The following is a 56,327-nucleotide window of genomic DNA, read 5'->3' on the forward strand; positions in this document are numbered from 1 at the left end:
GTGACCGACATCGCGCCCGAAATGGTAGAACGCTGCCGTGCCCGCATGGCGCCGATGCAGCAGGGCCGCTCCTTGCGCTTTGCCCTGCTCGACGGTGAGCGCGGCGTCCCCGAAGGCGGGCCGTTCGACCTCATCTGTTCCAGCCTTGCCGCGCAGTGGTTCGACGACGCGCCCGCTGCGCTCGCCCGCATGGCCGGGTGGCTGGCGCCGGGCGGGCACCTGATGGTCACCACGCTTGGCCCCGGCAGTTTCGCGCAGTGGCGCGCCGCCCACGAGGCGGAAGGCATTGCCCCTGGCACGCCCGTATTCGCCTCCGTCGAAGGCTTCGCCGCGCTGGCGCCCGAAGCGCTGATCGTCGAGGAACATATAGAGCGTCACGCCGATCCCCGCGCCTTCCTGCGCGCGCTCAAGGCCATCGGCGCAGGCACTTCACATCCCGGCCACCGCCCGCTTTCACCCGCGCAGCTGCGCCGCGTCATGGCGCGCTTCGCCCAAACTGCCAGATCTCCCCAAACTGCCAAATCTCCCCAAACTGGATGCGAAGTGACTTACGAGGCCGTGACCTGCCACCTCCACCGCGCTAGGTGATCGAGCCATGACTACCCGCCCCATCATCGTCACCGGCACCGATACCGAGATCGGCAAGACCGTCTTTGCCGCCGCGCTCGCAGGCGCGCTGGGCGCGCATTACTGGAAGCCGGTGCAGGCAGGGGTGGAGGATGACGGCACCGACGCCATGCGTGTGGCGCGCCTTTCCGGCCTGCCGCGCGGCCACGTGCTGGACGAGGCCTACCGCCTGGCCACACCCTGCTCGCCCCACCTCGCAGCCGAGATCGACGGCGTGACGATAGACGCGGCAAGGCTTGCCCTGCCCGCATTCGACGGCCCGTTGGTGGTGGAGGGCGCGGGCGGCGTGCTGGTGCCGATAAGCCGCCGCGAAACTTACGCCGACCAGTTCGCCCGCTGGGGCGCGCCGGTCGTACTGGTGGCCCGCACGGTGCTGGGCACGATCAACCACACCCTGCTCTCTATCGAGGCGCTGCGCGCGCGCGGGGTGCCGATCCTTGGCGTGGCCTTCGTGGGCGAGCCGGTGGAGGACAGCGAGGCGACGATTTGCGCGATGGGCGGCGTCAAACGGCTGGGCCGCCTGCCCCGGCTGGACCCGCTGGAACCCGCCGCACTGCGCGCCGCCTTTGCCGCCAACTTCCGGCTGGAGGATTTCGCATGACCCTGCCGCCTGCTGCCTCGCCGATCTGGCATCCCTTCACCCAGCACGGACTGGGCGAGCCGATCCCGCTGGTCACCCATGCCGAAGGCGCGCTGCTGCATACCGCAGACGGACGCACGGTGATCGACGCGGTCTCGTCCTGGTGGGTCACCACGCATGGCCATTGCCACCCGCGCATCATGGCCGCCGTGGCCGAGCAGGCGCAGAAGCTGGACCAGCTCATCTTCGCCGGCTGGACCCACGAACCCGCCGAGGCGGTTGCTGCCGGGCTGACCGCGATCATGCCGCCCGAACTGACACGGGTGTTCTTTTCCGATTCCGGCTCCACCAGCGTCGAAGTCGCACTGAAGATGGCGCTGGGCTACTGGCACGCCAATACCCCCGCAAACGGAGGCACGCCGCGCCACAGGATCGTGGTGATGGAACATTCCTATCACGGCGACACCATCGGCGCGATGTCGGTGGGCCAGCGCGGGGTGTTCAACCAGCCCTATGATCCGTTGCTGTTCGACGTGGGCCGCATTCCCTTCCCCGCCGCCGGAGCGGAGCAGGAGACGCTGGACGCGCTTGAGGCTCTGTGCCGCCAGACCGATACCGCTGCGCTGATCGTCGAGCCGCTGGTGCTGGGTGCGGGCGGAATGCTGATCTACGGCGCCGAAACCCTCAAGGCCATGGCCGATATCTGCGCCAGATACGGCGTCCTGTTCATCGCTGACGAGGTGATGACAGGCTGGGGCCGCACCGGCACCTTGCTGGCGTGCGAACAGGCGGGCGTCGTCCCCGATATCCTGTGCCTGTCCAAGGGCCTCACCGGCGGCTCGCTGCCGCTGGCGGTGACGATGGCGAGCGAGGCGATCTTCGCCGCGCACTGGTCCACCGACCGGGCGCGGATGTTCTTCCATTCCTCCAGCTATACCGCCAACCCGATCGCCTGTGCGGCGGCGGCTGCCAACCTCGCCATCTGGCGTGAGGAGCCGGTGATGGAATGCGTGGCCGACCTTGGCCGGAGGCAGTCCGCATGGCTGGAGAAGCTCGGCCGCTTCTGCCACTTCGACAATCCGCGCGCGCTGGGCACGATCGCCGCGCTGGACCTGCGGACACGCGGCGAAGGCGGCTACATGGACGGCCTCGCCCCCGAACTGATGGCCTTCTTCCGCAGCCGCGACATCCTGCTGCGCCCGCTGGGCAACACCGTCTACGTGATGCCGCCTTACTGCATCACCGACGACCAGTTGGACGAGGTGTGGAATGCAATCGGGGAAGCGGTCATCTCGTTCTGAGGCTGCTGCCGGTGCGCCGTCAGACGTAAGGCGGTTTGTGGCGACCGGTGGGGCTGGTGGTGAAGATCTCGCAGCCATCCTCGGTGATGCCGATCGAATGCTCGAACTGCGCCGATAGCGACTTGTCGCGGGTAACTGCCGTCCAGCCATCGGAAAGCAGCTTCACCGGCGGCTTGCCCAGGTTGATCATCGGCTCGATCGTCATGAACATGCCGGCCTTGAGCAGCGGGCCCGTGCCGCGGCGACCGGCGTGCACCACTTCGGGAGCATCGTGGAAAAGACGGCCCAGGCCATGCCCGCAAAATTCGCGCACCACGCCGTAGCGGTGCGACTCGGCATATTCCTGGATGGCCGCGCCGATGTCACCCACGCGGTTGCCGGGCTTGGCCTGCGCGATGCCGATCATCAGGCACTCGTAAGTCACGTCGACCAGGCGGCGTGCCTTCAGCGGCACATCGCCGACGAGGTACATGCGGCTGGTATCGCCGTGCCAGCCATCCAGCAGCGGGGTGACGTCGATGTTGACGATGTCCCCGTCTTTGAAGGTCTTCTCGGACGGGATGCCGTGGCAAACGACGTGGTTGATCGAGATGCAGCACGAATGCGCATAGCCCCGGTAGCCCAGCGTCGCGGGCACGGCGCCCCCGGCCAGCGTCAGTTCACGCACCTTGTCGTCGATGAACGCGGTGGTGACACCGGGCTGCACCAGCGGCGCGATCTCGTCGAGAATGCGCGCGGCGAGGGCGCCGGCGCGGCGCATGCCCTCGAAACCTGCGGGGCCATGCAGCTTGATTGTGCCGTCACGCAGGAGGGCTTCCTCCTGGCCGGGTTCTACGATCTGGTATTCGGTCATGACGCCCAGATAGTCCCTTTTGCCATGAATTGCGAGATCACGGTTGCAAAGGTCAGGGCTGGGCGGAAAAAGCGCTGCGATATTGCGGTTTCAGGGCAGCCATCACCTTGCCGGTTACCGGCAGCGTCACTTCATAGCTGCCTTCCGCATAAGGCCCCGCGTCGTAAGGCGCGACAAGCACGCCGATACGGTCGAAGGCGCGGCGATTGGTCGACCCCAGGATCAGCGTCTGCGCGGTCGGGTCTATGCATTCGCTGAACATCTGCCCGCTATCGCGTGCGACCGGTTCGCCGCGCTTCTTCGCGCGCTGCTTGTCAAGCGCATCACAGAACGGGGCCTGGATCGCGCTGCGCAGGGCGTCCTGACCGGTGAACAGGTCCGCCGGCTTGCGCGCGGTGTCGGCGCCCCGGTCCCATACCAGCGAATCGAACACGGTCATCCCGTGCGCGCCGCCCGAAAACTCGTAGTGCTGGGCCGACAGCGAAAGCCAGCCGGGCATGTTGGTGACGACCTTCCAGTCGGTCTGCCGTTCATAGGCGTGATAAGGAAAGCCGTCCTTGGCCGCCTCCGCCTTGCCGCTGCGCGCCGACGATACCAGATCGCCCTTGTCGGCATCCAGCCGCTGGTCGAGCAGATCGCGAAGGCCCGGAATGGCTGCGGCGGCATCGGGGTAGGAATAGCTGAAAGCGAAGACCTCGTTCTCTTCCTTTTCGGTGCGTCCCTTGGCCGGAGGCGGAGCGGGCGGGGGCGCTTCGGATGCGGGTGCGGTTGCCTCAGGCGCGCCGGTTGCCGCCGCGCTGCGCTGCGGGTCCGGGCTGCCGGAACCGTTGCACGCAGCCAGCGCGCCTGTCATCGTCAATGCCAGAACCGTAGCCAAACCGCCGTAACGCATCAAAATTCCTCTCGCACTCAGGCCGGGGGGAAGGCTAGAGAATCACCGCATGAGCGACAAGAACGCATTGATCCAGCCCGATCGCGGCCAGAAGGCCGTTTCCATCCATCTCGTCGACAAGGACGGACTGGAGAAATTCCTCAAAGGCCTCAGCGTTCCCCAGCGCGCCGCAATCGCGGCCAACCGCTTCACAGGCGCCGCGAACGACCATGCGATCATCCCCGATGGCGATGGCGATAGCGACGGATGGGCCGTGGTGGCAGGCGTGGCCGATACCGCCGCGCTGACCTCGTGGTGCATGGCCAGGCTGGCCGAGAAACTGCCCGCAGGCACCTATCGCCGCGTGGGCGGTGAGCCGGGCGCGGCCATGCTGGGCTGGATCGCCGGCCAGTACAGCTTCGAGCGCTATCTGTCCGAACCGGGCGACGAAGGCCCGCGCGTGCTCCTCACCGGCGAGCCGAAAACCATCGACGCAATGACGGCAGAGGCCGAGGCGATCATGCTCGTGCGCGATCTCGTCAACACCCCGGCGGAGGACATGGGGCCTGCCCAACTCGAAGCCGAGGCGGAGAACCTCCACAAATCCTACCGCGCCGAAATCCGCATCACCCGAGGCGACCTGCTGGAGCGCGATTTTCCCATGGTCCACGCGGTGGGCCGGGCGGCCAGCCGCTCCCACGCCCCGCGCATGATCGAACTGGAATGGGGCGATCCGGCGCACCCGCGCGTCGCCGTGGTGGGCAAGGGCGTGTGCTTCGATTCGGGCGGGCTCGATATCAAGCCCGGCGCGGGCATGTTGTTGATGAAGAAGGACATGGGCGGCGCCGCGCACGCGCTGGCCCTCGCCCGGCTCATCATGAGCGCGAACCTGCCGGTGCGCCTGCATCTGTTGGTCCCGGCGGTGGAGAACGCCATTGCCGGCAACGCCTTCCGCCCCGGCGACGTGCTGAAAAGCCGCGCGGGGATCTCGGTGGAGATCGGCAATACCGACGCCGAAGGCCGCCTGATCCTGGGCGATGCCCTGACCCGCGCAGGCGAGGGAAAGCCAGACCTCATCATCGATTTCGCCACCCTGACCGGCGCCGCACGCGTTGCCGTCGGCCCCGACCTTCCGGCCCTGTTCACCCGGCTCGATGCCACAGCCGACGCGCTGCTGGCCGCAGGCAAGGCCCAGGACGACCCGTGCTGGCGCCTGCCGCTGCACGAAGGCTACCGCGAATACCTCAAGTCCGACATTGCCGACATCAACAATGCCGGCTCCAGCGGCTTCGCGGGTGCCAGTACGGCGGCGCTGTTCCTCGACCGCTTCGTGCCCAAGGGGATCGACTGGGCGCACTTCGATACGTTCGCCTGGCGCCCCGCCGCCAAGCCGGGGCGGCCCAGGGGCGGCGACGCGCTGGGCCTGCGTGCGGCGTGGCACATGCTGCGGGCGCGGTATGCCTGAACTTGCGATCCAGCCGTGACCCGGCTAAGCGCGCCCATCTTTGCTTTTGGAGACGTACCGACGTTGGCACCTGTGGATTCGTATACCCGCCCTCCCCGGACCGAAGGCATTCTCGCCATGACCGGACCGAGCGTGCGCGCGGATCCCGGCTGCCTTCCCGTGCGCGGCGACCTTGCCCATATCAAACTGGCCGGGCTGTACTTCGTGCCGCATTACGCCGCGCCGATGCCGCGCGCCCTCACCGCCGGCGCCGTCCTGCGCGCCGCCGGCCGCAATGATGGCGAGCCCGTGATGGACCTGCCTGCCGCCGCCACGTTCAACGTGCTCGACATTGCGGGCAACTGGGCCTGGGGCCAGCTCGGCGAAGACGGCCCGGTCGGCTACGTGGCGCTGACCCAGCTCGAAAGCGAAATCTGATGACCGCAAGTGTCTTCATCGACGGCGCCGCCGGCACCACCGGCCTGGAAATCGCCGACCGGCTTGCCGGCCGCAGCGAATTCGAACTTCTCGTGCTCCCGGACGACCGGCGCAAGGACGATGCGGCCCGCGCCGAAGCGCTGAACGCGGCCGATTTCGTGATCCTGTGCCTGCCTGACGACGCCGCCAAGGCGGCCGTGGGCATGATCGCCAACGACCGCACGCGGGTGATCGACGCCTCCTCCGCCTTCCGCACCGCGCCGGACTGGACTTACGGTTTCCCCGAGATAGTCGGCCGCGATGCGGTCGCCTCCGCCATGCGGGTGAGCAACCCCGGCTGCTATCCCAGCGGCTTCATCGCCCTGGTCGCGCCGCTGATCCGCGCCGGATTGCTGCCCGCGCAGTGGCCTTACGTCTGCCACGCCGTCTCGGGCTACTCGGGCGGCGGCAAGGCGCTGATCGCCCGCTTCGAGGCCGATACCGACATCGCCTTCCGCGCCTACGGCCTCGCTCTGGGCCACAAGCATGTCCCCGAAATGCTCGTCCACGCAGGGCTGACCCACGCGCCGATCTTCGCGCCCGCCGTGGTCCCGGCGCATCGCGGAATGCTGGTTGAAGTGCCGCTGCATCTTGAAATGATGCCCGGTGCCGGCACGCCCGAAGCCCTGCGCACCGCGCTGACGGACTTCTATGCAGACAGCCCGGTCGTGAACGTCGCGGGCGACCAGCCCGACGAACTGCTGCTGCGCGCGGCGATGGACCCGGTCGACAGCCTGACCCTGCGCGTCCTCGGCTCGGCAGACGGCACCCAGGCCCGCCTCGTCGCCATGCTCGACAATCTGGGCAAGGGCGCCAGCGGCGCGGCGGTGCAAAACCTCAACATCATGGCCGGCCTGAACGAAACCGCAGGCCTGCGCCTTTGATCCCGCTCCTCCCCGGGGTTGCTCGGGGAGAGAGCCGCCCGCAGTAAACGGGGCAGCACTCAGCGGCCAAAATCCTGCACTGCACAATTTTCAGGCACCACCTGCCCGAATCTTGAACAGAACTTGCCCATAGCAGGCACCAGACATTGCGACAGTCCGTCAACCAACGGGATAAATGGTGCAAATCCGGTCTTTTCGCGGTTGCACACTTGGCCTACCACTCACCCAACGCATTGGCACGATTCTTGATGGGAATCGCGCGCGAGGCATCTGGTTCCCGGACCGGTTCCCTCTTAGAAACAGTCCGGGTGCAAGTGCAGGGGTCCAGGCAGGCGTGAAAAAGATCGAAGCCATCATCAAGCCGTTCAAGCTCGATGAAGTTAAGGAAGCGCTCCATGAAGTGGGTGTATCCGGCATCACCGTCACCGAAGCCAAGGGCTTCGGTCGCCAGAAGGGCCACACCGAACTCTATCGCGGCGCGGAATACGTCGTCGATTTCCTGCCCAAGGTGAAGCTCGAGGTCGTCGTTCCCGATGCCCTGGCTGACCGCGTGGTCGAAGCCATCGCCGACGCCGCGCAGACCGGCCGCATCGGCGACGGCAAGATCTTCGTCGTGCACGTGGAAACCGCTGTGCGGATCCGCACCGGAGAGCGTGACGACGACGCGCTTTAAAGGCGCTACCTTTTTGAATTTGCGTCCGGCCCTGACCGGACCCGGGACTATGCCGGTGGGGGCCGGCTGAATTCCCGAATTGCCCACCCACCCCTATCCTCTTCCGCCAGGCGGAAGAGTAACCTGGAGAACCAATACCATGGCAACTGCAAAGGAAGTCCTGAAGCAAATCAAGGACGAGGAGATCGAGTGGGTAGATCTTCGCTTCACCGACCCCAAGGGCAAGTGGCACCACCTGACCATGGTTTCGACGGTTCTCGGCGAAGATGAGCTGGAAGACGGCCTCATGTTCGACGGTTCGTCGATCGAGGGCTGGAAGGCCATCAACGAGTCGGACATGATCCTCAAGCCCGACCTTACCGCCGTATATGTCGATCCGTTCTCGGCCACCCCGATGCTGATCGTGTTCTGCGACATCGTCGAGCCTTCGACCGGTGAGCTGTATGCCCGCGACCCGCGTTCGTGCGCCAAGCGCGCAGAAGCGTTCGTCAAGTCGGCCGGTTTCGGCGACACCGTCTACGTCGGCCCCGAGGCCGAGTTCTTCATGTTCGACGACGTGAAGTTCTACGACGGCTACGACGGCAACGGCTTCAAGATCGATGATATCGAACTGCCGGGCAACACCGACAAGTCCTACGATGCCGGCAACCTGGGCCACCGCCCGCGCGCCAAGGGCGGCTACTTCCCCGTCGCTCCGGTCGATTCGTGCACCGACATCCGCGCCGAGATGGTTTCGACCATGCTCGAAATGGGCCTGCCCTGCGACAAGCACCACCACGAAGTGGCGGCTGCCCAGCACGAACTCGGCATGACCTTCGGTACGCTGGTCACCACCGCCGACCGCATGCAGATCTACAAGTACGTCGTGTGGATGGTTGCGCAGGCTTACGGCAAGACGGCCACGTTCATGCCCAAGCCGATCATGAAGGACAACGGATCGGGCATGCACACGCATATCTCGATCTGGAACGACGGCGAAAACTCCTTCGCCGGTAACGGCTATGCCGGCCTGTCCGACAACTGCCTTTACTTCATCGGCGGTGTCATCAAGCACGCCAAGGCTCTCAACGCCTTCACCAACCCGACCACCAACAGCTACAAGCGTCTGGTTCCGGGTTACGAAGCACCGGTTCTGCTGGCCTACTCGGCCCGCAACCGTTCGGCTTCGTGCCGCATCCCCTACGGTGCCGGCAGCAAGGCAAAGCGCGTGGAATTCCGTTTCCCCGACGCGATGGCCAACCCGTACCTGTGCTACGCCTCGCTCCTGATGGCCGGTCTTGACGGCATCAAGAACAAGATCCATCCGGGCGAAGCGATGGACAAGAACCTGTACGATCTGCCGCCGGCCGAACTCGCCGAAGTGCCGACCGTCTGCGGTTCGCTGCGCGAAGCTCTCGACAGCCTTCAGGCCGACCACGCCTTCCTTCTCGAAGGCGGCGTGTTCACCGAGGACCAGATCGAAGCCTACCTCGAACTCAAGTGGCCCGAAGTGCTGCGCTGGGAAACCACGCCGTCGGCCGTTGAGTTCGACATGTACTACAGCCTCTAATCAGGCTGGCGCGACCAGTTCGCCGAGTGGGGCGCCCGGAGAAATCCGGGCGCCCTTTTCGTTGCGCCCCGTTCGCGGCGCATGACAACTACTGATATTTCAGGTGGCAGCACTGCCGCGGAAAAGAATCCGCTTTCCTACAAACCCCGCTCAGGCTTAATCAAACGGCTGCCCGAAAGGCATGGGGCAGCGCAAACGGCGGTAGTCAGGACCGCTTCCAACACCATTCGGGCGCACCTTGGGCAGTCACGGCTGCAACGGATACTTCGTGCAGTCACGTCGTGGAAGGAAGTGTTCATGAACAGGAAGCCGGTTTTCGATGCGGTTCGCAAGATGCTGGGCCGCAGCTTTACGCAGGTCGAAGTCAACGCGCTGGACAAGGCCATCGACCTTGCAGCAGGCGCCCTTCCCGCCAGCGAGGCCCCCGCCCCCGTGCCCACGCCGGCCCCCGCAGCGCCCACCGGCGCCGCGCTGGGATCGCCGGGCGCCAAACTTATCAAGAAATGGGAAGGCTGCGCTACGCGCCGCGCCGACGGCACCTTCGCCGCCTATCCCGACCCTGGCAGCACAGACGGCAAGCCCTGGACGATCGGCTGGGGGTCCACCGGCGGGGACGTGAAGAAAGGCGTCATCTGGAACCAGGCCCAGTGCGATGCGCGCTTTGACGTCGACATGGTGGTCTACGTGAACGAGGTGGCCGCCTTCCTCGGATCGGCAGCGACCACCCAGAACCAGTTCGACGCACTGGTGTCGTTTCACTACAATACCGGGGCTATCCGCAAGGCGACACTGGCCAGCCTTCACAAGCAGGGCAAATTCGCCCAGGCGCAGGAACAGTTCGGCAAGTGGATCTACAACGATGGAAAGCCCATGAACGGCCTCAAGTCGCGCCGCGCGGAAGAGGCCAAGCTCTACGGAACGCCGTGACCGATCCAGCCCAAGACCAGAAAACACCCGCTCAGCACATCGACGAACGCATCGCCGAACTGGGCGACTGGCGCGGCGATACGCTGGCGAAAGTACGCGCGCTCGTTCTCGAAGCGCTGCCGGGCGTGGTCGAGGAATGGAAATGGCGCGGCGTGCCCACCTGGTATCACGGCGGCGCCATCGTCTGCACCGGGGAAACCTACAAGGCCGCCGTCAAGCTGACGTTTGCCAAAGGCGCCGCGCTCGAAGATCCCGGGCGCCTGTTCAACGCCAGCCTCGAGGGCAACGTGCGCCGGGCCATCGACCTTCACGAAGGTGACGTGATCGACGAACCGGCGCTGAAAGCGCTGCTGGTGGAAGCCGCCGCGCTCAACGCAGCGAAAGGCAGGAAGCGCTAAAGGGTTCCGCCCCGCAACGGAGAAACCTCAGTGCGGGGCGGCGCCCATCTCCACTCCGGTCTTGTCGTGCAGGGCGAAGCGGTCGACGATATCGGCGCTGGCATCATTGTAGCCGATCACCTCGACGCTCCGACCTTCGCGGCGCAGACGCGCGACGATCTTGTCCAGCGCGCCGACAGCGGAGATGTCCCAGAAGTGCGCCTTCGAAACGTCGATCAGGATGTGCCCGGCGCTGTCTTCGGACTGGAAGGCGCGGGTGAAACGCTCCACCGAGGCGAAGAATATCTGCCCTGAAACGCGGTAAGTCGCGCCTCGGGGCGATACCTCGCGTTCCACCGCGAACATGCGCTGGACCTTGCCCGCGAAGAATATCCCCGAAAGCAGCACGCCCGAAAGCACGCCCAGCGACAAGTCCTGCGTGGCGACGACGACCACGACCGTCACCAGCATCACCACCGAAGATGTCGGCGGATGGCGGCGCAGGTTGGTGATCGAACTCCAGCTGAAGGTTCCAATCGACACCATAATCATCACCGCCACCAGAGCCGGCATCGGCACCCGGCCCACGTAAGGCCCCAGCACCGCGAGCAGGAACAGCAGGAAAGCGCCCGCAACGAAGGTGGAAAGCCTGCCCCGGCCGCCCGACGTCACGTTGATAACCGACTGCCCGATCATGGCGCAGCCGCCCATACCGCCCAGCAATGCCGCGACGACGTTGGCGCCGCCCTGGCCCATGCATTCGCGCTTCTTGTCGCTGTCGGTGTCGGTCATGTCGTCGACGATCTGCGCGGTCAGCATGGATTCCAGCAGGCCGACCGCCGCCATCGTCAGCGAAAAGGGCGCGATGATGCGCAGCGTCTCCAACGTCAGCGGGACTTGCGGCAGAGCGAAGCTGGGCAGGCCTTCGGGCAACTTGCCCATGTCGCCCACGGTGTGGACCGGCAGGCCCATGCCGATGCTGATCGCTGTCAGCAGCAAGATCGAAACCAGCGGGGAGGGTACAGCTTTGGTCACGCGCGGGAACAGGTAGATGACGGCAAGCCCGCCCGCGACCATTGCATAGGTCTGCCAGCTCACATCGGTAAGCTGGGGCAGTTGCGCCATGAAAATCAGGATGGCCAGCGCATTGACGAAGCCGGTGATGACCGAGCGCGAGACGAACTGCATCAGCAGGTCGAGCCGCAGCAGGCCGGCGATCGCCTGGAACAGCCCCATCAGGATCGTGGCGGCAAAGAGGTATTCCACGCCGTGGTCCCGCACCAGCGGCGTCACCAGAACCGCCACGGAGGCGGTTGCGGCGGAGACCATGCCGGTCCGCCCGCCAATGCAGGCGATGACCATGGCGATCGCCACCGATGCATAAAGCCCCACGCGGGGATCGACCCCGGCAATGATCGAGAAGCCGATGGCCTCCGGGATGAGCGCCAGCGCAACGACTACGCCGGCCAGAACGTCACGGCGTACACCGACGCCATTTGTAAACCACTGCCGCCGATAGCGGGCAATCGAATTGGACATGGGAAAATTCCACAAGAAGCCACACGGCGCGCATCTGGGCGCGCTTGAAATAGGGTGATGTGTGACGTTGTCCGGCGGATCGGCGGCCGGAATAGCCACCCGGATTTTCACCGGGTCCTTGCGAGTGCCGTGCTGTTAGCGGAGAAGGGCGCCATTTAGCAAGTCATTGCGAGCGTAACCAACAACCCAGCGCCCGCCAGGCACCCAGCCTGTCAGCCCTTGGCGATGGCGGGCATGCCGTCTTTCGGGCCCGCCGCGTCATCGCGGCTGCGGGGGTTGGCAACGGCCGCGGCGATCAGCCGGTCCTGGTCGGCGGGGGCGATCCGTTCCCACCCCGAACGGCCGAGCTTTTCCATCGGCCGATAGCGCACCTTGTACTGCATGCGCGGAGAACCTTCGACCCAGTAACCCAGGTAGACATAGGCCAGCCCCATTTCTTCGGCGCGGCGAATGTGATCGAGGATGATGAAGTTCCCCAGCCCCTGCCGGCCTTCGTAGTGCGGGTCGTAGAAGGAGTAGATCATCGAGAGGCCGTCGCACTGGCGGTCGGTCAGGCAGGCGCCGACGAGGCGGCCCGGCACTACGCCGTCGGCGGAGGGTTCGCGGTACTCGATCACGTAACTGGTTACCGGCGTGTGCTCCACCATGTCGGCGAAGTCGACTTCGTCCATCGTCGTCATTCCGCCTTCGGGATGGCGCACCGATAGATAGCGCTGGAGCAGATCGAACTGTTCGCTGGTGGACCATGGGCGGCAGACGGTGGCGATCAGGTCGCCATGCGCCTTGAGAGTGCGCTTTTGCGAGGACGAGGCGACGAATTCCCCGGCGAAGACCCGCACCGATACGCAGGCGTTACAGTCTATGCAGGAGGGGCGGTAGGCGACAGTCTGACTACGGCGAAACCCGATTCTGCCCAGCGCATCGTTGAGCGAATCGGCGTGCGGACCCTTCAGTTCGGTGAAAACCTTGCGCTCGCTACGGCCCGGAAGATACGGACACGGCGCCGGGCTTGTCACGAAAAAGCGTGGAAATCGAACCGGAGCCGTCACCGAACTTGGTCTTCCTCTTGCATTGTGCCAGCGCGTGGTCCGCTTCTGTCCCCGAAATATGCATGCCGCTGCAGCGCGTTGCGAGTCTTTTAACTACAAAAACCGACCGAGCTGCAGTCAAATCGCACCAGTCCGGCGGCATTCGCGCCTATCCGTACCAATTCGGGGCGTCCGGGCAGACAGAAGATTAACCCACCGTCCGCCCCGTGCAAACCTATTCGGTCTCGACCTGCTTCACTTCGTAACCTTCGCGCCGCAGGGCCGAGACCAGAGCATCGAGCTGCGCCTTGTCGCGCGCCTCACACTCGATTTCGGTGACCAGACCCTTGGCGGGCAAGTGCGTGAAGATGCGCTGGTGGAACACCTCGATGATGTTCACATTGTGCTCGTGGAACACCTTGGCGACCTTGAACAGCGCGCCGGCCCGGTCCTGAAGGCCGATCTTGAGCCGCGCGAGGCGGCCCGAACGGGCAAGATCCCGCAGCAGCACGTTGGCGAGCAGGCGGGTATCGATATTGCCGCCCGACAGCACGATGCCGACCTTGCGACCGGCGAACAGCTCGCGGTTGTTCATCACCGCCGCGAAGCCCGCAGCGCCCGCGCCTTCCACCAGCGTCTTCTCGATCTGGAGCAGCAGGGCCAGCGCGCTCTCGATCTGGGACTCGCTGACCAGCAGGAAATCGTCGAGCAGGCCGCGCAGCACCTTTGAAGTCATCAGCCCCGGCGCGATCACCGCGATACCCTCGGCCAGCGTATCGCCGCCGATCGGCAGGGTGGTGCCTTTCAGCAGGTTGTACATGGAAGGATAAAGCTGCGCCTCGACGCCGACCAGCCGGATGTCCGGCTTTATGTCCCGCGCCACGGTGCCCATGCCCGATGACAGGCCGCCGCCGCCCACCGGCAGCACCAGCGTGTCGAGATCGGGCACGTCTTCCAGCATTTCCAGCGCGACGGTGCCTTGCCCCGCCGCCACATGCGGGTCGTCGAAGGGATGGATGAACGTCAGTCCCAGCTCGCCCTCAAGCTTGCGCGCGTGTTCATAGGCCTCGTCGAAGCTCTCGCCGTGGAGCACGACCTTACCGCCCACGCTCTCGGTCTGCATGACCTTCACCGTCGGCGTGGTCTTGGGCATGACGATGGTGACGGGCACGCCGAGCCGGGTGCCGTGATAGCTGAGGCCCTGCGCGTGGTTGCCGGCCGAAGCGGCGATCACGCCTCGCGATTTCGCCTCTTCCGGCAGCAGCAGCAGCGCGTTGAGCGCGCCGCGCTCCTTGTAGGCGGCGGTGAACTGCAGGTTCTCGAACTTGAGCCAGATATCGGCGCCGGTGATCGCGCTCAGCGTGGCGCTATGGAGCGTCGGCGTGCGTACGACCTTGCCCGAAATTCGCTCCGCCGCCGCGCGAACGTCGGCTGCGGTCAGCGGGGCGGCCTCGGCCGCTCCGGGAGCGATGGTGAGCACTGTCTGGTCCATGACGGCGCGAGTACCGGAAACCACGACGAATTGAAAGCACGCTTGCCCGCAAGTCAGTGCCTGAGCGGTTTGCTTTTGCCTAAAATCCGCTAGAACGCGACGTATGAGCGACACCACCATAGACCGCCGCAAGGTTTCCTTCCTCGGGCTGGGGACGATGGGCGGCGCGATCGCGCGCCACATCGCCGAGGCCGGGCACGAACTGACGATCTACAACCGCTCGCCCGAACGCGCGCGCAAGTGGAGCGCCGACAACCCGGGCCTCGCCCACCGCATCGCCGCCAATCCGGCCCATGCCGCGCAGGATGCCGACGTGGTGATCACCTGCGTCGGCAACGACGACGACCTTGCCGACGTGGTGCTGGGGCCCAACGGCGTGTTCCGCATGCTGAAAAAGGGCGGCGTCTTCATTGACCACACCACTGTCTCGGCCCGGATCGCGCGGCAGATCTCGGTCGAAGCGCGCGATCTCAAGGTCCACTGCGTCGACGCGCCGATGACCGGATCGCAGATCGGCGCGGAAAAGGGCACGCTCACCCTGATGTGCGGCGGGCGCGACGACGCGATCGAGGCCGCGCGCCCGATCATGGAAGGCTATTCCAGCCGCATCGTCCATGTCGGCAAGCCCGGCTCGGGCCAGATCGCCAAGATGGCCAACCAGATCTGCATCGCCGGCAACGTCGCCGCGCTGGCAGAGGCCGTGCGTTTTGCCCAGGCATCGCACCTCGACATGGAAAAGGTCTACGAGGCCATTTCCGGCGGCGCCGCCCAGTCGTGGCAAATGGACAACCGGCTCAAGACCATGGACGCCGACGAATTCGATTTCGGCTTCGCGATCGACTGGATGCGCAAGGATCTTGGCCTCAGTCTTGAGGAAGGGCGCGGGCTGGGCGTATCTCTGCCGGTGGCGGCGCTGGTCGACCAGTTCTTCGCCGACCTGCAGGCGATGGGCGGCGGCCGTCTCGATACCAGCGCGATCATCAAGCGCCTCCCCAAGAAGGGCAAGAAGTGAAGCATAGCATTGCGGCAGCCACCATGCTGCTCGCCGGGACTGCCCTGACGGCGCCCCTGTTCGCGTCTCCGGCCCACGCCGATATCCTTGTCGACAACGTCGAAGGCGTCAGCCCCGACGGCAAGGGCGGCGTCGATCGTTTCGAAGGCTTCCTGATCGGCCCGGACGGACATGTCGTGCAGGTCTTCCACCGCGGCGACAAGCGGCCCAAGAAGGTCGACTATCAGGTCGATGGCAAGGGCCGCGTGGTCGTGCCCGGCATGATCGATGCCCACGGCCACGTCATGGCCACCGGCTTTGCGAAGATGACGCTGGACCTTTCCGCCGCCAGATCGCTGGACGAGGCCCTGTCGCGCATCGCGGCATGGGTCGCCGCCCATCCCGAAGCGCCCTGGGTGCTGGGCACCGGCTGGAATCAGGCGGACTGGAACAAGGATGGCAGCGGCGCCGACCGCATGCCCACCGCCGCGCAGCTCGACCAGGTGACCGGCGGCAAGCCCGCCTGGCTCATCCGCGTGGACGGCCATGCCGGCTGGGCCAACTCCGCCGCGCTTTCCGCTGCCGGGGTGAGCGCCGCCAGCGCCGATCCGGCGGGCGGTCAGATCCTGCGCGTGGCGGGCTCCAAGGCCCCGGCGGGCGTGCTTGTCGATGCGGCCACTGCGCTGATCGAAGCCAAGCTGCCCCACACCCGCCCCGACGACCGCGATTCGGCGCTGGGCGAAGCGCAACTCACCCTGCTTGCCGCCGGCGTGACCACCATCGCCGACATGGGCACCACGATCGAGGACTGGCAGGCCTTCCGCCGCGCCGCGGACAAGGGCGCACTGCGCGTGCGCATCGTCTCCTATGCGGCCGGGATCGACAACATGAGCCTGATCGGCGGCCCCCGCCCGACGCAGTGGCTTTACGAAGACCGGCTCAAGATGAACGGGGTCAAACTCTACCTCGACGGCGCGCTGGGATCGCGCGGCGCCTGGCTCAAGGCGCCTTACGCCGACGACGCCAAGGCGAAGGGCCTGCCCCGGATGAGCCAGACGCAGTTGGGCAACCTGATGAGCCGCGCGGCGATCGACAACTTCCAGGTCGCCGTCCACGCCATCGGCGACGAGGCCAACGCCACCGTGCTCGATTCGATCGAGGAATTGTCCGCCACCTATAAGGGCGATCGGCGCTGGCGGATCGAACATGCGCAGATCGTCGACCCTGCCGACATTCCGCGCTTCGGCCGCAACGGGGTGATCGCCTCCATGCAGCCGCAGCATGAGGCTTCGGACCGCACCATGGCCGAGGCCCGGCTGGGTCCGGCGCGGCTTGCCGGGGCCTATGCGTGGAAATCGATCTCGGCGGCGGGCGCGACGCTGGCCTTCGGGTCCGACACGCCGGTGGAGCCCGCCCATCCCTTCGAAGGCCTGGCCGTGGCGATCAGCCGCACCGGCGCCGACGGTCAGCCGGCCGGGGGCTGGCAGCCGCAGGAAGTGCTTTCGCGAGAAGCGGCGCTGGCGGCCTATACCACGGGCGCGGCCTACTCCCTGTTCGCCGAGGACCGCCTTGGCCGCATCGCCAAGGGTTACCGCGCGGACTTCCTGTTCGTCGACAACGACCCGATGACCGCCGCGCCCGAACAGGTGCGCGCGACGCGGGTGCTGGAAACCTGGATCGGCGGCAAGCTGGCATGGTCGGCGGCGCAGGACGGCGGCAAGGCCGGAGTGCGGCGTGAGCGCGACCCGAGGCCGGAACCCGCCAACGGCGCGCAGGGCCGCTAAGGGACCACATCCGGCAGAAAATACCCGTCAGTTGCGCGAAGGCGCGAATCCATCCGGTTTCAGCATTGGGTTTAGAGATGGATCGCCGCCTTCGCGGGGATGACGGAGGGTATTTCGCTTTTGCCGCCGCGGCGCGCACCACGCACCAAGGATTACCGCCCCACTCGGCTCGTCATTTTCCCAATAAACCGAATTCCGCTCAGGCTGAGCTTGTCGAAGCCCCTCGGCAACAGAGCGCTTACTCCGCCGCAGCCTTGCCCGCCGCTTCGGCGTTCTTCTCGATGGCCTTTTCCTCCGCCGCGCGCTCTTTGGCTTCGCGGCGTTCGGTGAACCACATGAGGATCAGCGTGCCCTCGAACAGCAGCAGCAGCGGGATCGCCAGCATAAGCTGCGAGATCACGTCCGGCGGCGTCGCCACGGCCGCGACGATGAACACGCCGACGATCGCATAACGCCGCGCCGCCACGCACTGCGCGCGCGTCACGATGCCGGCCCGGTTGAGCAGCATCAGCAGGACCGGCAGCAGGAAGCTGATCCCGAAGGCCAGGATGAACTGCATCACCAGCGCCAGATAATCGCCGGTGCCGGGCAGCGCTTCCAGCTTGAGGCCGCCCTTCTGTCCCTGAAAGCCCAGGAAGAAGTGGAAGGCGGTCGGCATGACCACGTAATAAGCCAGCGCCGCGCCCATGGTGAACAGGATCGGCGTTGCGATCAGGAAAGGCAGGAACGCCTTCTTCTCTTTCGCGTAGAGGCCCGGCGCCACGAAGGCCCAAATCTGGTTGGCGATCACCGGGAAGCTGACGAAGAAGGCCGCGAACATCGCGATCTTCACTTCGACGAAAAACGCCTCATACAGCTTGGTGTATATCAGCCGGCCCTGCCCCGGCGGAAACGCCTCGGTCAGCGGGCGAACCAGGAACGAGAAGATATCGCTCGAAAAATAGAAGCACACGCCGAACGCCACTGCAAAAGCCAGGAAGGCGCGCAGAAGCCGGCCCCGCAGCTCGACCAGATGTTCGAGCAGGGGGGCCTGGGTATCGTCGATGTCGGAAACGCGGAAGGGCTGCATGGCTTGTGCCTCAGGGCGGCGGCGGGGGCAGGTGCATTTCGGCCTGCCGGGGTTCTTCGCTTGTCGCGTTCGCCCCGCCCTCGGCCTTATGGTCCTGAGAGGCGGCGTGATCCTGCCAAGCGGGCGCGTCCTGCGTGTACGGAGCGGGGTTGGAAACCGCCGGAGCCTGCATGTCGTCGGCAGTCGGGTTCATGCTGGGCAGCTGCGGGCTGGCCTTCATGATCGCCTCGTTCTGCTCTCGCCACTTGCGCTCCATGTCCTCAAGTTCCGCCTCGCGCACCATGGCATCGAGGCCCGAGCGGAAGTGGTTCGAGACCTTGCGCATCTTGCCGATCCAGCGGCCAGCAGTGCGCAAGGCCATAGGCATGTCCTTGGGACCGATGACGACAACCGCCACGATCACGATCAACAGCAGTTCGGATGCGCCGACGTCGAACATCGCCTGTCAGTCCGGCTCGCTCAAACCTGCTCGTTCTTGGTCTCGGTCGGCGTCGCGGCCGGAGCCGGCGGGACGACTTCATCCTGTGGCTTGGCGATCTGCACGGGCGGCACTGCGGGGGTCGACGAAGCGGCCTTCTTGGCCTCTTCCTCGTGCATGCCATCCTTGAAGCTCTTGATGCCCTTGCCGAAGTCACCCATGATTTCCGAAACGCGGCCGCGTCCGAACAGCACGAGCACGATCACCAGAACGATCAGCCAGTGCCAGATCGAGAAGCTACCCATAACCTCAACTCCAAAACACATGGTCGGTATCGACCGTCATGCGCCCCATCTAGGCGCTTTGTCGGCAAGTTGCCAGCCCGTCATGGTTCTGACCTGCGGCTGTCACGCCTTAGTCAGGATCTGATTCGCGTTCATCCGCCTTGCGGGTATTTACAGGCCCCAGAACCGCCTCGATCATGTCCTCATCCACCGGATCGAGCAGGCCCGCGGCGCGTAGTTCGTCGATGCCCGGCAGCTCCTTCAGCGTCCCCAGCCCGAAGTGATCGAGGAAGACTGGCGTCGTCGCATAGATGACCGGGCGGCCCGGCACCTCGCGCCGTCCGGCGACGCGCACCCAACCCGCTTCCATCAGCACGTCGAGCGTGCCCTTGGCGGTCTGCACGCCGCGAATCGCCTCGATCTCGGCCCGGCTGACCGGCTCGTGATACGCGACGATGGCGAGCACCTCGGTGGCTGCGCGCGACAGGCGGCGCAGTTCCTCCTTTTCGCGGCGCAGGAGGTGGGCAAGATCGGGCGCGGTCTCGAAATGCCAGCGCCTGCCGCGCTCGACCAGCAGGATACCGCGCCCTTCGTAATGGGCGGCAAGCTGCTCGATGACAGGGCGGACCTGCCCTGCGCCCTTGTCGCCGAAGCCGAGGTGAGCCGCGATCTGTTCGGCGCTCATCGGCTCCTCGGCGGCAAACAGCGTGGCTTCCACGGCGCGGACGAAGTCGTCGGGCTGGGTGTTGTCCGTGATGCTCATAGTGCGCACGCCTGGGGCTTCGACAGGCTCAGCCTGAGCGGGGTTGGGAGCAAGGCTGGAGGACCGCTCAGGCTGAGCGGCGCTAGGCGGCCGCTTGAAACTCCGCTCAGGCTGAGCCTGTCGAAGCCCCCGCGGCTCCGCTCAACGTGTCGACAAATCACGGCTTCACCGCCCGCAGGCGCAGCGGCCCGAACGTCTCGTCCTGCACGATCTCGGCCTTGCCGGTGCGCGCCAGTTCCAGGGCCGCGACGAAGCTGGAGGCCAGCGCCGAACGCCGCAATCGGGGATCGGCCCAGGTATCGTGAGCCGGGGGCAGAAAATCGCGCAGGTCCATCCAGTCGATCGCCACACCCAGCATCGAGGATACCCGCTGGATCGCGCTGTCCAGCGTCATCACCATCCGCTCGCGCACCATGTGGACGACGGGTTCGGAGCGCACCTTCACATCTCCGTAAGCCCGCACGAGATCGTACCACGAACACTGCCACAGCGACTTGCGATCAACCCGCAGCCCCTCCGGCGCGCCGCGCGCGAAGACGTCGCGGCCCAGCCGGTCGCGGCCCATCAACCTCCCCGCCGCCTCGCGCATGGCGCCCAGGCGTTGCAGGCGCATCTGCAGGCGCAAGGCCATTTCCTCGGGGCTGGGATCTTCCGCCTCGTCGCGCGGGAGCAGCATCGCGGATTTCAGGTAGGCGAGCCAGGCCGCCATCACCAGATAGTCCGCCGCCAGTTCCAGCCGCAGCGCCTCGGCCTGCTCGATGTAGGTGAGGTAGGCGTCGACCAGTTCGAGGATCGAGATCGTGCGCAGGTCCACCTTCTGGCGCCGCGCAAGGTCGAGCAGCAGGTCGAGCGGGCCCTCCCAACCGTCGATGTCCAGATAGAGCGCGTCGTCCTGCGCTTCGGCGCGGTCCTCCCCGCCCCAGCCATCGAACAGGCCCGGAGCCTCGGCCATGGGTCAGGCCGCCCGTAGCGCCAGCAGCGCGTCGCGCTGGGCGATGAGGCTGGCGTGGTCGGCGTCGGGGAGCGCATCGCCGGTGGCCGCCAGCGCCGTGTCGAGCCGGGCAAGGCCCTGCTCGCCCATCACCGGCACGGCATGCGCGATGCCGACCATGTCGTCCATCTTCGCCCAGCAGTTGAGCGCAAGGTCGCAGCCCGCCGCGATGGCGCCCGCCGCGCGCTCCGGCACCGTGCCGGACAGCGCTTCCATGTCGAGGTCGTCGCTCATCAGCAGGCCGGTAAAGCCGATGCGTTTGCGGATCACCTCACCCACCACGAAGGGCGAGAGGGTGGCGGGGTTTTCATCGTCCCAGGCGGTGTAGCGCACGTGCGCGGTCATACCGATCGGCGCCGAGGCCAGGGTGCGGAACGGCGCGATGTCCAGTTCCAGTTCCTCGGCCGTGGCGGTTACGGTGGGCAGTTCCTTGTGGCTGTCGGCCATGGCACGGCCGTGACCGGGGATGTGCTTGATGCACCCGGCCACGCCTGCGCGGGCGAACCCGTCAAGGATCGCGCGGGCCAGCGCGGCTACGCGCATCGGTTCCGATCCCAGCGCACGGTCGCCGACGACATCGTGCGCGCCGGGCTGGCGCACGTCGAGCGAGGGGTGCAGGTCGACAGTGATGCCCGCTTCGGCAAGGTCGAGGCCCAGCGCATGGGCATTGGCGCGCGCGGCCTCGATGGCGCTGGCGGGGGCCAGGTCGTAAAGCCGGTCGAACACCTCGCCGGGGGGGTATTTCGGCCATACCGGCGGCTTCAGGCGTACCACCCGGCCGCCTTCCTGATCGACGCAGATGAACAGGCGGTCGCGCCCGTGAAGGCTGCGCAGTTCGTCGGTAAGCGCGCGAACCTGCTCGCGGCTCTGTGCATTGCGGCCGAACAGGACGTAGCCCGCCGGATCGGCATCGCGGAAGAACGCACGCTCGTCAGCGGTCAGGGTCAGGCCGGAGAGGCCGAAAAGAGCCGGTATCATGCCCGGTTTGGTCGCAGAAAGGCCGGCATTTCGCAAGGAAGCCGCGCGACCCGGATGTGGATGGCTTCCTTTAAGGCCGCATCACCCAGCCGCCATCGACATGCATGGTCTGCCCGGTGATCCACTGCCCCGCCGGCGAACACAGCAGCAGCAGCGTCCCGACCAGTTCGTCCGGGGCGCCGCGCGGGTCGATGGCGCAGGTCATTTCGAGAAAGCGGATGAACGGCGAATCGTCCGGCACCAGCAGCTTGCCCGCGTCCGAGGTGACATTGCCCGGCGCGATGGCGTTGCAGGTGATGCCGTCCTTGCCAAGCTGCTTTGCCAGCGTGGTGGTCAACCCGACCAGTGCCAGCTTGGAGATACCGTAAATTCCGCTCGCCGGGAACGCCCCGCCGCTGGTCTGGTTGACGATCCGCCCGCCGCCGCGCTCCCGCATCGAGGGGATGACCGCCCGCGCGCAGAGCAGCGCACCGTTGAGGTTCACCGAAAACGCGCGGTTCCAGGCGTCCAGGCTTACCGTCTCGCAGTTATCGTAGCTGATATCGACCATCAGCGCGGCATTGTTGACCAGCACATCGACCCCGCCGAACGCCTCGCAAGCAGCCTTGCCCATGGCGAGGGTGGAGCCTTCATCGGCCACGTCCACCTCTACCGCCAGCGCCTTGCCGCCGAGGGCGGCGATCTCTGCGGCAACGGCCTCAGCCCCTTCAAGGTTGAGGTCGGCGACGACGACGCTCGCCCCCGCTTCGGCAAGGCCCATCGCATAGGCGCGGCCGATGGAATTGCCGCGCCCGCCGGCGCCGGTGACCACGGCCACCCTGCCATCGAGGCGGAACTGATCGAGCGTGAATGTCATCTTCGTACTCCCGCAGACCGGCTCAACCGGCCGTAATACCCTTGTCGATGTCGATGCAGGCGCCGTGGAAACCGCGCCCGGCCTCGGACGCCAGGAGCAGGACCATGTCCGCCACGTCGTCCACCTCGACCTGCCCGCGCATGCCCGAAAACCGCTTGAGCAGCTCGATGTCGCAGTTTTCGGGCGGGCGGTAATTGAGCGCGATATTGGTGACCATGCCGCCCGGCGCGACCGCATTGATGCGGATCGGGGCCTTCTGGAACTCCATCGCCATCGCCTTGGTCATGCCCAGGATGCCCCACTTGCTGGCGCAATAGGCGGCGGCATAAGCCTCGCCGATGTAGGACGCGCAGGAAGCCACGTTGACGATCGCCCCGTTCGTTTCCAGCAGGTGCGGGATCGCGCCCCGCGACAGCACGAAAGGCGCGTCGAGATTGACGGCGATGGTGCGCCGGTACTGCTCCAGCGGCATCTGCGGCGTGTTGGCAAGGTAGATCAGCCCGGCGATATTGCACAGTGCATCGAGCCGCCCGAACCGCGTCGTCGCCTCGGGCACGACCCTCGCGCAGGCGGCGGCATCGGAAAGGTCGACGACCTGCGTCGCCACTGCCCGCCCGCTTTTCGCCAGCAGCGCAGCGGTTTCGGCGAGGCCCTGCGGATTGACGTCGACAAGCCATAGATCCGCCCCCGCCTGCGCCAGTTTGAGCGCGCTCGCCCGGCCCAGCCCCGAAGCGGCGCCGGTAACAAGGGCGACCTTGCCGGTCATATCGGTGTTCATGCTGCTTTCCCCGTCCCTAGCCGTTCCACGGCAACCCCTTGGCCACCTTGCCGATCATCTCCTGCACCACCGCGTTGATGCGCGAGGCCTTGGGCCAGCCTGCATGGGTCCCGTATTGCACCACGAATTCGAGCATCTGCTCGCCGGTGCAGTTGCCGCTCGCCATGGCGGCGTGGATGTGGCTGCGGATCGGGATCTCGGCGGCCGATTCGCACACGCCAACCAGCGTGATCCACCTGCGCGATGCCTCGTCCAGGCCGGGGCGCCGCCACATCTCGCCAAAGACGAAGTTGTTGATGGCCTGAAGGTAGGGCGATCCGGGCGGCCCCGGCGCAAAGGTCATGACTTTGGCGAAGGCGGCATGACCGCCATCGTTGCGGGCCTGCGCGTCCCATGGTTCGGGGCAGATCGGCGGGACATGCGCGGGCGGCAAATCGAGTTCACCCGCCACACGCGTCACCGCGCGGTCCAGCCTGCCGCCGTTGCCCCAGCCCGCATAGACGGCCAGATGCAGCGCCGCCTCGCGCAGTTCGGCAAGGCTGAGGTGCCCGCCGACCAGCGCCCCGCGCACGAAATCGTCGATCTGGCTTTCCTCCAGCCCGCAAGTCGCCGCGCTGGCCATGGCGACGATCAGGCGGGGGCGCATCGGCAGGCAGGGGCGGGTCCAGACCTCGGCCCAGACGAAGTCGCGCCAGGATTCCTCCAGCAGTGTCGCCGGTTCGCGCGGGCTGCGGGCCGCCGCTTCGGCCTCGGCGGCGCGGCCACTGGCGGCGCGGTCTTCGGGATCGAGCATCGCCATCACTCCTGCAGGTTGACCCAGACGTTGCGCACTTGCTGGAACTCGCGCAGCGCCTCGATCCCGCCGAGGCGGCCGTGGCCCGAATGCTTCATGCCGCCGAACGGGACGCAGGCCGTCATCGCCTCGCCCGATCCGTTGACCTGCACCTGGCCCGCCATCATCTGCCCTGCGACGCGGTGAGCGCGGGCAAGGCTGGTGGTGTGAACATAGGCGCCCAGACCGTAATCGCTGTCATTCGCAAGCGAGACGGCCTCCTCCTCGCTGTCGAACGGTGTGACGACGAGGACCGGGCCGAACACTTCATTGCGCGCAATGGCGCTGCCCGGCGCGACGTCGGCCAGCACCGTGATCGGCAGGAAGAAGCCGGAAGCGTGATCGGCCCCCAGTCGCTCGCCGCCGCAGACGAGGCGCGCGCCATCGGCGATCCCACCTGCGACCATGCCCTGAATGCGCTCCAGCGCCGGCTCGGAGATGACCGGGCCCATGATCGTGTCCATCGCCAGCGGATCGCCGATCTTGATGTGCGCCGCCATGGCCGCCAGCATCTGCACGTAAGGCTCGTAGATCGAACGCTCCACCAGTAGCCGCGTGCCGTTGACGCAGCCTTGCCCGTTGGCGCTGACCGCGCCGGACAGCCCGCGCTTCGCCGCCGCCTGAAGGTTCGCGTCGGCAAAGACCAGCACCGCCGACTTGCCGCCCAACTCCAGCCCCACCGGCTTCAGGCTCTGCGCCGCGCTGCCAAGTATCTTGCGCGCCGTACCGCCCGATCCGATGAATTCGATCTTGCCGATGCCGGGGTGCGCCACCATCGCCGCGCCCACGTCCGGCCCGCCGGTGACGAGATTGACCACTCCAGGCGGAAAGCCCGCCTGCCCGATGATCTCCACCAGCTTCATCAGCGAGAACGGCGCGTTCTCCGGCGCTTTCAGCACCACGCAGTTGCCGGCCGCCAGTGCCGGGGCCAGGCACATCGTCGCCGCGAACAGCGGCCCGTTCCACGGCACGATGATCCCAACCACGCCGTAGGGCTCGTACGTCACGTAATCGTGCGCCGGGCCGCCCCAGGTGCTGATCGTGCGGCCCTCGATCTTGTCCGCCCAGCCGCCGAAGTAGCGGAATTTCTGCGCGGCATCGCCGCTCATGTGCGGACCGGCAAGGATGATGGCGCCGTTCTCGATCGAGAGCAGCGAGGTCATTTGCGCCGCATTCTCCTCGGTCAGCGCGGCAAGGCGCAGCATCAGGTCGCGCCGCTTGTCGCCCGGCATGGCGCGCCATGCCGGGGCGGCGCCCTGCGCTGCGGCGACGGCGCGGTCGACATCGCCCGCATCGGCTAGTCGAAGCTGCGCAGTCACTTCGCCGGTGCCGGGGTAGACGTGGTCGAACGCGGGGCCGCTGCCGCCCGCCTCGCTCGTCCCGCCTATGACCAGGGCATGGCCCGGCAGGACCGACCGATCCGGTGTGAGAAATGCCATCGCTTGTTCCTGTCCCAAAGCGCCCGGGCGCCTTTGCGGCTACCCGTCTTGAGCAGGATGTTATGTGCGTTTAAATAGGCGCTCAACGGACTTGAATTGCATTTTTCCTCATCGTCAGCGCCTAGTTGAATGCTATTATATGCCTGTAATTGACGTCCAGCTTAAAGTCCGCCGACGCCGAGGGACGAATCTCGTCACCGCCACCACCGAGGTCTTGCGCGAACGTATATTTGCCGCCGCCCCCGGCGCGCTGATCGGATCGCTCCATGCGCTGGCCCGTAGCCTTGAGGTCGGCATCGTCACCCTGCAACAGGCCGCCCGCGTCCTCGAACACGAGGGGCTGCTGGAAGTGCGGCGCGGCCCCGGCGGCGGCTATTACGGCGCGCGGCCCGACGATGCGGCGCTGGAACGAGCCTTCGACGCCTATCTGCGGGTCCACCCAGCGACTTGGGAGGAGGCGCTGGACATGACCTCGCTGCTGTTCAACGAACTTGCCGCCGCAGCCGCCGGATGCCGGGACGCGGGCCTGCTTGGCGATCTGCGCACGATGGCGGGGCAAGTGGAAACCTGCGCCAGCGACGCGGAGCTGGGCGCCTTCGAGTTCGCGTTTCAGGAACTGCTGTTCCGTATGGTCCGCCGCCCGCTGTTCGAAATGCTCACCCGCGTAACCCTGCACTATGCCACCACCCGGTCCGACGCCCCGGTGCGAGCGCTGGAACACGACATGGATAGCTGGAAGGCAGGCCGCCGCCGCATCATCGCCGCGATCCTCGCCCATGACGGAGCGCTCGCCCGCTTCGAGGCCGATCGCAGCAACCGCGCGGTTATCCTGCGGCACCTCGACGCCGCGCGCGTCTGAGGGTTACCCGGCGGTGCAATCGGTGGCACAGTTCGCCCCATGACACGCCGCTTCGGACTTCCCCCCTCGCCCGCCGAATTCGAGGCGCTCGCCCACGCCGCCTTCGCGCGCATTCCCCAGCCCTTTGCGCAGCACCTCGACGGGATCACCGTCCACATCGAGGAATTCGCCGACGAGGAAACCCTGCGCGCGCTGGAGATAGATGATCCGTTCGGCCTGACCGGGCTTTACCACGGCCGCTCGATGGACACCGATTCGGTGTGGATTTCCGGCGAGTTTCCGCCCCGCATCACCCTTTACCGCCAGCCACTCCTCGCCGAGTGGTGCGAGACCGAAGTGCAGCTGGAAGATCTCGTCGCCCACGTCGTCATCCATGAGGTTGGCCACCACTTCGGCCTGTCGGACGAGGCCATGCACGCGCTGGAGGACGAAGTGCGCTGATAAAGCGCGCGGGTGTTTGCAAAATTCGTCCTTGGAGCGTCACGTTTTCTTGCGATAGTGCCGCCCCATGACCTCCCCCAAGATCAGAGCGCTCCCGCTTCTCACCGCCTCCCTGCTGGCCGCCTGCGCGGCGCCGCAGACCTCCCACCAGACTTCGTCGGTGCCCGGGCCCCAGGCCGCCGCCGCAGGCCCGATCGAAGTGGGCATCGTGGCCATCAACGACTTTCACGGCGCGCTTGAGCCGCCGGGCCAGTCGGTCAACGTCAAGCAGGCGGACGGCTCGATCCTGCCGGTTCCGGCGGGCGGCGGAGCGTGGCTGGCCTCGGCGGTGGATTCGATCAAGGCGCTGCACTCCAACCACGTCGTGGTGGCGGCGGGCGATCTGACCAGCGCCTCGCAGCTTGCTTCCTCACTCTATCTGGACGAGCCGGCGGTCGGCGTGATGAACCGGCTGGGGCTGGAATTCAACGCCGTGGGCAACCACGAATTCGACCGCGGCCCCAAGGAACTCCAGCGCCTGCAAAGCGGCGGCTGCGAGAAGAACGGGCGGCTGGATCCCTGCCAGTTGGAGCAGTTCAAGGGCGCCAGCTACAAGTACCTTTCGGCCAGCACCTTCAAGGCGGACGGCAGCACCCTGTTCCCCGCCACCGGCCTGAAGACCTTCGGGACAGGCGCGAACAAGGTGACGATCGGCTTCGTCGGCCTGTCGCTGAAATCGGTGCCGACACTGGTCGCGCCCGAACAGGTCAAGGACCTGACCTTCGGCGACGAGGCCGAGGCCATCAACAAGGCGATCCCCCTGCTTCGGGCAGAGGGCGCCGACGCGGTCGTGGTGCTGATCCACCAGGGCGGCAAGACCCCGGTAGGCGACCCCAACGGCTGCGACGGCTTCACCGGCGACATCCAGCCGATCCTCGACAAGCTGAACCCCGGCGTCGACGTGGTGGTATCGGGCCACACGCACTGGTCTTACGTGTGCAACTACAAGCCCGCGAACGGCGGCGCGCCGATCCTGCTGACCAGCGCGGGCGTCTACGGCGAACTCGTCACCGACATCACGCTGAAGATCGACCCCGCCGCACACCGCGTGGTGTCCTCGGCCGCGCATAACGTCATCGTCCAGTCCACGCCTTACAAGGCCAGCCGGGGCGAGATCGCCAATACCGATGCCTTCCCCCGCTTCGCCCCCCGCGCCGACGTGGCCGCCTACGTCAAGCAGTACAAGGACGCCTCGATCTCGCTGGTCGAGCGCCCGGTGGGCAAGGTTTCGCAGGCCGCGTCCAAGAGCGACGGCGCCGAATCGGGCACCGGCGGCACGCTGGGCAACCTGATCGCCGACAGCCAGCTTGCCGCCACGCGCGCAGCGGGCGCGCAAATCGCCTTCACCAACCCCTTCGGCATCCGCGCCTCGCTGGTGCCGGCCGCCGATGGTCAGGTGACCTTCGGCCAGCTCTACGCCATCGAACCGTTCGGCAACGAGCTGGTGACCATGACGCTTACCGGCGCGCAGCTGCGCGCCGTGATCGAGGAAGGGCTGGACGATGAGGGGCCGATGCAGGTGCTCTCGCCCTCGGCCGGGCTCATGCTGCGGTATGACCCGGCGCGCCCCTCGGGCAAGCGGATCGTCTCGCTGGCCCTGAACGGCAAGCCGGTGAGCGCGGCTGCGAACTACCGCGTGAGCATGGTGAACTTCCTCGCCGAGGGCGGCGACGGCTTCACGACTTTCGCCAAGGGCACCCAGCGCACGCGCGGCATGATCGACGTGATGGCCTTCGAAGACTGGCTGAAGGCCGTGCCGGTGCGCGAAATCCCCCAGGAAAGCCGCACGGTGAAGGTAGGAAAGTAAGCGCTGCCGTTATCCTCCCCGTCGTGATGCGACGGGGAGGAGCCGTCATTCTCAACTCAGCAGCCAGTGCCCCAGCAGGCGGTCGAACGGGAAGGTGAAGAACCCCGCGATCAGCAGCGCGCCGATGATCATGCCGCGCACGGTGCGGCGATGGCGGGCTACATTGTGGCGGCGGGCGCCGATCACCAGCAACGGCACCAGCACGATGGTCAGGAACGACAGTGCATGGATCGGGCTGAAATGGCCCGGATTGCTGGTCGTCACGAACAGGCTGTCGATCGCCGTGAGCAGCATTGCCGCGCTCCAGACATAGCCCAGTTGCCGGTGCCCCGGCGTCCCGCGCGGGCGCCACAGCAGCACCGGGGTCAGTGCCAGCGCGGTCATGATCGTGGCAAGGTGCAGCCAGATCACCGCCGGAATCGCCGGCCAGTCGTGCAGGCCCTTGATCACGGCCGCGATGATGAAGCCCAGCATCACCAGCGCCAGCCCTCCGAGCGCCTTTTCCAGTCGGTCAGGCGCGGTCGAGGGCAAGGCGGCTGCCTGCACCGATGCCGTCGCCATCAAAAGCCCGCGCCGTCCGGCCATCCCTGCCCGGCCAGGCCCATGACCTTGAACAATTCCCCCATCTGCCCCTCGTCCACCAGTCGATCCCTGGCGGCGAGTATTGCAGAAGATTGCTGCGGCGCAATACCGGCGAGCTGCGCCGCGCGCATGTCGATCCCCAGCGCGCGCAGAAAGGCGCCTTGCGTCACCGTGCCAAGGTGGCGCGCCCCGCCCGCCAGCGCCACTTGCGCGGCCGTGGCGAAATCGACCAGACAAGTCAGATCCGCCTCGCCCGGCAGCGCGAAGGGGTCGACTTTCGTGTGATCCTTGAGCGCCTGCAGCGTGGACCCGGTCTGCACTTGGGCATAGCCATAGTCGATCAGCAGCGCCGCCCCGCCCTGCGCGGCAAGCCGCGCGGCGATCTCGCCGGTGACGGCGGCCGCGCCGGGGCAGGTCTCGATCAGGGTCTGCTCGGGGCTGTCCTTGAGGTGTTCGGGAATGGCCGCGTCCATCGGCGTGTCTCCGGCGACTGGCAGGAAGCGGCCGCCATCGCCGCCTGTATCCTGCCAGTCGACCATGCGCTCGCGCCAGCCCCGCGGGGTCTTCACCAGCTGGCGAACCGGCAGCGCGTCGAGAAACTCGTTGCCCACGATGATCAGCGGCGCATCGGTCGGCAGTGTGTCCATGTCGTCATGCCACTGCGCGCCGGGCACCGCGCCGCTCTGAACGGCCCGCAGCGCGGCGGAGCCTTCGACGAAGTGGACCTGCGGCTCAAGCCCTTGCCGCTTCATCGCCCGCAGCGCGTCGCGGGCCAGAGTGCCGCGCCCGGGGCCAAGCTCTACGTAGCGGACCGGCGCGGGGCTGCCCGCGCGCACCCATATGTCAGCCAGCCACAGGCCGATCAGCTCGCCGAACATCTGGCTGATCTCGGGCGCGGTGATGAAGTCTCCGCCGCTGCCCAGCGGGTCCTTACCCGCATAGTAGCGGGCGTTCGATTCGCCCATGTAGTGTTGCAGCGTGATCGGCCCGAAGCGGGCGATCAGCCGCCGGAAGACCGCGCCAAGCGATTCGCCTTCTGCCATGACGCCGGTACGCTCAGGTGATCTCGATCGGGCGGCGCGTGGACAGCGCCGGGCGGGCCAGCGCCCGCGCCACCATGAACAGACCCAGCAGAATCAGCGGGATCGTCAGCCACTGGCCCATCGACAGACCGGTCGACTGCGCGAACTGCGCAAGCTGCTTGTCCGGCTCGCGGAAGAATTCCACCGTGAAGCGCGCGGCGGCGATGCCGGCGGTGAACACGCCCACCAGCAGGCCCGGGCGGAAACGCGCGCGCGTCTTCCAGTACAGCAGCAGCATGATGACGATCATCATCAGCCCTTCCAGCCCCGCTTCGTAAAGCTGGCTGGGGTGGCGCGGAAGCTGGTCCGGGGCATCGGGAAAGACCATCGCCCAAGGCACGTCGCCGGTGACGACGCGGCCCCACAACTCGCCGTTGACGAAGTTGGCAAGCCGCCCGAACAGCATACCGAACGGCACGCAGACGGAGATATAATCCATCACCCGCACAAAGCTCAGCTGATTGCGCCAGGACACCCAGGCCACCGCCAGCAGCACGCCGATGAGGCCGCCGTGGAAGCTCATGCCGCCATGCCAAAGCTGCACAAGTTGGCTCGGATGGGCCCAGAGGCTGGGAATATCCGAACTACCGCCGGTGTAGAACGTGGCATAGCCCAGTCGTCCGCCCAGGATGATGCCCAGGGTGCAGTAGAAGAAAAGATCGTCGGCATGATGCTGCGCCATCGGCGCGCCGGGCGACTTTATCATGCGCGAAAGATGCCAGTATCCCAGCACGATCCCGGCGAGATAGGCCAGCGAGTACCAGCGCAGCTCGAAGCTGCCGATACGGAACAGATAGTTCTTGAGGCCCAGGTTCACCCAGTAAATGGGCTCATGCGCCTCGGCGGCGGCTGCGGCAAGCAGTGTCAGGGACAAGTCGTGGACCTCGCGTGCTTCATGTCCGGGCGGCCGGAGCCGGGGCACACCCCGGTGGCTGCCATGGATGGCCTTCGTTACGCGCGGCCTTCTGGCATAGCCCGGTACGCGATGGTAGCCGGCAATTCATATCTGTGCCGCATAACCCGCGAGATCACCAGCTGCGGCTTTTCCTTAGCGCCCGCAGCGTCTAGACCCCGAGGCCATGAGCAGCGTGATCCGTATCCCTTCCCCCCGTTCCGTGATCGACCGCCGCGAACTGGCCGCGCGCATAGATGCCGTTGTCGCCGAGCAGGGCGGCGCCAAGGGCCGCAAGGCCATCGTCGAGCTGCTGCGCGCCGCGCTGGAAAATGGCCGCGCCGAAATTGCGCGCCGCCTGATCGAGAAGCCCTCTGCCGGGCACGAAGTGGCGGAAGCGCAGGCTTTCCTGGTCGATCAGCTGGTGCGCGTGATCCACGATCACATCTGCGCCAACGTCTATCCGGCGGGCAACCGTTCCAAAGGCGAGCGGCTGACGATCATGGCCGTGGGCGGCTATGGCCGGGGTGAGATGGCGCCGCATTCCGACGTCGACATCGCCTTCCTCACGCCGATCAAGCAGACGCCGTGGTGCGAGCAGGTGATCGAGGCGATGCTCTACTTCATGTGGGACCTGGCGCTGAAGGTCGGCCATTCCAGCCGCTCGCTCGACGACATGGTGCGCATGTCGAAATCCGACCTGACAATCCGCACCGCCATGCTGGAAGGCCGCTACGTCTGGGGCGACCAGGACCTGTACGAAGAGGCGCGCACCCGTTTCTTCAAGGACGTGGTCTCCGGCACCGAACGCCAGTTCGTGGTCGAAAAGTTGGCCGAGCGCGAGGAACGCCACAAGCGCATGGGCGACAGCCGCTATGTCGTCGAACCCAACATCAAGGAGGGCAAGGGCGGCCTGCGCGATCTGCACACGCTCTACTGGATCGGCAAATACATCCACAAGGTGCGCGATGCCTCCGAACTGGTCAGCGTCGGCCTGCTGACCCAGAAGGAATACCGGTCCTTCCGCCGCGCCGAGAACTTCTTCTGGGCGGTGCGCTGCCATCTGCACACCATCACCCGCCGCGCCGAGGACCGCCTGACCTTCGACATGCAGCGCGAAGTGGCGGCGCGCATGAACTTTTCCGACCGCCCCGGCAAAAGCGCGGTGGAGCGTTTCATGCAGATGTTCTTCCTGCAGGCGAAGGGGGTGGGCAACCTGACCGGCGTGTTCCTCGCCCAGCTCGATGACCAGTTCGCCAAGCGCCAACCGCGCGGGCTGCTGGCCGGTTTCCGCGCCAAGGAGCGTATTCTCAAAGGCTACAAGGTCTTTGGCGGCCGCCTGAAAGCGCCTTCGGACGACTGGTTCGCCGCCGATCCTGTGCGCATGATCGAGATTTTCGTGCTGGCCGACCGCGAGCATCTGGAAATCCATCCCGAAACCCTGCGCCTGATTTCACGCGATGCGGTGCTGATCCGCGACGATGTGCGCCGCGACAAGCGCGCCAACGAGCTGTTCATGGAACTGCTCACCAGCCGCAATGACCCCGAAGTGGCCCTGCGCAGCTTCAACGAGGCAGGCGTGTTCGGCCGCTTCGTGACCGAGTTCGGCCGCGTCAACGCGCAGATGCAGTTCGACATGTACCACCATTATACGGTGGACGAACACACGATCCGCGCCATCGGCCTCGTTGCCCGGATCGAAAAGGGCGAGCTGAAGGGCGACCACCCGCTGGCCCACGAGGTCATCCCCAAGCTGCGCTCGCGCCGGGCGCTTTACGTTTCGGTGCTGCTGCACGACATCGCCAAGGGGCGCAAAGGCGACCACTCGGTGCTGGGCGCGGAAATCGCGCTCAAGCTGTGCCCGCGCTTCGGCCTCGACGAAGATGAGACGGAACTGGTGTCCTGGCTGGTCCGCCAGCACCTGCTGCTGTCCGCCACCGCGATGAAGCGCGACCTTTCGGACGGCAAGACCATCGCCGATTTCGTGGAGGTCGTGCAGTCGGTGGACCGCCTGCGCCAGCTGACCGTGCTCACCATCGTAGACATACGCGCGGTCGGCCCCGGCACCTGGAATTCGTGGAAGCGCCAGCTCATCGCCACGCTTTACGGCGCGGCGGAGGAACGCCTGCGCCTCGGCCATGCCGAATTCGGCCGCTCCAACCGCGTTGCCGCCAAAAAGGCCGCTGTGGAGGCTATGGGCGGCCAGTACCCCGCGCTGATCGAGAAAGTCGGCGGCGTGCTGGGCGATGCCTACTGGATCGCCGAACCGGACGACGTGATCGCCAAGAACCTGATCGAACTGGGCGCTTCGGAAGAGGAGCCGCTGTCCATCTTCACCGAATACTACCCCGCGCGCGGAGCGACGCTGGTGACGGTGATCGCATCGGACCACCCGGGACTGTTCTACCGCATCGCCGGCGGCATCCACCTGGCCGGCGGCAATATCATCGACGCGCGCATCCACACCACGCGCACCGGCCGCGCGGTCGACAACTTCCTGGTGCAGGACCCGCTCGGCCGACCGTTCATGGAAGTCAGCCAGCTCGAGCGCCTCAGCCTCTCGATAGAGAATGCGCTGGCCAACCGGATCAAGATCCTGCCCCAGCTGGTCGCCCGCCCCGACGCGCGCCCCCGCGCCGATGCCTTCGACGTGCGCCCGCGCGTGCTGTTCGACAACAAGGCCTCGAACCGGTTCACCGTGGTGGAGGTCAATTCGCGCGACCGGCCGGCCCTGCTTAACCGGCTGGCCCATGCGCTGTTCGAATCGAAGCTGATGGTCCACTCCGCCCATATCGCCACGTACGGCGAGCGCGCGGCGGACACCTTCTACGTCACCGACCTGTTTGGCGAGAAGATCACCGGCACCCCGCGCCTCAAGGCACTGGAACGCCGCCTGCTGGAAGCCGCCAGCGAACCGACCGGTGAAGAGGCCGCGGCCTAAAAGGGGAAGCCGTAATGACCGGCCCGCAAAGACAAATCGCGACACTTGTATGAGTTGAAACCTTGGCCGGCCGCCCCCAACTGTTGCGCTGCAGCAAACTGGCACAAGGGTATCGCGTGAGCCGTCCTGATCCAGACTCCAATCTTCGCCCTCAAAGCGTCCTCGTTCTCCAGGGCGGCGGCGCGCTCGGCGCCTATCAGGCGGGGGTATACGAAGCGCTCGCGGCGAATGACGCCTTGCCCGACTGGGTGGCCGGCATCTCGATCGGGGCGATCAACGCCGGGATCATCGCCGGCAATGCCCCCAAGGACCGGGTGCCGATGCTGCACAAGTTCTGGAACGGGCTCTCCTCCGAACTGCTCTATCGCATCGACGAGCGCCTCGGCTTCGCCCGCCGCGCCTTCAACGACGTGGCCGCGCAGTGGGCGGCGATGTTTGGCATCCCCGGCTTCTTCACGCCGCGCTTCCCCCTGCCGCTGCCTGAATGGCCCGCCGCGCTTGACCGCCTGAGCTATTACGACACCGCCCCCCTGCGCCAGACGCTGCTGGAGGTGATCGACTTCGACCGCCTAAACACCGCCGACACCCGCTTCAGCGTCGGCGCGGTCAACATGCTTACCGGCAACTTCGCCTATTTCGACAATACCGAGCGCCAGATCGGGCCTCAGCATATCATGGCCAGCGGCGCCCTGCCCCCCGGCTTCCCGCCGGTGGAGATCGACGGCGAATGGTACTGGGACGGCGGCCTCGTCTCCAACACCCCGCTGCAATACGTGCTCGACAACCGCCCCTCGTGCGAGATGACGGTCTATCAGGTGGACCTGTTCTCCTCGCGCGGGATCGTGCCGCGCACCATGGCCGACGTCGCCCAGCGCGAAAAGGACATCCGCTTTTCCAGCCGCACGCGCCTGGGCACCGACCAGTCGCGCCAGTTGCAGAAAATGTGCGCCGCCGCCAAGCGCCTGGCGAAAAAGCTGCCCGAAGATCTGCTGGACGATCCCGACCTTGCGCATCTGCTGGGCTGCCGGCCCGCCGGCGCGGTGGCAGTGATGCACCTCATCAACCGGCCCGAGGATTTCGAGACCAACTCCAAGGACTACGAATTTTCGCGCGTGACGGTGAACGAGCATTGGGCGACCGGCCGCGCCGATGCCGCCCACTCGCTCGCCCATCCCGACTGGACCGGCCGCCGCCTGAAGGCCGACGAAATCGTTACTTTCGACCTCGCCGGCGCCGATCCGGCACATCCGCTTACCGTATGATGGGAGTTAAATGCATGAAACTCAAAGACAAGGTCTGCATCATCACCGGCGCCGCCAGCGGCATCGGCAACGCCATCGCCCACAAGTACGCCGGTGAAGGCGGCAAGGTCGTCATCGCCGACCTCAACCTCGAAGCCGCGCAGAAGGCGGCGGACGATATCACCGCCAAGGGCGGCAGCGCCATGGCCGTAGCGATGGACGTGACCAGCGAGGAACAGGTGAACGAAGGCGTTGCGCAGGTGGTCGCAGCCTGGGGCACGGTCGACGTGCTGGTTTCCAACGCCGGCATCCAGATCGTCAACCCGGTCGAGAATTTCGCCTATGCCGACTGGAAGAAGATGCTGGCGATCCACCTCGACGGCGCGTTCCTGACCTCCAAGGCAGTGCTGCCGCATATGTATGCACAGGGGTCCGGTTCGGTGATTTTCATGGGCTCGGTCCACTCCAAGGAGGCCAGCCCGCTGAAAAGCGCCTACGTCACCGCCAAGCACGGCCTGCTGGGGCTGTCCCGCGTGATCGCCAAGGAAGGCGGCAAGAAGGGCGTTCGCACCAACGTCATCTGCCCCGGCTTCGTGCGCACCCCGCTGGTGGACAAGCAGATCCCCGAGCAGGCGAAGGAACTGGGCATTTCCGAAGAGGAGGTGGTGAAGACCGTGATGCTCGGCCAGACCGTTGACGGCGAGTTCACCACGGTGGAGGACATCGCCGAAGTCGCGCTGTTCTTCGCCGGGTTCGAAACCAATGCGCTAACCGGCCAGTCGCTGGTGGCCAGCCACGGCTGGTTCATGGAGTAAGCCCCCCGCCCTGGCGAGGATGACTGCAAGATAAGAAAAGGCGCGCGTCACCGGGACGCGCGCCTATTTACGTCAACCCAGCAGCACTTCCGCGATCTGCACCGCATTGAGCGCCGCGCCCTTGCGCAGGTTGTCGCTCGCCACGAACAGCGCGAGGCCGTTCTCGGAAGTCGGATCGCGGCGCACGCGCCCCACGAACACGGGGTCCTTGCCGGTCGCATCCAGGGGGTTGGGCACTTCGGTCACCACCACGCCCGGCGCCGAGCCGAGCAGTTCCAGCGCGCGCTCGACGCTGATCGGACGGTCGAACTCGACGTTCATCGACAGAGAGTGGCCGGTGAACACCGGCACGCGCACACAGGTGCCCGAAACCGGCAGGCCGGGGATGTCCAGAATCTTGCGGCTCTCGTCACGCAGCTTGATCTCTTCCTCGGTGTAGCCATCGTCGGCATAGACGTAGTTCAGCGGCACCACGTTGTGCGCGATCGGCACCGCCCACTTCTCAGGCGCAGGCAGCAGCGCGGACACGTCGCCGCTGGCCAGTTCGCGTGCCTTGTCGCCGACATGGGCGATCTGGCGGGCCAGCACGTCGATGCCTTCAAGGCCGCCGCCCGATACCGCCTGATAAGTCGAGACGACCAGCTTCTTCAGCCCCGCCTCGTCATGCAGCGGGCGCAGCACCGGCATGGCGGCCATGGTGGTGCAATTGGGGTTGGCGATGATGCCCTTGGGCAAGTTGGCAAGCGCCTGCGGGTTCACCTCGGCCACCACGAGCGGCACGTCCGGGTCCGAACGCCAGGCAGAGGAGTTGTCGATCACGATGGCGCCGGCCGCGGCAGCCTTGGGCGCCAGTTCCTTCGAGGTCGATCCTCCGGCCGAGAACAGCACAACGTCCAGCCCGGCGAAGTCCGCCGTCGCCGCGTCTTCCACCACCACGCCGTCCAGTTCCTTGCCGGCCGAGCGGGCCGAGGCGAACAGGCGCAGCGTAGCGATCGGGAAATTGCGCTCGGCAAGAATCTCGCGGATCATCGTGCCGACAAGACCGGTGGCGCCGACGACGCCGACATTGAGCTTCTGACCGGGTGCGAACTTTTGAACCATGACTAAGCGTCTCCTGTTTGGGAGCAGCGCGAGGTTCTTGTTTTTCAAATTGAAAAGCCCCGCCTGCCGTGTGCGGGGTCGGTGTTCGAGTGGTGCCTTAGATCACGCACACCACCGACACCGACCGCGCGATGGCAGTCGGTTTCGGGGTGGTAATAATGATCGGCTTTGCGAACATGACCGCGCCACTAGCGGCAAGCGGCTGATGTGTAAACAGGCATTATGTTGCGTTTGGCTTCCGGGCCTTCGACAAGCTCAGGCCGAGCGGTATCGAGCGTAGGCTTGGTTGATCTTACGACAAGCCGCTCAGGCTGAGCCTGTCGAAGCCCCTCGCAGCCGCGCCGTTGCCGCCTCGCGCCCGATCAGCGGCAGCAACGCCGCCATGTCCGGCCCATGGTCCATGCCCGTCAGCGCACGGCGCAGCGGCAGGAACAGAGCCTTGCCCTTGCGCCCGGTCGCATCCTTGAGAGCGGAGGTCAGCGCCTTCCACACCTCGGGAGACCATTCCAGCCCGGACAGCACATCCGCGCCCTGCGCGCAGAAGGCCCGGTCATCCTCGTCGATATCGGCCGTCGCGACCGGCCCGGTCACTACCTGCCACCAGTCCTGCGCCTCGGCAACGCGGCCAAGGTTGGGGCGCACTGCTGCCCAGGCGGCAGCATCCATCCCCGCAGGCAGGCGCGCGGCCACAGCATCGTAGTCCAGTGCATGGACCACGGCGGCGTTAACCCGCTCAAGCTCTGCCTCGTCAAACCGCGCCGGCGCGCGCCCGAAGCGCGCAAGGTCGAAGGCCGCCGCCAGTTCCTCCAGCCCCAGCGCCGCATCCACCGGGTCGCTGGTCCCCAGCCGCCCGAGCAGCGCCGTCAGGGCCTGAGGCTCGATCCCCGCCTCGCGGAAATGCGCGGCGCCCAGCGAGCCGAGCCGCTTCGACAGCTTGCCCTCGCTGCCCACCAGAAGCGCCTCGTGCGCGAAAGCGGGAACGGGGGCCCCCAGCGCGGTGAACATCTGCACCTGAGTCGCCGTGTTGGAAACGTGGTCCTCGCCCCGCAGGATCTGCGTGACGCCCATGGCGACATCGTCGATCACGGATGGCAGCATGTAGAGCCACGAACCATCGGCGCGGCGCACTACCGGATCGCTCATCTGCGCGGCGTCGAACTTCTGCGCGCCGCGAATACCGTCGATCCACTCGATCGGCTCGTCGCGGTCCAGCAGGAAGCGCCAGTGCGGCAGATCGCCCGCTGCGATTCTGGCCACCTTCTCGTCGGCGCTGAGTTCGAGCGCTGCCCGGTCATAGATCGGCGGCAGACCGCGCCCAAGCAGCACCTTGCGCTTGAGGTCCAGTTCCTGCGGGCTTTCCCAGCACGGATAAACCCGGCCCTCGGCCTCCAGCCGCGCGAAAGCCTCCTCGTAGATGGGAAAGCGCGCGGACTGGCGCTCCTCGCCCTCGGTCTCCAGTCCCAGCCAGGCGAGATCGGCGCGGATGCCCTCGACAAACTCCTCGCGGGACCGGGCAGCGTCGGTATCGTCGATGCGCAGCAGGAACCGCCCGCCCGCTTGCTTTGCAAGCAGGAAGTTGTGCAGCGCCGTGCGGATATTGCCGACGTGAAGGTGCCCGGTGGGCGACGGCGCGAAGCGAGTGACAGTCATGCCCCGCGCGTTACGAGGCCCTGCGCATCAGGTCAATTTCGGCGCGAAAAGACCGCCTTCGCCGCCAGCGCCGCAAAGCCCGCCAGCAGCCCCCAGAACGCCGAGCCAATCCCCATCAGGCTTACCCCCGAGGCCGTCGCCGCGAAGGTGAGGATGGCGGCATCGCGTTCGCTTTTCTCGACCAGCATCGCCTCCACTGCGCCGGTTAGCGGTGCGATCAGCGCCACGCCTGTCAGCGCCGCGATCGCGGCATGGGGCATTGCCAGGAAGAACAGCACCAGAGGCGCGGAAAACAGCGCCAGCGCCAGATAGAAGCCCGCGTAGATCAGCCCCACCACCCAGCGGCCCGCCGCATCGGGGTGCGCGTCGGACCCGGTGCAGATCGCCGCCGTGATCGCCGCAAGATTGATCCCGTGCGCCCCGAACGGCGCCAGCAGCAGGCTCGCCAGCCCGGTGCCCAGCAGCAAGGGCCGAGGCTTGGGCGCATACCCCGCCGAGCGCAGGACGACGAGGCCAGGCAGGTTCTGCGACACCAGTGTGACGAGGAACAGCGGCATGCCCACGCTTATCACGCTGCGCCAATCGAACACCGGCGCGGCCAGTTCCATCCCGCCGATCAACGGCCCAGCGCCCAGCCCCGCCACGTCCCCGCGCAGCGCCAGCACTGCGAACCCTGCCAGCAGCACCAGCAGCAGTGCATAAAGCGGCACCCGAACTCTCGCGATCACGAAGACCGCCAGCAGCACGCAGACGAGCAGCGCGTCGCTCTCCAAAGTCCTGAACAGCTGCAGGCAGAACGGCAGCAGCACCCCGGCCAGCATCGCCGAGGCGACCGAGGCTGGTATCCGCTGCGCCAACCGGCCCAGCGCCGGCACCAGCGCCAACACGCACATCATCGCCGCCGCCGCCAGGAACGCGCCGACCGCCACCGGCCACGCTACGGCGCTAGTACTCGCCGCCAGCAGCGCCGCGCCCGGCGTCGACCATGCCAGCACCACCGGCATCCGCATCCACACCGAAAGCACCGCGCCAGCCACCGCAATGCCGAGGCACAGCGCCGTCACCGCTGACCCCACCTGCCCCGCATCCGCGCCCATCGCCTGCATGGCGCGCACGATCAGCGCCACCGTCCCCCCGAACCCCACCAGCGCGGCGATGAAGGCAGATGTCCAGGAAGCGAGCGGCGGGAGGCGAGACAGCATGCCGGCGCTATGGCAGATTTGAAGCTGAAGGGAAGATTCGGGGCGTCGTGGAAGGTGCAAGGGGCGTGGCCCTCGCGCCTCCGGTCGAAAGCGCCGCCGGCTCCGTCTTAAACCCGCCGACAAAGCGACGCACGCGGGGCAGAGACCAAATTCTGTAATATGATCTGGACGCGCCGAGCAGTCCGTATTACCATACCTAGAATTAGTATTACTGAAACGGGTGACCAAATAATACGAGGGCAAGCGTATGGACGGAGTTCGCGTAGGTAAAAGACTGATAGGAACCCAGTCACCCGTCACAGTGGGGTGGGAAAACGTACCCCGTGTCGAAGGCGGCCCGGTGAAGCAGTTCGTCTTTACCTGGTTTCAGCCCACGGTGCTGTTCGCACTGATCGCTTTTTGGTACTACGCGCCTAATTCCATTGCCAAGGCATCGACCGCGATCGGCATCGGCATCGGCTTCAAGGTGCTGCTGCTGACGATGGAGTGGTTTTTCCCGCGTCATGAAAGCTGGCGCCTGACTTGGAAGGAACTGGTCACCGACCTGTTCTATGTCGGGCTCGGCTATACGATCCTGCGCATGATCGATGGCTACATCGGCGATGGCCCCATCATCGAAGCCATCCAGCACTATTTCCAGTCGGACAAGTTCATGTGGTTCACAGGAATGCCGCTGTTGGTGCAGGCCTTCCTGATCTCGTTCATCTTCGATTTCGGGCAATACTGGATGCATCGCGGGATGCACAACTGGTACCCGCTGTGGCTGCCTCACTCCGTCCACCATTACATCACCCAGCTGAACATTAACAAAGGCGCCGTGGGCAATCCGGTGGAACTGTTCCTGATCGGGCTGGGTATCGGCGGTTTCTTTGACTTCCTGCCGCGCGCCGCCCTGCTTGCCGGCGCCTTCGGCATGGCGATCGGGACGTACCAGCACATCAATGTCCGTTTCAATTCGCCGCGCTGGTGGCGGTTCCTGTTCAACACCACCGAGCACCACAGCCTGCACCATTCGCAGGACTTCGAGGCCAGCCGCAGCAATTTCAGCAATACCTATATCTTCATCGACCGCATTTTCGGCACCTGCGTCGATGGCGAGGCCGAACTGCTGGGCATGGAAGGCGGCCGCCGCATGTCGATCCGCGAGCAGATGACCTTCCCCTTCACCGAGGGCTGGAAGGCGCTCAAGGAAAAGTACGGCAGGGCGAAGTTCGGCGAGGATGGATTTGCCGAGCCGGCGGGCGTGCCTGCCGAGTGACAGGAACTGCTGCGCCCTCGTAACCGGGCAGCCCCCCATGTCATGCCGCCCGGTGCGGTATCGAAAAGCTCTCCCGGATGGAGATCACATGAACGCGCGTTTCATCGACTGGATCTGGCACGTCAGGGGCAGCCTGACGCTCGCTCCCGAGCAATCGAGCGATGATGCCTTCGACAGGCTTCGCCCCTTGTTCCGCGAGACCGGAACCAGCCACGAACTGGCGAGCGATACCCTGACTTTCCGCAAGAAGGACCAGGCCGCGCAGGACAAGATGTCCGTTTTCGACGGCGGCGTCCTGCAGATCGAAAAGGGCACGGCCGGGTCCGTGCTGCACTATTGCCTGACCAGCCGGGCCTTGCTGTTCTGCTTTCTGGCGCCCCTGCTGTTCCTGGGTTTCGCCCAGTTGACGGTGGCGATCGGCAAGTTCGAAAAAGCGCCGACAGAAGCGGAAGACAAGGCCGGGAAGGACAAGAAAAAAGCCGAAGTCCCGATGAACCCGATCGACAAGGCGCTGGGCGCGCCCGCACCCGAAAAGCCCAAGCAGGACGGCGCGGACAAAGCCAAGGAACGAGAGAAGAAACACTCGCCCACCTCGGCCTACGTCTTCGCGGCGATCTTTGCTGCTCTTTATGTCATCGGGCGCATTCTCGAAGACCGGCGGCTGAAAGCGTTGTTCAGAAAAAGCCTGTTGGCCGCGTAAAGCCGCCCGGGCGGGCCCCTCAGCCGCTCCGAAATGCATGTGTGATCGGATAGCGCCGGTCGCGCCCGAAGTTGCGCGCGGTCAGCTTCACGCCCGGCGCGGCCTGACGGCGCTTGTATTCGGCCAGGTGGAGCAGACGCTCGACATGCTGGACGACGCTGCGCTCGAAGCCTTCCTTCACGAGTTGCTCCACGCTCTTGTCGTGTTCGACGAGGCCAATGAGGATCGGGTCCAGCACGTCGTAAGGGGGCAGGCTGTCGTCGTCGCGCTGGTCGTGGCGCAGTTCGGCGGTGGGCGCGCGGGCCAGGGTGCTCTCCGGGATAACCGGACGCGCGGGGCCCAGGCCAATGCGCGGCACATGCCCGTTGCGCCAGCGGGCCAGCGCGAAGACGGTCATCTTGTAGGCATCCTTGAGCGGATTGTAGCCGCCCGCCATATCGCCGTAGATGGTGGCATAGCCCACGCTCATCTCGCTCTTGTTGCCAGTGGTCACCAGCATCGGCCCGAATTTGTTCGACAATGCCATGAGCGCGGCGCCGCGAATGCGGGACTGGAGGTTTTCCTCGGCCAGATCGCGCTGGGTGCCCTCGAATGCCTCGCCCAGCATGAAATCGAAGCCGTCGACGGCGGTGCCGATCGGCATTTCGGTATAGCGGATGCCAAGCGCCTTCGCGCAGGCGGCCGCGTCCTCGCGGCTCTGCGTCGCGGTGAAGCGCGAGGGCATCATGACGCCCCACACCCGGTCGGCGCCCAGCGCATCGACGGCGATGGCGGCGCAGGTGGCCGAATCGATCCCACCGGAAAGGCCCAGAACCACGCCGGGAAAGCCATTGCGGTTCACATAGTCGCGAAGGGCCAGGACCATGGCGCAGTAAATGTCCTCGGGATGGACGGCCAGATCCGGCACCATGCCCCGGTCGCAGCGCCAGCCGGTGGCAGTGCGGGTCCAGTTGGTCTGGACGACCTGCTCCTCCCAGTCGCGCAGTTGAACTGCAAGCCCGCCATCGCCGTTGACCACGAAGCTGGCGCCGTCGAACACCAGTTCGTCCTGCCCGCCCACGCGGTTGAGGTAGGCCAGCGGCAGCCCGGTATCGACCGCGCGGCGCTTGGCCACGCCTTCGATTCGCAAGGCGTCCTTGTTGATCTCGTAAGGACTGCCGTTGATGCATATCAGCATCTCGGCCCCGAAATCGGCAAGGTGGCGGCACACTTCGGAGCGCCATATATCCTCGCAGATGGGCACCCCGATCATCGTGCCGCGCAGGATCAACGGCTCGGGCAGCGGGCCGGGCTGGAACAGGCGCATCTCATCAAAAGTGCCGTAATTTGGCAGTTCATGCTTGAGACGCACGGCCTGAACCTTGCCCTGATCGAGCAGGGCTACGCCGTTGTGCAAAGCGCCGTCTAGGACGAAGGCGGAGCCGACCAGCATCGCGGGGCCGTCTCCGGCGCTGGCTTCGGCAAGGATTTGCAGCTGTGCCGCCGCCCGCTCGATCAATGAAGGCTTGAGGATCAGGTCCTCGGGCGGATAGCCGATAAGGTGAAGTTCGGGAAAGACGATAAGGTCGCTGCCCTTCGCCGCATCCCGCGCGGCAAGCACGCCCTCCGCGTTGCCGGAAATGTCCCCCACCGACTGGTTGAGCTGGGCGAGAGTGATCTTCAGCGTATCCGGCATGCCCGGTTAGGTGCCTTCCAGACCCGCCCAGTGCAAATGAAAAACCTGCGGGCAGAAGCGGTTTGCATCTGCGCCGGATACAAAAAACCCTCCCGCTAAGGAGGGCTTCTGTCCGTCGTAAAACGGACTTTTCGCCGGTTCCCGAAGGATCCCGGATCGAAAAGCGGCGGGGGCCAGCGTACCGCTAGGGCAGGCGCCAGACCCCCTCGCCGATTACATAGCCTCGGACGGAGCCTCGGTCGGTACGTCGGTGGCGTCGCCGGTCATCATCTCTTCAGGAGTGGTCTCAACCGACTCAGTGGCTTCAGGAGCCGGGCTACCACCGCAGGCGGCGAGCGACAGAGCGGCGACCGACGCGAACGCCGCGAAAGCAATCTTCTTCATGCGAATCCCCTTGCATTGTTTGACCCACAGGCCAACGCTTGCAGGCAAGCCTGCAGTGCCAATCTTTAGACGAGACCATGGTGCAACGCAAACAGGAATGATTGGTGCCGAAATCCGCTGATTTCCGAGGGCTTGCGCACATATAAAGATATCTTTATATGACACCTCATGCAGATCGACCCTCTCCTGAGAGCTCTTTCAGAGCCAACGCGCCTGCGCATCATGCGCCTGCTCGCGCATATGGAGCTGGCGGTCGGCGAACTGGCCCAAGTGCTGGACCAGAGCCAGCCGCGCGTATCGCGCCACATCCGCATCCTGTGCGACGCCGGGCTGGCCGAACGCCGCAAGGAAGGCAGCTGGGTATTCCTGCGCAGCGCGGTGAGCGAGCATGAGACGCTGTCCCTGGGAAGCGCCGCCGCGCAGCTTCTGTCCGTGGCGGAGCGCGAAGATGCACTGTTTTCCGGCCGCTGCGCCGAGGATCGCCGCCAGCTTGCCGCGATCCGCGCCGGGCGCGAGTCCAGCGCGCAGGCCTACTTCGCGCGCCACGCGGTGGAATGGGATACCCTGCGCCGCCTGCACGGAGCCGACGAGCCGGTCGAGGCGGCTCTGCTCGCTTCGCTTGGAGCGCAGCCGCTGGGGGCTCTGCTCGATGTCGGCACTGGCACGGGCCGCATCGCCGAGCTTCTTGCCACACGCGCCGGGCGCGTGACCGCGCTCGACAAGAGCCCGGAAATGCTGCGCATCGCGCGGGCCCGCCTGCAGTCCCTGCCCGCCGACAAGGTCGATCTGGTGCAGGGCGACTTCACCGGCCTGCCCTTCACCGATGACGCCTTCGATACGGTGCTGTTCCATCAGGTGCTGCACTATGCGCAGGACCCTGGCGTCGTGCTGGCCGAAGCCGCGCGTGTGCTGCGGCGCGGCGGGCGCATCGCCATCGTCGACCTCGCCGCGCACGAGCGCGAGGAGCTGCGCGAAGTGCATGCCCATGCCCGCCTCGGCTTTTCCGACGAACAGATGGCGGCGCTGCTCACCTCTGCCGGGCTGATGCCCGCCGCCCCGGTCGCGCTCCCGGGCGATCCGCTTACAGTCAAAATCTGGACGGCCAGCCGTACCGCCAATCGAGAGACGATCCTGACATGACCGCAGTAGCTCCCCCAGTTTCCGGGCGCATCGCAGAAACTCCGCTATTCGCAGGGCTGCCGGGCGACATTTCCGTGTCCTTCGAATTCTTCCCGCCCAAGTCGGAGAAGATGGAAGAGCAGCTGTGGGACGCGATCACCCAGCTGGCCCCGCTCGATCCCAGCTTTGTCTCGGTAACTTACGGCGCCGGCGGCTCCACGCGCGAGCGCACCCATGCCACCGTGTCGCGTATCGTGCGCGAGACCTCGCTGGTGCCCGCCGCGCACCTTACCTGCGTGGCCGCCAGCAAGGCCGAGATCGACGAGGTGGTCGACCAGTACTGGGACGCGGGCGTGCGCCACATCGTCGCCCTGCGCGGCGATCCGCCGCCAGCCGACGGCGGCCGCTTCGTGCCGCACCCGCAAGGCTACGCCAGCGCGGCGGAACTCGTCGAAGGCCTGAAGAAGCGCCGCGACTTCGAAATTTCGGTCGCCGCCTATCCCGAAGTCCACCCCGAGGCGGTCAGCGCGACTGACGATCTCGACAACCTGAAGCGCAAGCTTGATGCCGGGGCCACCCGCGCGATCACGCAGTTCTTCTTCTCCACCGACGCCTATTTCCGCTTCATGGACAAGGCGCTGGCGGCGGGCATCACCGCGCCGATCCTGCCGGGTATCATGCCGGTGACCAGCTTCGCGGCGATCCGCCGGATGTCGGGCAACACGGCGATCCCGGGCTGGCTGGAGACGATGTTCGACGGAATGGACACCCGCCCCGGCCCGCGCGCGCTGGTCGCCGCCGTCGCCGCTGCGGACCTTTGCAAGCGCCTGTATGAAGGCGGCGTGCGCGATTTCCACTTCTACACCCTCAACAGGGCCGAGCAGGCTTACGCGATCTGCCAGCTTCTCGGCCTGCGTCCAAAGGAGAACGCGGCATGAGCGCACGCGAAACGTTCCTCGCCGAGGCGGCCAAGCGCATCCTCATCACCGACGGCGCCTTCGGGACCGAGATCCAGAACTGGAAACTGTCGGAAGCGGACTATGCCGGCACGCTGGGCCTTTCCCATGACCAGAAGGGCAACAACGACATCCTCGCGCTGACCAAGCCCGAGGTGCCCGAGGCGATCCACCGCGCCTATTTCGAGGCCGGCGCCGACATTGCCGAAACCAACACGTTCTCGGCCAACCGCATCAGCCAGGCCGATTACGGCGCTGAGCATCTCGTGCGCGAAATCAACGTCGAATCGGCGAAACTCGCCCGCCGTCTGGCCGACGAGTTTCAGGCTAAGGACGGCCGCCCTCGCTTCGTCGCCGGCGCGATCGGGCCGACCAACAAGACCCTCTCGCTCAGCCCAGACGTCAACGATCCGGGTTACCGCGAGATCAGCTGGGACACGCTGGTCGATGTTTATAAGGAGCAGGCCGCTGCCCTCGTCGAAGGCGGCGCCGACTTCATCCTGATCGAGACGGTGTTCGACACCCTCAACGCCAAGGCCGGGGTCATGGCGGTGCGCCAGCTCGAAGCCGAACTGGGCCGCGAAGTGCCGATCATGATGTCGATGACATTGACCGACCTTTCGGGCCGCAACCTGTCGGGCCACACGGTCGAGGCGTTCTGGGCGGCGATCCGCCATGCCAAGCCGCTGACCATCGGGCTGAACTGCTCGTTCGGCGCCACGCAGCTGCGCCCGCACGTCAAGACTTTGTCGGAACACGCCGACACGCTCATCATGATCTACCCCAACGCCGGCCTGCCCAACGAACTGGGCGAGTATGACGAGATGCCCGATACCACCGCCGGTTTCGTGGGCGAATGGGCGGTCGCGGGGCAGGTCAACGTGCTGGGCGGCTGCTGCGGCTCAACGCCGGCGCACATCGCGGCGATCGCGCGCAAGGTGGGAGGCATGGCCCCGCGCCAGATCCCCGCTCTGGAGCCGGTGACGCGCCTTGCCGGCCTCGAACCGTTCGTCATGGCGTCCTGAGGCAGGCGCGCGCGTGACCGACATTCCCATCTGGCGCATCCGCCCGGCCGGCCCGGAAGATGCCGACGCGCTTGGCCTGGTGGGCGCGGCGACGTTCCTCGAAAGCTTCGCGGGGCTGATCGACGGCAGTGCACTGGTGGCACATTGCCGGGACCAGCACGCGGCGGAGACGTACCGCGCCTATCTCGCCAGGGGCGCGAAGGCGTGGCTGGCCGAGATCGAGCCGGGCGGTGCGCCCGTAGGCTATGCATTGTCCTGCACGCCGGAGCTGGAACTGGCGCAGCCGGGCGACCTTGAACTGAAGCGCATCTATCTGCTCTCGCGCTTTCAGGGTTCCTACATGGCCAGCGCGCTGATGCAGGCGGTGATGTCAGAAGCGGCGGGCGCCAGGCGCCTGCTGCTGGGCGTCAAGGACGATAACAGCCGCGCGCTGGCCTTTTACCGCAAGCACGGGTTCGAGACGATCGGCACTCGCCGTTTCGACGTGGGCGGCAAGATTTACAACGACTATGTGCTGGCACGGCCTCTTGCCGCAGCCGCCCTCTGATCCAACGAGAAGAACCATGACCTCGACCACTTCCGCCCCTGCCTCCACCGGCGCCCGCTTCGTCAACATCGGCGAGCGCACCAACGTCACCGGCTCGGCGAAATTCAAGAAGCTGGTCATGGCCGGCGATTATCCCGCCGCTGTCGAAGTGGCCCGCCAGCAGGTCGAGAACGGCGCGCAGGTGATCGACGTCAACATGGACGAGGGCCTGCTCGACGCGATCGAGGCGATGACCACCTACCTCAACCTGATCGCCGCCGAGCCGGACATCGCCCGCGTGCCGGTGATGATCGACAGCTCGAAGTGGGACGTGATCGAGGCAGGTCTGAAATGCGTCTCGGGCAAGCCGATCGTCAATTCGATCTCGATGAAGGAAGGCGAGGAGCCGTTCCTGCACTATGCGCGAAAGTGCATGGATTACGGCGCCGCCGTGGTCGTCATGGCCTTCGACGAGACCGGACAGGCCGACACCAAGGCCCGCAAGATCGAGATCTGTCAGCGCGCCTACAAGCTGCTCACCGGCATCGGCTTCCCGCCAGAAGACATCATCTTCGACCCCAACGTCTTCGCCGTCGCCACCGGCATCGAGGAGCATGACCGCTACGGGCTGGACTTCATCGAGGCGGTGGCGGAAATCCGCGCGACCTGCCCGCATGTCCACTTCTCGGGCGGACTCTCCAACCTCTCGTTCAGCTTCCGCGGCAACGAGACGGTACGCCGGGCGATGCACTCGGTCTTCCTCTACCATGCGATCCCCGCCGGACTGGACATGGCGATCGTGAACGCCGGCCAGCTCGACGTCTACGACCAGATCGACCCTGCGCTTCGCGAGGCCTGCGAAGACGTCATCATGATGCGCACCCCCGGCGTCGGGGCAGACGGCAGAACCGCCACCGAGCGCCTGATCGACCTCGCCGAAAGCTATAAGGGCAAGGACGTCGTCGCCGAAAAGGCCGCGGAGGAATGGCGCAGCTGGGACGTGGTCAAGCGTCTGGAGCATGCGCTGGTCCGGGGCATCGACGCCTATGTCGTCGAGGATACCGAGGAATGCCGCGCCGCGATCGAAGCCGCCGGCGGCCGCCCGATCGAGGTCATCGAAGGCCCGCTGATGGGCGGCATGAACGTGGTCGGCGACCTGTTCGGCAGCGGCAAGATGTTCCTGCCGCAGGTGGTCAAATCGGCGCGCGTGATGAAGAAGGCGGTCGCCCACCTGATCCCCTTCATCGAGGCGAGCAAGGAGCCCGGCGCGAAGGCCAAGGGCCGTATCATCATGGCCACCGTCAAGGGCGACGTCCACGATATCGGCAAGAACATCGTTGGCGTGGTCCTGCAGTGCAACGGCTACGAAGTGATCGATCTGGGCGTCATGGTGCCGTGGTCGAAGATCCTCGAACAGGCGGCCGAGCATGACGCCGACATCATCGGCCTGTCGGGCCTGATCACCCCCTCGCTCGACGAGATGGTGACCGTGGCCGAGGAAATGCAGCGTTCGGAGATGACCATCCCGCTGCTGATCGGCGGCGCCACCACGTCCAAGGTCCACACCGCGCTGCGCATCGACCCGGCCTACAAGGGCCCGGTGATCCATGTCCTGGATGCCAGCCGCGCGGTCGGCGTGGCTTCGCAGCTTCTGTCGGACACGCAGGCGGAGGGCTTCGTGTCCTCCGTCTCGATCGACTACGAGAAGGTACGCGAAGCCCGCGCCAACAAGGGCCAGAGCGACCTGCTGTCGCTTACCGACGCGCGCGCCAACAAGTTCCCCACCGACTTTGCGCTCAAGGCCCCGGCGCCGGTGGAGCCGGGCCTGCACGTCTTCGAGGAATGGGACCTTGCGGACCTTGCCGAGACGTTCGACTGGACCCCGTTCTTCCGCGCCTGGGAACTGGCGGGCAACTACCCGAACATCCTCACCGACGAAGTGGTCGGCGAAAGCGCGACCAGCCTGTTCGCCGATGCACAGGCGATGCTGAAAAAGATCATCGATGAAAAGTGGCTGACCGCCAAGGGCGTCTGCGCCTTCTGGCCAGTGCGCGCCGATGGCGATGACGTGCTCCTCGATGACGGCACCCGCCTGCCCATGCTGCGCCAGCAGGTGAAGAAGTCACGCGGGCGGGCGAACTTCTGCCTTTCCGACTTCATCGACCCGGCGGGCGACTGGCTCGGCGGCTTCGCTGTGGGCATCCACGGCATCGAACCGCACCTCGCCCGCTTCCAGGCCGCGCACGACGACTACTCGGACATCCTGCTGAAAGCCCTTGCCGACCGCTTCGCGGAAGCCTTCGCCGAGCGCCTCCACGCGCACGTGCGCACCAGGCTATGGGGCTACGCCGCCGACGAGCAGTTCACCAACGAAGCCTTGATCCGCGAGGAATATCGCGGCATCCGCCCCGCGCCCGGCTACCCGGCCTGCCCCGACCACTCGCTCAAACCAATTCTGTTCGACCTGCTCAAAGCATCGGACAATGCCGGGATCGTGCTGACCGAAAGCCAGGCGATGCTGCCCACCGCCGCGGTGTCGGGCTTCTACTTCGCCCACCCGGAAAGCCAGTACTTCGGCGTTGCCCGCATCGGCCGCGACCAGTTGGAGGACTACGCCGTGCGCCGGGACGTGGACCTGCCCACGGCCGAACGCTGGCTGCGCCCCAACCTCGACTAAGCCGAAACCGGGTTCAGGAAAGCGATTGCCCAGCGCGCCACAAGGCGCGCTGGCGCAGATACGCATCGCTGACGCTGGTGCCCACAGCCACAGCAAGAACCGCCAGAGCCGCGTCCAGGCCATGCTTCGCCAGTTCGGCGATGGCCGGCGCGGTATCCTGCCCCAGTTCACGCGCCAGCATCTTGAGGACATGTGCCCTCTCCGCCAATTCCATCTCGGTGAGCCAGTTGCACCGGCCTTCCCCGCGTCCGGCAGATGCATCCTGCATGTAACGACTCATTGTTTTTCTCGACCCTGCGGCTTGCAATCGCTCAAGCCCCCACGACTTGAAATCGATTGCAGCATCGTTACGAGCTATCATCGCAGTGCTGATCGAGCATTTAACGCTGGATTGGGGGTTTTACGGAGAAGCCAAAGAACTTGGCCGATGGCCGGAGGTCTTCCCCCGCCGCCCCTGAAACTGTTTTGCCACCGAAATCGCGAAAAGGCGCTGCCTCGCGGGTTCCAGCGAGGCTGACGCTCTGCCATAGTCGCCAGCGTGAACGAAGACGACTGGCCTTTCGAGACGACCTTTTACGGCGAACCTGACGCCGACATGATCGACCCCTATGCGCCGGATGTCGACTGGACGCCGGCTGCCCCGCCAACGCCGGACGCAGTGGCCAAGTCGCTTCATGACGTCTTCGGCTTCAACGGCTTTCGCGGTGTGCAGAATCAGGTGGTCGACCGCGTGCTGCATGGTCAGTCCACGCTGGCGATAATGCCGACAGGTGCGGGCAAGTCGCTGACCTATCAGCTTCCGGCGGTGATGCTGCAGGGGACCTGCGTGGTCGTCTCGCCGCTGATCGCCTTGATGCATGACCAGCTTCGTTCCGCCCGGGCCAATGGCATTCGCGCAGCGACCCTGACCAGCGCCGACACCGATCGGGGCCAGACCATGGACGCCTTCCGCGCGGGCGAGCTAGACCTGCTCTACATCGCCCCGGAACGCGCCAGCCAGTCGCACTTCCGCGAACTGCTGATGAGCGCGCGGATCGGCCTGTTCGCCATCGACGAAGCGCACTGCGTTTCCGAGTGGGGCCACGATTTTCGCCCCGACTACCGCCTGCTGCGCCCGCTGCTCGACGCCTTCCCGCAAGTCCCGCGTCTCGCGCTGACGGCCACGGCGGATCACCACACCCGCGCCGATATCCTTGCCCAACTCGGCATTCCCGAAGACGGCATGATCATCGCCGGATTCGACCGGCCCAATATCCGCTACACCATCCAGCCGCGCGACAACGCGATGCGTCAGATCAAGGCAGTGGTGGAGGACAACCCCGGCCCCGGCATCATCTACGCCCCCACCCGCGCACGCGTGGAGCAGCTTGCCGAAAGCCTGGCCACCGCGACCGGCCGGCGGGTGCTACCCTATCACGCCGGCCTTCCGCCAGAGGTTCGCGCCCGCAACCAGGCCGCTTTCGTGGCCTCCGAAGACATGGTGATGGTGGCAACGGTCGCCTTCGGCATGGGCATCGACAAGCCGGACGTGCGCTTCGTGGCCCATGCCGGCATCCCCAAGTCAATCGAGGGGTACTATCAGGAAACCGGCCGCGCCGGGCGCGACGGCGACCCCTCGGTGGCGGTGATGTTCTGGGGCGCGGACGATTTCGCCCGTGCCCGCCAGCGCCTGTCGGAGATCGAGCCGCACCGCCTGCAGAGCGAGCGCCAGCGCCTCGATTCGCTGGCCGGCCTTGTTGAAACCGCCGCCTGCCGCCGCGCGGTACTGCTGCGCCATTTCGGCGAGCAGCCTGCCGAAACCTGCGGCAACTGCGACAACTGCATCAACCCGGTGGGCGTGGTCGATGTGACCGACGTGGCGCGCAAACTGCTCTCGGCAGTCTACCGCACCGGGCAGTCCTATGGCCTGGGCCATCTGGAAAAGGTGCTGACCGGCGTTGCCGACGACCGCGTGCTGCAACGCGGGCACGACCAACTTTCGGTCTTCGGCATCCTGACCGAGGAAGAGAAGCCGATGCTCAAGGCGCTGGCCCGTGCGCTCCAGGCGCGCGGTAGCCTCACGCCGACCGAGCATGGCGGTTTGATGCTGGGCGGCGATGCCCGCGAGATTCTGAAGGGTGAGGCTTCGGTAGCAATCGTCGTGCCGCCCAAAACCGAGCGCAAGCGCCGTTCCAAGGGCGGCGACGTGGCATCCAACCCGGTCGACGATCCGCTGTTCGACGCCTTGCGCGAACTGCGCCGGGAGCTGGCGAAGGAGGCCGGAGTGCCGCCTTACGTCGTTTTCCACGATTCGACCCTGCGCGAGATGGCAGCGGCGCGGCCTTCGTCATTGGCGGACTTGGGCGGTATCGGCGGCGTCGGCACGCGCAAGCTGGATGCCTATGGCGATGCGTTTCTGGAAGTGATCCGCCGGCACTGAAGACTTCCACCCCGTCGCTACGTTATGGGGGTGGATCAGTCTTCGAATGTTACCGGCATCGCCAGCAGGTACGGCAATTCGGGCGATGCTATGCGCGATTCCGTGCCGCTGTCATGGATCAGCACTACGCGCCCGACGCCCGGCGTCGCTACCACGGCTGTGACCGTATCTACCCAATCATGAAGCAATGCGCGAATGCGGGACAGTGCCTCCGCTTCGCGCGTGGTGGTGCCAGAGGCTTCGAGTTCGGCCTCAAGGTCGGCGACACGCGCGGTTGCCTCGTCGATGCGGTCGGCGTTTTGGTCGGTCATCGCGGGTAGCTCCTTACCTACGACGCCGATTTGGCCCGCGCAGCGGCGCGGGACAAGCGCGCCGCCGGTTAGATCGCCGCCGCGTTACTCTTAAAGCGGGTTGTCCAGCTGGATGATTGCCTCGTCGCTGGTGCGCTGGGTAGTCTTGAGTGCGCGGGGTGCCTTGAAGCTGGCGAGCACCGGCGCATCGCGCTCGTAGATGTCGGCAAAGGGCTTCAAATCGCCGTCGATCGAACGGGCGAAGGTGAAATAGGTGAGGTAAACCGGGAAAGTGCGCGTCATCGGCACCTTCTTGTACTCGCCCGCGCGCGACAGTTCGGCGGCGTCGGTGGCTGACATCTGGGCACCCAGGATCGCCATGGTCATGCCAAGTTCGACAGCCCGCTCGGTGCGGATGCAGCCATGGCTGAAGGCGCGCACGTCCGAATTGAAGTACTGCTTCGAAGGCGTGTCGTGCAGGTAGATCGCATGGGGGTTGGGCATGTCGATCTTCATCAGGCCCAGCGCGTTGCTTGGCCCCGGCTGCTGGACAACGGTGATCATGCCGTTCTCTGCCTTGTAGCCCTTGTAGTGGTTGGCGGCAGCCCAACGGGGATTGGCCAGCACCTTGGCGCCCAGGCCCTCACCCTTGACGATAGACTGCGGCACCGTCCAGGTCGGGTTGAACACTACCGCGCTTACCGTCTCAGCCAGCTGCGGCGTAGCGGTGCGGCCCGGCTTGCCAACCACCGTCTTGTAGGTGCGGATGGCCTTGTATTCGCCCGCCTTGTTCTTGACGATCAAGCGAAGCTGGAACTCGGGCACGTTGGTCATAAGATACACGCTGCCAAGGTCACGGGCCAGCCAGCGCCAGCGGTCCATGTTCGCCTGGATCAGCGCGCGTCGCGGCTTGTTCGCCATCGGAGTGGCGTTAAGCTCGGTCTTGAGCGCCGCATAGTCCGGGTTGGTTGGTGCCAATGTGTCAACGATACCGGCGATGTTATGGTCGGAAAGCGCCTGCGCCATGATCGTGGCGGTGGGCATCGCGTCTTGGTCCGGGTCAACCGCGAACCACTGCACGCGCGCCGCCATCGGGGTGCGGCCATCGCGCAAGTCCTCGATAAGCCACCCGAAAACTCGGCTTGCCAAGGCGTCCAGCGCATCGCCTTCGCCGGCCGCAATCGCGGTTTTCAGCGCGGCGGGCTGGTAATCGGCGGGCATAAGGCCTTCCTTGCCGATATATTCGATGGTCTTGAGCAGGGCCTGCGCATCCGCCAGCGCCCAAGGCATCACCGGTTCGGCCACCACGGCGTCCTGCACAACGGGCACCGAAACCATTGGCGTACCCACCGGGCTCTGCATCGCAGTTGGAGAGGGGGGCACCGGCACCGGCGCGGGAACGCGCTTGGGCGCCGAAGTGGGCGCGGCGGGCGTGGCCGTGCTCTTGGGCAGCAGGTCCTCGGGCATTTCCGTCTTGATCTTCTGCGCCTGCGCCGTCTGCGCACCGAGAGCCAGGATCGTGAGCGCCGAGACGACGCCGGGACCATACCGCTTGAAACTCACCATATTTCCTTGAAACCTGCCCGATTGAATATCCTCAGGATGACGCATGAAGTCACCCGAAGGTTGCCACGATGTGGCCTTTTACGCGTTTCTCTTCAAGGATGCGACATGTCGCAGGCATGAATTGCTTGCGCACAACATTGCGCGGGGCGACAGGCAAGGCGTCATGCAAACGCCTTCCCGCCCCACTTCCGTCCTGCTGCCTGTGCTGGCCGTTGTTGCCGGGATTGCCTCTTTCAGCGTGATGGACGCCGCGATGAAGGCCGCCTCGCTGGCCGTGGGCGTGCTCACCGCGCTACTCCTGCGCAATGTTTTCGCCGCCGTGATGACGCTGCCACTATGGCTGGCGGCGGGCCGCCCGGTGCCCAGCCGCAAGGTGGCGAAGCTGCATTTCCAGCGCTCTGCGGTGACGGCCGTGATGGCGGCGCTGTTCTTCCACGGGCTGGTCCGCATTCCGATGGCCGAGGGCATGGCGATCTCGTTCTTCGCGCCGATCATCGCACTCTATTTCGCCGCGCTGCTGCTGGGCGAGACGATCCACCCCCGCGCCATCCTTGCCGCACTGCTGGGCCTTGTCGGCATGGTCGTGATCGGCGCCGACCGCTTTGGCGCTGGAGAATACGGGCCGGATGCGATTGAGGGCACGATCGCCATCGTCTTCTCGGCCGTGTTCTATGCGCTCAACCTCGTGCTGCAGCGCAAGCAGGCGCTGCTGGCGGGCCCGATCGAGATCGCGCAATTCCAGAACTTCAACCTCGCACTGATCTTCCTGGTCTTCGCGCCGTTCTACTGGACCATGCCCGACGCAGCCGCCCTGTACTGGACCCTGGCCGGCGGGGCGCTGGCCACCACCGCGCTGTTGTTCCTGTCGTGGGGCTACGCCCGTGCAGAGGCGCAGGTTCTGGTGCCGGTGGAATATACCGGCTTCCTCTGGGCGGCGCTGATGGGCTGGCTGATCTTCGGTGAGACGCTTGGCCCCGGCGTGATCGCGGGAACCACCTTGATCGTTCTGGGTTGCTGGGTTGGCACAATGCGTGCGCAAAACAACACTTAAGTCTACCCCCGCTACACTTGACCTTCCACCCCTGAGCGCGCATCGGCAAGCCGACGAAACCGCTTGTCGCACTGCAGCACGGTTCAGGAGCGCCGGAGGCAGCGGGCAGGCCCAGACAAAGGGAACAAAGCCCACCATGACCCAAGTCGGACAGGACTCGCTCGGGACCCGCAGCACCATGACCGTCGGCGGCAAGGCCGTCGCATACTACTCGCTCAAGAAGG

At 66.0% G+C, this 56,327-nt stretch carries 54 protein-coding genes and 1 other annotated feature (2 of these 55 cut by a window edge); of the genes, 28 read left to right on the forward strand and 26 right to left on the reverse strand.

The features are described 5' to 3' along the window. The 3 genes in view from V474_RS13210 to V474_RS13220 are tightly spaced (at most 7 nt apart) and all read left to right on the forward strand, a layout consistent with a single transcriptional unit that may run on beyond the window. Nucleotides 1-588 carry the 3' portion of a methyltransferase domain-containing protein gene (locus V474_RS13210; RefSeq protein WP_059151918.1) on the forward strand. The gene continues 225 nt to the left of window position 1, outside the view, so only the last 588 of its 813 coding nucleotides appear in the window; its start codon lies off the left edge, out of view; it ends in the stop codon at nt 586-588. Nucleotides 589-595: 7 nt separating this feature from the next. After that, nucleotides 596-1,228 (forward strand): dethiobiotin synthase, encoded by a 633-nt coding sequence (bioD, locus tag V474_RS13215; RefSeq protein ID WP_059151919.1) that lies wholly within the window; start codon nt 596-598, stop codon nt 1,226-1,228. Continuing rightward, nucleotides 1,225-2,508 carry an adenosylmethionine--8-amino-7-oxononanoate transaminase gene (locus tag V474_RS13220; protein WP_059151920.1) on the forward strand — a complete coding sequence of 428 codons (1,284 nt, stop codon included), beginning with the start codon at nt 1,225-1,227 and terminating at the stop codon, nt 2,506-2,508. Before bioD ends, V474_RS13220 begins: the two co-directional genes overlap by 4 nt. A 19-nt stretch (nt 2,509-2,527) precedes the next feature. On the opposite strand, the gene map is transcribed toward V474_RS13220, so the two are convergent. Both map and V474_RS13230 read right to left on the reverse strand, forming a co-directional pair. After that, entirely contained in the window at nt 2,528-3,361 is an 834-nt protein-coding gene (map, locus tag V474_RS13225) for a type I methionyl aminopeptidase (protein ID WP_059151921.1), read from the reverse strand. 52 nt (nt 3,362-3,413) lie between these two features. Further along, nucleotides 3,414-4,253 (reverse strand): DUF4163 domain-containing protein, encoded by an 840-nt coding sequence (locus V474_RS13230; protein WP_059151922.1) that lies wholly within the window; start codon nt 4,251-4,253, stop codon nt 3,414-3,416. Between the two features lie 49 nt (nt 4,254-4,302). Here V474_RS13230 and V474_RS13235 point away from each other — a divergent pair, with 49 nt between their 5' ends. The 7 genes from V474_RS13235 (at nt 4,303) to V474_RS13265 (ending at nt 10,584) form a co-directional block, all read left to right on the forward strand. Continuing rightward, entirely contained in the window at nt 4,303-5,697 is a 1,395-nt protein-coding gene (locus tag V474_RS13235) for a leucyl aminopeptidase family protein (RefSeq protein WP_059151923.1), read from the forward strand. 117 nt (nt 5,698-5,814) lie between these two features. After that, a complete protein-coding gene (locus V474_RS13240; RefSeq protein WP_059152151.1) occupies nt 5,815-6,114 on the forward strand; it encodes a hypothetical protein in 300 nt (99 codons plus the stop codon). Then, nucleotides 6,114-7,037: an N-acetyl-gamma-glutamyl-phosphate reductase gene (gene argC, locus V474_RS13245; protein ID WP_059151924.1), complete on the forward strand. Its 924-nt coding sequence runs from the start codon at nt 6,114-6,116 to the stop codon at nt 7,035-7,037. Before V474_RS13240 ends, argC begins: the two co-directional genes overlap by 1 nt. 334 nt (nt 7,038-7,371) lie before the next feature. Continuing rightward, nucleotides 7,372-7,710: a P-II family nitrogen regulator gene (locus V474_RS13250; protein ID WP_043978976.1), complete on the forward strand. Its 339-nt coding sequence runs from the start codon at nt 7,372-7,374 to the stop codon at nt 7,708-7,710. A gap of 139 nt (nt 7,711-7,849) precedes the next feature. Beyond that, the gene (gene glnA, locus V474_RS13255) at nt 7,850-9,259 is read left to right on the forward strand and encodes a type I glutamate--ammonia ligase (protein WP_059151925.1); all 1,410 of its coding nucleotides are present in this window, start codon (nt 7,850-7,852) and stop codon (nt 9,257-9,259) included. 297 nt (nt 9,260-9,556) lie between these two features. Beyond that, nucleotides 9,557-10,186, forward strand: a complete 630-nt coding sequence (locus V474_RS13260) for a lysozyme (protein WP_059151926.1) — start codon at nt 9,557-9,559, stop codon at nt 10,184-10,186. After that, nucleotides 10,183-10,584: a DUF1801 domain-containing protein gene (locus V474_RS13265; RefSeq protein WP_059151927.1), complete on the forward strand. Its 402-nt coding sequence runs from the start codon at nt 10,183-10,185 to the stop codon at nt 10,582-10,584. The genes V474_RS13260 and V474_RS13265 overlap by 4 nt, the downstream gene beginning before the upstream one ends. A gap of 27 nt (nt 10,585-10,611) precedes the next feature. Here the strand turns inward: V474_RS13265 and V474_RS13270 are convergent, their stop codons facing one another. The 3 genes from V474_RS13270 to V474_RS13280 form a co-directional block, all read right to left on the reverse strand. Continuing rightward, nucleotides 10,612-12,102 (reverse strand): SulP family inorganic anion transporter, encoded by a 1,491-nt coding sequence (locus tag V474_RS13270; protein WP_059151928.1) that lies wholly within the window; start codon nt 12,100-12,102, stop codon nt 10,612-10,614. Between the two features lie 65 nt (nt 12,103-12,167). After that, nucleotides 12,168-12,223 (reverse strand) — a sequence feature (sul1 is cis-regulatory element that is thought to sense ions involved in sulfur or methionine metabolism; They are found in Alphaproteobacteria). A 91-nt stretch (nt 12,224-12,314) separates the two neighbouring features. Next, on the reverse strand, nt 12,315-13,151 hold the full coding sequence (locus V474_RS13275; protein ID WP_059151929.1) for an arginyltransferase: 837 nt from the start codon (nt 13,149-13,151) through the stop codon (nt 12,315-12,317). 214 nt (nt 13,152-13,365) lie between these two features. Beyond that, nucleotides 13,366-14,622 (reverse strand): threonine ammonia-lyase, encoded by a 1,257-nt coding sequence (locus V474_RS13280; RefSeq protein ID WP_059151930.1) that lies wholly within the window; start codon nt 14,620-14,622, stop codon nt 13,366-13,368. A gap of 103 nt (nt 14,623-14,725) precedes the next feature. On the opposite strand from V474_RS13280, the gene V474_RS13285 reads away from it, so the two are divergent. Further along, nucleotides 14,726-15,634 (forward strand): NAD(P)-dependent oxidoreductase, encoded by a 909-nt coding sequence (locus tag V474_RS13285; protein ID WP_059151931.1) that lies wholly within the window; start codon nt 14,726-14,728, stop codon nt 15,632-15,634. Then, nucleotides 15,631-17,397 (forward strand): amidohydrolase, encoded by a 1,767-nt coding sequence (locus V474_RS13290; protein WP_407938331.1) that lies wholly within the window; start codon nt 15,631-15,633, stop codon nt 17,395-17,397. Before V474_RS13285 ends, V474_RS13290 begins: the two co-directional genes overlap by 4 nt. A gap of 238 nt (nt 17,398-17,635) precedes the next feature. Here V474_RS13290 and tatC read toward each other — a convergent pair whose 3' ends face one another. The 10 genes from tatC to V474_RS13340 all read right to left on the reverse strand — a co-directional run bounded on the left by tatC (nt 17,636) and on the right by V474_RS13340 (nt 25,805). Beyond that, a complete protein-coding gene (tatC, locus tag V474_RS13295) occupies nt 17,636-18,466 on the reverse strand; it encodes a twin-arginine translocase subunit TatC (protein ID WP_059151932.1) in 831 nt (276 codons plus the stop codon). Nucleotides 18,467-18,476: 10 nt separating this feature from the next. Then, nucleotides 18,477-18,905, reverse strand: a complete 429-nt coding sequence (tatB, locus tag V474_RS13300; protein WP_059151933.1) for a Sec-independent protein translocase protein TatB — start codon at nt 18,903-18,905, stop codon at nt 18,477-18,479. Nucleotides 18,906-18,925: 20 nt separating this feature from the next. After that, nucleotides 18,926-19,189 carry a twin-arginine translocase TatA/TatE family subunit gene (locus V474_RS13305; protein WP_059151934.1) on the reverse strand — a complete coding sequence of 88 codons (264 nt, stop codon included), beginning with the start codon at nt 19,187-19,189 and terminating at the stop codon, nt 18,926-18,928. Nucleotides 19,190-19,298: 109 nt separating this feature from the next. Further along, entirely contained in the window at nt 19,299-19,931 is a 633-nt protein-coding gene (scpB, locus tag V474_RS13310) for an SMC-Scp complex subunit ScpB (protein WP_059151935.1), read from the reverse strand. Nucleotides 19,932-20,088: 157 nt separating this feature from the next. Then, a complete protein-coding gene (locus tag V474_RS13315) occupies nt 20,089-20,883 on the reverse strand; it encodes a segregation and condensation protein A (RefSeq protein ID WP_043977009.1) in 795 nt (264 codons plus the stop codon). 3 nt (nt 20,884-20,886) lie between these two features. Beyond that, nucleotides 20,887-21,900: a beta-N-acetylhexosaminidase gene (gene nagZ / locus V474_RS13320; protein WP_059151936.1), complete on the reverse strand. Its 1,014-nt coding sequence runs from the start codon at nt 21,898-21,900 to the stop codon at nt 20,887-20,889. Between the two features lie 70 nt (nt 21,901-21,970). Continuing rightward, on the reverse strand, nt 21,971-22,756 hold the full coding sequence (locus V474_RS13325; RefSeq protein WP_059151937.1) for an SDR family oxidoreductase: 786 nt from the start codon (nt 22,754-22,756) through the stop codon (nt 21,971-21,973). Between the two features lie 22 nt (nt 22,757-22,778). Further along, nucleotides 22,779-23,534: an SDR family NAD(P)-dependent oxidoreductase gene (locus V474_RS13330; RefSeq protein WP_059151938.1), complete on the reverse strand. Its 756-nt coding sequence runs from the start codon at nt 23,532-23,534 to the stop codon at nt 22,779-22,781. 16 nt (nt 23,535-23,550) lie between these two features. Then, entirely contained in the window at nt 23,551-24,327 is a 777-nt protein-coding gene (locus tag V474_RS13335) for a carboxymuconolactone decarboxylase family protein (protein ID WP_236711258.1), read from the reverse strand. Between the two features lie 5 nt (nt 24,328-24,332). Next, nucleotides 24,333-25,805: an aldehyde dehydrogenase family protein gene (locus tag V474_RS13340; protein ID WP_059151940.1), complete on the reverse strand. Its 1,473-nt coding sequence runs from the start codon at nt 25,803-25,805 to the stop codon at nt 24,333-24,335. A gap of 139 nt (nt 25,806-25,944) precedes the next feature. Between V474_RS13340 and V474_RS13345 the strand changes: the two genes are divergently transcribed. The 3 genes from V474_RS13345 (at nt 25,945) to V474_RS13355 (ending at nt 28,951) form a co-directional block, all read left to right on the forward strand. Next, nucleotides 25,945-26,664, forward strand: a complete 720-nt coding sequence (locus V474_RS13345) for a GntR family transcriptional regulator (protein ID WP_059151941.1) — start codon at nt 25,945-25,947, stop codon at nt 26,662-26,664. Between the two features lie 39 nt (nt 26,665-26,703). After that, complete coding sequence (locus tag V474_RS13350; RefSeq protein ID WP_059151942.1) at nt 26,704-27,105, forward strand: metallopeptidase family protein; 402 nt, start codon at nt 26,704-26,706, stop codon at nt 27,103-27,105. A gap of 67 nt (nt 27,106-27,172) precedes the next feature. Continuing rightward, entirely contained in the window at nt 27,173-28,951 is a 1,779-nt protein-coding gene (locus tag V474_RS13355) for a bifunctional metallophosphatase/5'-nucleotidase (RefSeq protein WP_059151943.1), read from the forward strand. A gap of 51 nt (nt 28,952-29,002) precedes the next feature. On the opposite strand, the gene V474_RS13360 is transcribed toward V474_RS13355, so the two are convergent. From V474_RS13360 to lgt, 3 genes are read right to left on the reverse strand one after another with little or no spacing between them, the layout of a single operon-like run. Then, a complete protein-coding gene (locus V474_RS13360) occupies nt 29,003-29,512 on the reverse strand; it encodes a DUF2306 domain-containing protein (protein WP_059152153.1) in 510 nt (169 codons plus the stop codon). After that, entirely contained in the window at nt 29,512-30,576 is a 1,065-nt protein-coding gene (locus V474_RS13365; RefSeq protein ID WP_059151944.1) for a class I SAM-dependent methyltransferase, read from the reverse strand. The genes V474_RS13360 and V474_RS13365 overlap by 1 nt, the downstream gene beginning before the upstream one ends. A 13-nt stretch (nt 30,577-30,589) precedes the next feature. Then, nucleotides 30,590-31,489 (reverse strand): prolipoprotein diacylglyceryl transferase, encoded by a 900-nt coding sequence (lgt, locus tag V474_RS13370; RefSeq protein WP_043977045.1) that lies wholly within the window; start codon nt 31,487-31,489, stop codon nt 30,590-30,592. Nucleotides 31,490-31,694: 205 nt separating this feature from the next. On the opposite strand from lgt, the gene V474_RS13375 reads away from it, so the two are divergent. The 3 genes from V474_RS13375 (at nt 31,695) to V474_RS13385 (ending at nt 36,504) form a co-directional block, all read left to right on the forward strand. Then, on the forward strand, nt 31,695-34,448 hold the full coding sequence (locus V474_RS13375) for a [protein-PII] uridylyltransferase (RefSeq protein ID WP_059151945.1): 2,754 nt from the start codon (nt 31,695-31,697) through the stop codon (nt 34,446-34,448). Between the two features lie 116 nt (nt 34,449-34,564). Beyond that, nucleotides 34,565-35,710, forward strand: a complete 1,146-nt coding sequence (locus tag V474_RS13380) for a patatin-like phospholipase family protein (protein WP_059152154.1) — start codon at nt 34,565-34,567, stop codon at nt 35,708-35,710. A 14-nt stretch (nt 35,711-35,724) separates the two neighbouring features. Continuing rightward, nucleotides 35,725-36,504, forward strand: a complete 780-nt coding sequence (locus V474_RS13385; RefSeq protein WP_059151946.1) for a 3-hydroxybutyrate dehydrogenase — start codon at nt 35,725-35,727, stop codon at nt 36,502-36,504. Nucleotides 36,505-36,576: 72 nt separating this feature from the next. Here V474_RS13385 and V474_RS13390 read toward each other — a convergent pair whose 3' ends face one another. The 3 genes from V474_RS13390 to V474_RS13400 form a co-directional block, all read right to left on the reverse strand. Beyond that, nucleotides 36,577-37,605 carry an aspartate-semialdehyde dehydrogenase gene (locus V474_RS13390; RefSeq protein WP_059151947.1) on the reverse strand — a complete coding sequence of 343 codons (1,029 nt, stop codon included), beginning with the start codon at nt 37,603-37,605 and terminating at the stop codon, nt 36,577-36,579. 306 nt (nt 37,606-37,911) lie between these two features. Further along, a complete protein-coding gene (locus V474_RS13395; RefSeq protein ID WP_059151948.1) occupies nt 37,912-39,255 on the reverse strand; it encodes a glutamate--tRNA ligase in 1,344 nt (447 codons plus the stop codon). Nucleotides 39,256-39,287: 32 nt separating this feature from the next. Further along, nucleotides 39,288-40,457, reverse strand: coding sequence for a benzoate/H(+) symporter BenE family transporter (locus tag V474_RS13400; RefSeq protein WP_059151949.1), 1,170 nt, complete (start codon nt 40,455-40,457; stop codon nt 39,288-39,290). Between the two features lie 247 nt (nt 40,458-40,704). Between V474_RS13400 and V474_RS13405 the strand changes: the two genes are divergently transcribed. Further along, a complete protein-coding gene (locus V474_RS13405; RefSeq protein WP_059151950.1) occupies nt 40,705-41,715 on the forward strand; it encodes a sterol desaturase family protein in 1,011 nt (336 codons plus the stop codon). An 88-nt stretch (nt 41,716-41,803) separates the two neighbouring features. Continuing rightward, nucleotides 41,804-42,415: a hypothetical protein gene (locus tag V474_RS13410; RefSeq protein ID WP_059151951.1), complete on the forward strand. Its 612-nt coding sequence runs from the start codon at nt 41,804-41,806 to the stop codon at nt 42,413-42,415. 19 nt (nt 42,416-42,434) lie between these two features. Here V474_RS13410 and V474_RS13415 read toward each other — a convergent pair whose 3' ends face one another. Both V474_RS13415 and V474_RS26205 read right to left on the reverse strand, forming a co-directional pair. Next, nucleotides 42,435-44,090, reverse strand: a complete 1,656-nt coding sequence (locus V474_RS13415) for an NAD+ synthase (protein WP_059151952.1) — start codon at nt 44,088-44,090, stop codon at nt 42,435-42,437. Nucleotides 44,091-44,303: 213 nt separating this feature from the next. Beyond that, nucleotides 44,304-44,474: a hypothetical protein gene (locus V474_RS26205; RefSeq protein WP_169795067.1), complete on the reverse strand. Its 171-nt coding sequence runs from the start codon at nt 44,472-44,474 to the stop codon at nt 44,304-44,306. 168 nt (nt 44,475-44,642) lie between these two features. On the opposite strand from V474_RS26205, the gene V474_RS13420 reads away from it, so the two are divergent. From V474_RS13420 to metH, 5 genes are read left to right on the forward strand one after another with little or no spacing between them, the layout of a single operon-like run. Then, nucleotides 44,643-45,614, forward strand: a complete 972-nt coding sequence (locus V474_RS13420) for an ArsR/SmtB family transcription factor (RefSeq protein WP_059151953.1) — start codon at nt 44,643-44,645, stop codon at nt 45,612-45,614. Beyond that, nucleotides 45,611-46,531 (forward strand): methylenetetrahydrofolate reductase [NAD(P)H], encoded by a 921-nt coding sequence (gene metF / locus V474_RS13425; RefSeq protein WP_059151954.1) that lies wholly within the window; start codon nt 45,611-45,613, stop codon nt 46,529-46,531. The genes V474_RS13420 and metF overlap by 4 nt, the downstream gene beginning before the upstream one ends. Then, nucleotides 46,528-47,574 carry a homocysteine S-methyltransferase family protein gene (locus V474_RS13430; protein ID WP_059151955.1) on the forward strand — a complete coding sequence of 349 codons (1,047 nt, stop codon included), beginning with the start codon at nt 46,528-46,530 and terminating at the stop codon, nt 47,572-47,574. The genes metF and V474_RS13430 overlap by 4 nt, the downstream gene beginning before the upstream one ends. 13 nt (nt 47,575-47,587) lie before the next feature. After that, on the forward strand, nt 47,588-48,121 hold the full coding sequence (locus tag V474_RS13435; RefSeq protein ID WP_059151956.1) for a GNAT family N-acetyltransferase: 534 nt from the start codon (nt 47,588-47,590) through the stop codon (nt 48,119-48,121). A gap of 16 nt (nt 48,122-48,137) precedes the next feature. After that, complete coding sequence (gene metH / locus V474_RS13440) at nt 48,138-50,777, forward strand: methionine synthase (RefSeq protein WP_059151957.1); 2,640 nt, start codon at nt 48,138-48,140, stop codon at nt 50,775-50,777. Nucleotides 50,778-50,790: 13 nt separating this feature from the next. Here metH and V474_RS13445 read toward each other — a convergent pair whose 3' ends face one another. Then, complete coding sequence (locus V474_RS13445; protein ID WP_059151958.1) at nt 50,791-51,057, reverse strand: hypothetical protein; 267 nt, start codon at nt 51,055-51,057, stop codon at nt 50,791-50,793. Between the two features lie 258 nt (nt 51,058-51,315). Here V474_RS13445 and recQ point away from each other — a divergent pair, with 258 nt between their 5' ends. Then, on the forward strand, nt 51,316-53,196 hold the full coding sequence (recQ, locus tag V474_RS13450) for a DNA helicase RecQ (RefSeq protein WP_236711262.1): 1,881 nt from the start codon (nt 51,316-51,318) through the stop codon (nt 53,194-53,196). A 35-nt stretch (nt 53,197-53,231) separates the two neighbouring features. Here recQ and V474_RS13455 read toward each other — a convergent pair whose 3' ends face one another. Both V474_RS13455 and V474_RS13460 read right to left on the reverse strand, forming a co-directional pair. Next, nucleotides 53,232-53,507: a hypothetical protein gene (locus tag V474_RS13455; protein WP_059151959.1), complete on the reverse strand. Its 276-nt coding sequence runs from the start codon at nt 53,505-53,507 to the stop codon at nt 53,232-53,234. A 90-nt stretch (nt 53,508-53,597) separates the two neighbouring features. Next, nucleotides 53,598-55,052 carry a L,D-transpeptidase family protein gene (locus V474_RS13460; protein WP_059151960.1) on the reverse strand — a complete coding sequence of 485 codons (1,455 nt, stop codon included), beginning with the start codon at nt 55,050-55,052 and terminating at the stop codon, nt 53,598-53,600. A 163-nt stretch (nt 55,053-55,215) separates the two neighbouring features. Between V474_RS13460 and V474_RS13465 the strand changes: the two genes are divergently transcribed. Both V474_RS13465 and acnA read left to right on the forward strand, forming a co-directional pair. Further along, complete coding sequence (locus V474_RS13465; protein WP_059152156.1) at nt 55,216-56,103, forward strand: DMT family transporter; 888 nt, start codon at nt 55,216-55,218, stop codon at nt 56,101-56,103. Between the two features lie 136 nt (nt 56,104-56,239). Then, a protein-coding gene (acnA, locus tag V474_RS13470) for an aconitate hydratase AcnA (RefSeq protein ID WP_059151961.1) crosses the window boundary here: on the forward strand, nt 56,240-56,327 show its beginning. The gene runs 2,585 nt beyond the window's last position; the window shows 88 of its 2,673 coding nt (coding positions 1-88); it begins with the start codon at nt 56,240-56,242; its stop codon lies off the right edge, out of view.

Source organism: Novosphingobium barchaimii LL02 (assembly GCF_001046635.1).
Lineage (GTDB): Bacteria > Pseudomonadota > Alphaproteobacteria > Sphingomonadales > Sphingomonadaceae > Novosphingobium > Novosphingobium barchaimii.

Bases quoted from the DNA above. Each gene is read 5' to 3' on its own strand.
- bioD (WP_059151919.1), top strand. From the start codon at position 596: ATGACTACCCGCCCCATCATCGTCACCGGCACCGATACCGAGATCGGC.
- V474_RS13220 (WP_059151920.1), top strand. From the start codon at position 1,225: ATGACCCTGCCGCCTGCTGCCTCGCCGATCTGGCATCCCTTCACCCAG.
- map (WP_059151921.1), bottom strand. From the start codon at position 3,361: ATGACCGAATACCAGATCGTAGAACCCGGCCAGGAGGAAGCCCTCCTG.
- V474_RS13230 (WP_059151922.1), bottom strand. From the start codon at position 4,253: ATGCGTTACGGCGGTTTGGCTACGGTTCTGGCATTGACGATGACAGGC.
- V474_RS13235 (WP_059151923.1), top strand. From the start codon at position 4,303: ATGAGCGACAAGAACGCATTGATCCAGCCCGATCGCGGCCAGAAGGCC.
- V474_RS13240 (WP_059152151.1), top strand. From the start codon at position 5,815: ATGACCGGACCGAGCGTGCGCGCGGATCCCGGCTGCCTTCCCGTGCGC.
- argC (WP_059151924.1), top strand. From the start codon at position 6,114: ATGACCGCAAGTGTCTTCATCGACGGCGCCGCCGGCACCACCGGCCTG.
- glnA (WP_059151925.1), top strand. From the start codon at position 7,850: ATGGCAACTGCAAAGGAAGTCCTGAAGCAAATCAAGGACGAGGAGATC.
- V474_RS13260 (WP_059151926.1), top strand. From the start codon at position 9,557: ATGAACAGGAAGCCGGTTTTCGATGCGGTTCGCAAGATGCTGGGCCGC.
- V474_RS13270 (WP_059151928.1), bottom strand. From the start codon at position 12,102: ATGTCCAATTCGATTGCCCGCTATCGGCGGCAGTGGTTTACAAATGGC.
- V474_RS13280 (WP_059151930.1), bottom strand. From the start codon at position 14,622: ATGGACCAGACAGTGCTCACCATCGCTCCCGGAGCGGCCGAGGCCGCC.
- V474_RS13285 (WP_059151931.1), top strand. From the start codon at position 14,726: ATGAGCGACACCACCATAGACCGCCGCAAGGTTTCCTTCCTCGGGCTG.
- tatC (WP_059151932.1), bottom strand. From the start codon at position 18,466: ATGCAGCCCTTCCGCGTTTCCGACATCGACGATACCCAGGCCCCCCTG.
- tatB (WP_059151933.1), bottom strand. From the start codon at position 18,905: ATGTTCGACGTCGGCGCATCCGAACTGCTGTTGATCGTGATCGTGGCG.
- V474_RS13305 (WP_059151934.1), bottom strand. From the start codon at position 19,189: ATGGGTAGCTTCTCGATCTGGCACTGGCTGATCGTTCTGGTGATCGTG.
- scpB (WP_059151935.1), bottom strand. From the start codon at position 19,931: ATGAGCATCACGGACAACACCCAGCCCGACGACTTCGTCCGCGCCGTG.
- V474_RS13315 (WP_043977009.1), bottom strand. From the start codon at position 20,883: ATGGCCGAGGCTCCGGGCCTGTTCGATGGCTGGGGCGGGGAGGACCGC.
- nagZ (WP_059151936.1), bottom strand. From the start codon at position 21,900: ATGATACCGGCTCTTTTCGGCCTCTCCGGCCTGACCCTGACCGCTGAC.
- V474_RS13325 (WP_059151937.1), bottom strand. From the start codon at position 22,756: ATGACATTCACGCTCGATCAGTTCCGCCTCGATGGCAGGGTGGCCGTG.
- V474_RS13330 (WP_059151938.1), bottom strand. From the start codon at position 23,534: ATGAACACCGATATGACCGGCAAGGTCGCCCTTGTTACCGGCGCCGCT.
- V474_RS13335 (WP_236711258.1), bottom strand. From the start codon at position 24,327: ATGCTCGATCCCGAAGACCGCGCCGCCAGTGGCCGCGCCGCCGAGGCC.
- V474_RS13340 (WP_059151940.1), bottom strand. From the start codon at position 25,805: ATGGCATTTCTCACACCGGATCGGTCGGTCCTGCCGGGCCATGCCCTG.
- V474_RS13345 (WP_059151941.1), top strand. From the start codon at position 25,945: ATGCCTGTAATTGACGTCCAGCTTAAAGTCCGCCGACGCCGAGGGACG.
- V474_RS13350 (WP_059151942.1), top strand. From the start codon at position 26,704: ATGACACGCCGCTTCGGACTTCCCCCCTCGCCCGCCGAATTCGAGGCG.
- V474_RS13355 (WP_059151943.1), top strand. From the start codon at position 27,173: ATGACCTCCCCCAAGATCAGAGCGCTCCCGCTTCTCACCGCCTCCCTG.
- V474_RS13360 (WP_059152153.1), bottom strand. From the start codon at position 29,512: ATGGCGACGGCATCGGTGCAGGCAGCCGCCTTGCCCTCGACCGCGCCT.
- V474_RS13365 (WP_059151944.1), bottom strand. From the start codon at position 30,576: ATGGCAGAAGGCGAATCGCTTGGCGCGGTCTTCCGGCGGCTGATCGCC.
- V474_RS13375 (WP_059151945.1), top strand. From the start codon at position 31,695: ATGAGCAGCGTGATCCGTATCCCTTCCCCCCGTTCCGTGATCGACCGC.
- V474_RS13385 (WP_059151946.1), top strand. From the start codon at position 35,725: ATGAAACTCAAAGACAAGGTCTGCATCATCACCGGCGCCGCCAGCGGC.
- V474_RS13390 (WP_059151947.1), bottom strand. From the start codon at position 37,605: ATGGTTCAAAAGTTCGCACCCGGTCAGAAGCTCAATGTCGGCGTCGTC.
- V474_RS13395 (WP_059151948.1), bottom strand. From the start codon at position 39,255: ATGACTGTCACTCGCTTCGCGCCGTCGCCCACCGGGCACCTTCACGTC.
- V474_RS13400 (WP_059151949.1), bottom strand. From the start codon at position 40,457: ATGCTGTCTCGCCTCCCGCCGCTCGCTTCCTGGACATCTGCCTTCATC.
- V474_RS13405 (WP_059151950.1), top strand. From the start codon at position 40,705: ATGGACGGAGTTCGCGTAGGTAAAAGACTGATAGGAACCCAGTCACCC.
- V474_RS13410 (WP_059151951.1), top strand. From the start codon at position 41,804: ATGAACGCGCGTTTCATCGACTGGATCTGGCACGTCAGGGGCAGCCTG.
- V474_RS13415 (WP_059151952.1), bottom strand. From the start codon at position 44,090: ATGCCGGATACGCTGAAGATCACTCTCGCCCAGCTCAACCAGTCGGTG.
- V474_RS26205 (WP_169795067.1), bottom strand. From the start codon at position 44,474: ATGAAGAAGATTGCTTTCGCGGCGTTCGCGTCGGTCGCCGCTCTGTCG.
- V474_RS13420 (WP_059151953.1), top strand. From the start codon at position 44,643: ATGCAGATCGACCCTCTCCTGAGAGCTCTTTCAGAGCCAACGCGCCTG.
- metF (WP_059151954.1), top strand. From the start codon at position 45,611: ATGACCGCAGTAGCTCCCCCAGTTTCCGGGCGCATCGCAGAAACTCCG.
- V474_RS13430 (WP_059151955.1), top strand. From the start codon at position 46,528: ATGAGCGCACGCGAAACGTTCCTCGCCGAGGCGGCCAAGCGCATCCTC.
- metH (WP_059151957.1), top strand. From the start codon at position 48,138: ATGACCTCGACCACTTCCGCCCCTGCCTCCACCGGCGCCCGCTTCGTC.
- V474_RS13445 (WP_059151958.1), bottom strand. From the start codon at position 51,057: ATGAGTCGTTACATGCAGGATGCATCTGCCGGACGCGGGGAAGGCCGG.
- V474_RS13455 (WP_059151959.1), bottom strand. From the start codon at position 53,507: ATGACCGACCAAAACGCCGACCGCATCGACGAGGCAACCGCGCGTGTC.
- V474_RS13460 (WP_059151960.1), bottom strand. From the start codon at position 55,052: ATGGTGAGTTTCAAGCGGTATGGTCCCGGCGTCGTCTCGGCGCTCACG.
- V474_RS13465 (WP_059152156.1), top strand. From the start codon at position 55,216: ATGCAAACGCCTTCCCGCCCCACTTCCGTCCTGCTGCCTGTGCTGGCC.